This window comes from Rothia nasimurium, from assembly GCF_928392795.1.
Lineage (GTDB): Bacteria > Actinomycetota > Actinomycetes > Actinomycetales > Micrococcaceae > Rothia > Rothia nasimurium_F.
On the sequence record NZ_CAKMTJ010000010.1, the window covers coordinates 1 to 57,671 of the forward strand.

The window sequence follows — 57,671 nt, forward strand, 5'->3', positions numbered from 1 at the left end:
GCTGAGGTCTAGGCCTTGTTCTTTGGCTTGGGTGATGAGGTTTTGGGCGAGTTGGTGTTCTGTTGTCATGGTGTTATTTTCTCCTGTTGGGGTTGGGAGGGTTTACACCGTTTTCCTGACAGTCCCGTTCCCGGTGCAACACCGACCGGAGCTACCCGCGCTGCTGTAGCTGGGGCCTGCTCAGGTTCGCTGGTCTGTGTAGGAGCTGCTGATGGGCTGGAGGTTTCTGCGACAGGGGAACTAGCCTCAGCTGTTACAACTACGGTAGAGACGGACGGCTGTGGCTGCGCTGTGTCAGCGTCATTGATCGTGATACAACCGGATAACCCAAGAATGCTCGAAGCGAGCAGGGTAGCCCAAAGTCGGCGTGGCGTGCTCATAGTGACCTTTAGTGTGTGCGAGTGTGTACATTCAGTATAAGTTCAGTAACCTGCCATAAGACACTGAGCAACCACCATATTTTTAGGAAATCTTCCGTACAGCCCGTGACATGCTGGGTAAATAGAGAAAGCATCTCATAAGATAGAGATAAGCACCCGTGTGCTCAGCGCCCATACACCGGCGAGCGCACGCCCACACACTACAAGGAGACTCACATGGCACAGCAGACCGTTGAGATGGTCCCCGACCTGCCCTACAACAACCACGGCAACACCACCGCCTCATGGGCCATGGTTATCATCATGATTGTCGGTTCAATCATCGGCGCCGTCGGCTTCTGCATCTCAAACACCCCCATCTTCGTTGTCGGCGTTGCCATCATCGCCATCGGCGTTGTCGCCGGTATCGTGCTCCGCTCAGCAGGCTACGGCCAGGGCGGCAAGCACACCAAGTACCACCACTAAACTCAAACCCACCCGGGTGAGGTTAGAGAAGGGGCACCCCGCACAGGCGCGAGGTGCCCCTTACCGTTTCTTCACACTTGTTCTCACCCGGTGAACCCGTCTGGCAAACGTTCAGCCACCTGAGCGATACTAGAGGGGCACCACCAACCCAACCTGCGCCGTCCGCGCACCAGCACCAAGGGGCACCATGACCGTACTTGACGACATCATCGTAGGCGTCCGCGAAGACCTCGAAACCCGCCGCGCCGCCCTGCCACTGGACGAGCTCAAGCAGCGCGCCGCCGCCCAGACTCCCGCGCTTGATGCCCTAGCTGCCCTGCGCGGCGCTGAGGAGGGAAGCGTCGAAATCATTTCCGAGGTCAAGCGCTCTTCCCCCTCAAAGGGTGCCCTCTCAGACATTCCCGACCCTGCCGAACTGGCTGCCGCCTACCAGGCCGGGGGAGCAGCCGCTATTTCGGTACTGACCGAAGAGCGCCGCTTCAAGGGAACCCTGGCTGACCTGGATGCCGTCCGCGCTGCCGTCAGTATCCCGGTCCTCCGCAAGGACTTCACCGTGGATGAGTACCAGATTTGGGAGGCCCGCGCCCACGGGGCTGACCTGGTGCTCCTCATCGTCGCGGCCCTGGACGACGACACCCTGCGCCGCTTCCTCGACCTCACCCACGAACTCGGCATGAACGCCCTGGTCGAAACCCACACCCCCGAAGAAATCGAGCGAGCTGTTGCAGTGGGAGCCCGTATTGTGGGCGTGAACGTGCGCAACCTCAAGACCTTAGAGGTCGATAACGCCAACTTCAGCAAGCTAGCCCCCCTGCTGCCCGCAGACGCCATCATCGTGGCAGAATCCGGCGTTGCCAGCCCCGAGGACGTCGCCGACTACGCCTCACACGGCGCCAAGGCTGTGCTGGTGGGCGAGGCCCTCGTAAAATCTGGCACCCCCACCGAGACCCTGCGCGACTTCCGCGCAGCCGGCGCCCAGGCCCGTCAAGCCTGGCTGGGTTCTACGTCTTCCTAACCCCGACCGTCCCTACCTCATGTGAGCTAAGGCGGGCACAGCCGTCCGCACCTCACCCAGAACTTTACGACCAGCCCACCGAAGGGAAACCCCATGACTGAAACCCTCGCAGATCAATTCCTGGCCTCGGGCCAGAGCCTCAAAAACGCGCCCGGCCCCTACTTCGGGCAGTACGGCGGGCGCTACATGGCAGAATCCCTGATCGCCGCCATGGACGAGCTCGAAGCCACCTTCAACGAGGCTAAAAACGACCCCGAATTCCTAGCCGAGTTCCGCCGCCTCTCGGCCGAATACTCCAACCGCCCCTCCCTGCTGACCGAGGTTCCCCGCCTCTCCGCTGAAGCCGGGGGAGTACGCTTCTTCCTCAAGCGCGAGGACCTCAACCACACCGGGTCCCACAAAATCAACAACGTCATCGGCCAGGCCCTGCTGGCTAAGCGCATGGGCAAGACCCGCCTCATTGCTGAGACCGGGGCAGGCCAGCACGGGGTTGCCACCGCCACCGCAGCCGCCCTCTTCGGCATGGAATGCGTGGTCTACATGGGCGAAGAAGACACCGAACGTCAGGCCCTGAATGTTGCCCGCATGCAGCTGCTGGGCGCAACCGTCATCGCCGTGCAGACCGGCTCCCGCACCCTCAAAGATGCCATCAACGAGGCCCTGCGCGACTGGGTATCCAACGTCGACACCACCCACTACCTACTCGGCACCGCAGCCGGTGCCCACCCCTTCCCCGCCATGGTGCGCTACTTCCACGACGCCATCGGCACCGAAGCCCGCGAACAGTTCCTCGAAGCCACCGGCACCCTACCCACCGGCATCGCAGCCTGCGTCGGCGGCGGCTCCAACGCCATCGGCCTCTTCCACGCCTTCCTGGACGACGCCGACGTCAAAATCTACGGCTTCGAAGCCGGCGGCGACGGAATCGACACCGACCGCCACGCAGCCACCATCAACCTGGGCCGCCCCGGCATGCTCCACGGCGCCATCACCTACCTCATGCAGGACGAGGACGGCCAAACCATCGAGTCCCACTCCATCTCAGCAGGCCTCGACTACCCCGGCGTCGGCCCCGAACACGCCTACCTCTCAGACATCGGCCGCGTAGACTACCAGGCCGTCACCGACACCGAAGCCATGGACGCCCTGCGCCTGCTCTGCCGCACCGAAGGCATCATCCCCGCCCTCGAATCGGCCCACGCGCTCGCAGGTGCCCTGCGTGTTGCTAAGGAGTGGGCGGACGCGGACCCCGCCACCGCTCACGAAAAGTCCATGATTGTCTGCCTCTCCGGCCGCGGGGATAAGGATATGGAAACCGCCCTCAAGTGGTTTGGCCTGGGCAAGGCTATTCCCTCGACCAGCCTGAACGTGGGGAACAAGGAAGCAGCGGCAGAAACCGCCTCGCAGAACGATACGACCGCACAGAACGAAAGCAAGGGTGCCTAATGAGCCACATCGATTTTCAGGACGAAACCCGCTACTCCGTGCGCAAGGGTAGCTTCCCTGCCCCCAATCCCGACTCCAAGCTGGCCGCCCGCCTTGCCGAGTGCAAGGCTGAGGGGCGCGCTGCCCTCATCGGCTACTTGCCGGTGGGCTACCCCAGCGTTGACGAGTCTATCGAGGCTGCCATTGAAATGGGCCGGAACGGGGTCGACATTATCGAGCTGGGCCTGCCCTATTCAGACCCGGTCATGGACGGCCCCGTAATTCAGCGGGCCACCGTTGAGGCCATTGAGAAGGGCTTCCGCACCGATGATCTCTTTCGTGCGGTCCGTGAGATTACCGCCGCCACCGATGCTGTGGTGCTGGTGATGACCTACTGGAACCCCGTGCTGCGCCGCGGTGTCGACCGGTTCGCTGGGGAGCTGGCTGCAGCCGGTGGTGCGGGTCTGATTACCCCCGACCTGGTTCCCGATGAGGCCGCTGACTGGTTTGAAGCGTCCGAAAAACACAGCCTGGACCGCATCTTCCTGGCAGCTATTTCATCTAGCCCTGAGCGTTTAGCCCTGATTTCGCAGGCTTCGAGCGGCTTTGTCTACGCTGTCTCGGTCATGGGCGTGACTGGTGCCCGCTCGTCGGTGAACACCGCCGCAGAGACCCTGGTTTCTGACCTGCGTGCCGCCGGTGCCCCCGCTGCCTGTGTGGGCCTGGGGGTGTCTAAGCGTGAGCACGTTGAAGAAATCGGTGCCTACGCCGACGGCGTCATCGTGGGTACTGCCCTGGTGAAGGCTCTGGCTGAGGGCGGCCCGTCCGCTGTGGGCGCCCTGACCCGCCAGCTGGCCGGCCGCGAGTAGGGTAGGGGCTGTGACTTCAACTGTTCTTGCTTCTATCCCCTCGCCGTCGATCTCGACTATTGAGCTTGGCCCCCTGACCATCCACTTCTATGCCCTCTGTATTTTGGCGGGCATTATGGTGTGCATGTGGCTCACCGGCCGCCGCTGGGCCGCCTGGGGTGAGGACCCTGAGAGGGTCTGGGACGTTGCCATGTGGGCCATTCCCTCCGGCATTATCGGTGCCCGTCTCTACCACGTGCTGATTACCGATCCCGGCTCCTACTTCGGTGAGGGCGCTGACCCGCTTGATGTCTTCAAGATTTGGGAGGGCGGTATCGGCATCATGGGCGCGATCTCGGTCGGCGGCCTGGGCGCCTGGTACGCCTGCCGCCGCTACGGCATTTCGTTAGCTAAGTTCGCGGACGCCGCCGCCCCCGGCATCATGATCGCTCAGGCTATGGGCCGCTGGGGCAACTGGTTTAACCAGGAGCTCTTTGGCAAGCCCACCACCCTGCCCTGGGGCCTGGAAATTTCGGCCACATCGCCCAACTTCCCTGACCAGTACCCGGCGGGCACGCTCTTTCACCCGACTTTTCTCTATGAGTCCCTGTGGAACCTACTCGGCGCGGCCCTGCTGATCGCCCTGGGCCGCCGCGGTATCTTCCAGCTGGGCCAGGTCTTCTGGGCCTATGTTGTCTGGTATGGTTTCGGCCGCCTGATGATCGAGACCTTCCTGCGGATTGATACCGCTGAAATGTTGCTGGGGGTTCGTATCCACGTGTGGACTTCTGGTTCTATCTTCTTGCTGGGCATCGTCATGTTCGCGCTGATGGGGCTACGAGCGCGTAGGCGCGGTGAGCTCCCGGGTGCCTATAGGCAGGGCGCTGTCGTGCCCGGCGCGGACGAGCCCGCCCCGGCGTCCGTCCGCTCCGGCAACTAGCACACAAGCATAGAAACTAATCCGCATTTATTCTGAAAAGTCCGCAACTAGGTGCGGGTACATCAGAATAAGTGCGGATTACTTTTTGCGTTGGGTCGGTACAAGATTGATATGTCTACTTACTAAATGGTAGGCTAGAAGTAGTCAGCTTCACAGAGGAGGTAATCATGAGGTATTCATCTTTCCCAAATCTCACAACGGTTCCGGCGTATCTGCTGTCTTCTACCATATGGGCGCTGGCAAGTTACGGGCTGCTTGTCTCATTAGGAACAGTATTTTCTTCGCGATTTTTCCAGCCCGGGCTAATGATTTTGTTCGTTACCTGGTGTGGTATCGCGATGGCGTTCTTGGCTCTACGCCACCAGGTCAAAGCTGAGCGTGAACAAGCAGATGGTGCAAAGCGCCGTGGATATTTCGACTCCTGGCTGCCGGGTAACCCTGTTGAAGCTGTGGTGGCACTGCTTATATATGGTTGTGCTGTCAATGGTGCTGTATATGTCATTGCGTCAATGGCCGGAGTAGATTTCACCTGGGTCACGGCGCTCTTGGGGCTGGTGGCAGCGCTACCGGTTGCCGCTGCTGGTTTTAACCGAAACCTGGCTCGCGGTGGTAACTCCTAACCAGGGCACCCAATCCGCATTTATTCTGAAAAGTCCGCAACTAGTTGCGGGTACATCAGAATAAGTGCGGATTACTTTTCGCCCCGGGCCAGTCTGGTGTTGCTCTCGGGCTTACCACCTGCGACGGCTGGCTTAGACCCTACTCTTTTTCTCTTGACCCTACGGATTATCTCGGGGCGAAGAGAGAAGGGGTAGGGTCTTGTTGTATCACTTGACAAATTGATATGTTTGCTTATTAAAAGGTAGAGTAGAGGTACGTATTATGTCAGCGCGTCTACGATTGGCGCAGATTTCACCTGGTTCACGGCACTCATGGGGTTCGTAGCAGCGCTTCCTTCCGCCGTTGCTGGTTTTAACCGAAACCTGGCACAGTGGGAGCGTAACGAATACCAGTAGGTGCGATAAGAGATGGTGTGTAGATATGAAGCGACAGCGCTTACAAATGCTTGGGCTAGCGGGAATGATGCTCCTGTCTGGCTGCTCCGCGTCTGAATCCGGTGTTGATGCGGTGAACCTGGAACCCCCGGCGGGCGCTTATGCATGGACTCCAATTACGAAAGGTTTTGACCATTCAGAAATAACCCTCTCCCTTGTGCAGGGTAGAGCGTATGTCATTAATGCTCAATGTGGCGGTGAAGAGGGTGCCGGCTTTATTATCGATGTTTCTTACGAAGATGGTACGTCTATTGCTAGCTATCAGCTTCAGCGCCCACAGCAAATTAATGAATCTTTAGGTGTGACTAGAGATGAGCGAGTAACTATGGCAGTTTCTGCACTAGGCGGAAAAGACCTACCCACACATAACTCGTATGCGGCTATTCTGGGTGAGAGTGAATAGCACCTACACACTAGAATCTGACCCGCACTTATTCTGAAAAGTCCGCAACTAGTTGCGGGTACATCAGAATAAGTGCGGATTACTTTTCGCCCCGGGCCAGTCTGGTCAGCAGGGCGGACGCGCGGTGGGCCCGCATATTCACCAGCGATGAGTTCGTAGAGTCACTGGGCTTCTGCATCGAAGCGTAGAGATAGTAGCCCGCTAGCGCGACGACATTGGCCTTCAAAAACTCAAAGGGAGGGCGGCCGGACGCCGGAATCAGCTCCCTCACCTCGGTGAGGCTCAGGCTAGGGTTGGCAATCAGGGCGTCCGTCGCTACAGAAGCGACGTCATAGTGGGGATTGCCCACCGTCGCCCAGGGCCAGTCAATCAAAACTGCTTCACCAGTGGGGCGAATCAGAATATTGTCGCCCCGCAGGTCCGTATGTACATAGGAGCTTCCTGCCAAGTGGGCAACTAGATGCTCATCGACAAAGGCGGCAAAGTCGGCAGCCTTCCGGTTGATAAAGGGTAGTAGTTGTACTAGCTGCTGGTAGGAATCAGTGGCCTGAACATAGACCAGGTGCTCCAGAGTCACACCCCGAGCGAGTTTGTGCCAGAAAATGAGTTCCTCGGTCAGGTCCGCTTCAGTGGTCGGCAGCTTGAGCTCCGTGTTCACAGGAACCCGGCTCATACCGTCCAGGGCCCGAAAAACGGCAGCCAGTTCCTCTCTTCGCCAGGGGTATTCTGGGTGCCGCCCCTCGATATCTTCCAGAAGCAGGGCAACCCAGGCTGTGCCGTCCGCCCCTGAAAAATCACGGGTGGCGAGGACGGCCGGGGTCGGGGTGTTGCTAGGGAAGGACGCGGTGATGCGGCCCTCCTGTCGGTGCAGGGCAGCTGTTTGTGGGTGAAGGGTGGCGTCAACAGCCTTAAGGAAAGCCCTGCGCCCTGTGCGGGTGACCAGGCGGTCTGCGGTGCCCAGGCTGAACCCACCGCTTTGCGACTCAGCTCCGACTACGGCGTCACCTAGCTCTTCTTCCACCCAGGCCTGCACGGAATGAGGGAGGTCTGCCCAGGTAGCACGTTTGCTGGTGGCTACTGCGGATGCGGTCTGGTTACTCATGGCTCCAGTGTAGCTATCGGGCGCTGCTAATGGCGGCACATCCCCCCTTTAGTGCTCTTAGTGCAGTTTGCACCGTAACAGAGCAGAAAAAAGCCTAGAGCTCTGGCACCTGACCGTATTCAACACCTAGGCTTTAAGTGAGCCACACCACCCAATCTGGTTTACTTTAAAGGAGCTATCACATGGCCACCATGAAAGCCGTTGTTGTTTCTGACCGCCTCGATGGAACCGTAGACATCAAGGATGTGCCCGTACCTGAAGTAGGGCACGGGCAGGTGCTTGCCAAGATTGAATACTCGGGCATCTGCCACACCGACCTGCACGTAGCCGCCAGCGATTTCGGCGAAAAGCCCGGTCGCATCCTGGGGCATGAAGGTGTAGGTGTCATCACTGAAGTCGGCCCCGGTGTAGACCATCTCAAGGTAGGCGACCGCGTCTGTGTTCCCTGGTTCTTCAAGGGCTGCGGCCACTGCGAATACTGCACCGATGGGCGTGAAACCTTCTGCCGCTCCGTCATCAATGCCGGCTACACAGCAGACGGTGGCATGAGCGAATACACCCTGCTCTATGCTGACTACACTGTTAAGGTTCCCGATGCTCTCGACCCGGTTGAGGCAACCTCCATTACCTGTGCCGGTGTGACCACATATAAGGCCGTGAAAGAATCAGGCGTCCGCCCGGGGCAATGGATTGTTTGCTTTGGTGCAGGCGGTCTGGGCAACCTCTCTGTGCAGTACGCCAAGAACGTCTTTGGGGCTCAGGTTATTGCGGTTGACCTTAATGAAGACAAGCTGCTGCTGGCTAAGGACAGCGGGGCAGATGTGGTCATCAACGCTAAGAATGTCGAAGATGTCGTGGAAGAAATCAAGAACACCACCGGCGGGGCTGGTGCCCACGTTGCGGTGGTCACCGCGGTAGCAAAGGCTGCCTTTAATCAGGCTGTTGATTCCGTCCGCGCCGGTGGCACCGTAGTTGCTGTTGGCCTGCCCACCGAGTCTATGGATCTCAACATCCCCCGCCTGGTGCTAGACGGTATCAAGGTGCAGGGCTCTTTGGTGGGAACCCGTCAAGACCTGGCAGAAGCTTTTGAATTCGGTGCCCAGGGGCGTGTTAAGCCCGTGGTTCAGCTCCGCCCGGTCGAAGATGCCCAGGCTATCTTTGATGAAATGCATGCCGGTTTGATTAACGGACGCATGGTGCTCGACTTTACCGGCGCCACCCGCTAACTTACCTATCTGATCAGTGGGGTTCTGGAATGTTTCAGGGCCCCACTTTTCTATCCTCTATGTGAAATACCTGTCTCATTTTGCGAGATTTAAAGTTTCAAGTCTGTTTCAATTAACCACCCCCATGTAACAATGAACCCTGCATAATTACGAAAATTATTCATGTTCTAATTCGGTTTTCCCTAGATTGCACAGGGTAAGAATCAAGCAAAAGACGCTATCTAGTAGGGGAGTAGCTCCCATCTTTCCCATGCAACCTACAGTTGCCTGTTGAATCTTTACACGCAGGGGCGTATAAATTTACACATACGTAACGAAGTCTCTAGAGACTGATGGAAGATTGCTCTCGCACCTACCCGAATGCGAGGCGAACCGCAGGCTCAGGCCCCCACCCGGGCGTCCTTGAGTCACCACACGCTCCATCGTCACAGCGAGGCGACCACCGACATCTTGTGCTGCAAGGGAGCGGCTAAACCGCAGGCGTCCTGTGCCATCAGCTCCCGCGCGCCAGCCGTTTAGCCCACTCCACCGGCACCAGAGCCCAACGTAAGTAGGAACGGCCCACATGAGTCACACCACGCTCGGCAGTGCAGTCCACGCCGATAAGACCTTCACCCAGGACCCCCACACCCTCGGGCACGCCCCTTCACCCTTCACCACCTTTGCTTCCATTCCCGAGGCTACCGGGCTTTACAGCCCGGAGAATGAAAAGGACGCCTGCGGTCTGGCCATGATTGCCACCCTGCGCGGCACCCCCGGCCACGACATCGTCGATCACGCGCTGACAGCCCTGCGCCGCTTGGAGCACCGCGGTGCTGTGGGCGCGGACGAGGGTACCGGCGACGGTGCCGGTATTCTGCTGCAGATTCCCGATGCCTTCCTGCGCGAGGTCGTGGACTTTGAGCTGCCCGAACTCGGTAAGTACGCCGTGGGTACCGCCTACCTGCCCACCAGCGGTGAAAACGCCGAAGAGCTCAAAGAGGGCCTGACCCACATTGCCCAGCGCGAGGGCCTGCGCGTGCTCGGCTGGCGCGAGGTGCCGGTCAAGGCAGATATCGTCGGTAAGGCTGCCCGCGAGGTCATGCCCTACTTCGTACAGATGTTCATTGCAGAGGCATCCGGCGAAGACCTGGACGCCGTCAACACCCCCTTTACCGGCCACATCCCCGTCATTAACCTGGACGAAGATTCAGAGCGCCGCCAGCTCGATCAGAAGGCTTTCCGCGTGCGCAAGCGGGCCCAGCACAAGCTCGGCGTCTACTTCCCGTCCTTCTCATCGCGTACCATCGTCTACAAGGGCATGCTGACCACCGCGCAGCTTGAACCCTTCTACCCGGATCTCTCCGACCCGCGTTTTGCCACCAAGCTGGCGATCGTCCACTCGCGTTTCTCCACCAACACCTTCCCCTCCTGGCCCCTGGCCCAGCCTTTCCGCACCATTGCCCATAACGGCGAAATCAACACGGTCAAGGGCAACCGCAACTGGATGCGGGCCCGCCAGTCCCAGCTCAAGTCCCCGGTGCTGGGCCGCAACCCCGAAGAGCTCTTCCCGATTTGCTCCGTGGGCGCTTCTGACTCCCAGAGCTTCGATGAGGTTGCTGAACTGCTGATGCTCTCGGGTCGCTCGGCTGCGCAGGTGCTCATGATGATGGTTCCTGAGGCCTGGGAAAACCACGAAACCATGGACGAGGACCGCCGCGCCTTCTACCGCTACCACTCCTCCCTCATGGAGCCCTGGGACGGCCCCGCCGCGATTGCTTTTACGGACGGCGACAACGTCGGCTCCGTCCTGGACCGCAATGGTCTGCGCCCCGGCCGCTACTGGGTCACCGACGAGGGCCTGGTCATTCTGGCCTCTGAGGTCGGCGTGGTCGACATGCCCGAAGAGAAGATTGTTGAGAAGGGCCGCGTTTCGCCCGGCAAGATGTTCTTCGTAGATACCAAGGCAGGACGCCTGGTGCCCGACGAAGAGGTTAAGGCAGCGGTTGCTGCCGAGCAGCCCTGGAAGCAGTGGGCCGATGAGAACATCGTCGACCTGGCCGACCTGCCCGAGCGCGAGCACATCCGCGCCTCCCGTAAGTCGATCCTCAAGCGTCAGCAGACCTTCGGCTACACCGAAGAAGAGCTGCGGAAGATTCTCGCCCCGATGGCCAAGACCGGTGCTGAGCCCATCTACGCCATGGGCACTGACACCCCCATTGCGGTGCTGTCCACCCGCCACCGCCTGCTCTTTGACTACTTCGTGCAGTCCTTCGCCCAGGTGACCAACCCGCCACTGGACTCCATCCGTGAAGAGCTGGTGACCAGCCTCAAGACCTCTATCGGTGCCGACGGCAACCTGCTGCGCAACGGCCGCGTCAAGGTCCAGCACGTAGGGCTCAACTTCCCGGTTATCAATAACGACGAGCTCGATAAGATTGCCCACATCGAGGACGAGGACGGCATGCCCGCCGCTCTCAAGGTCAGCGGCCTCTACCCGGCTCACGGGGGAGAAGAAGCCCTGCGCGCCCGTATCGCTGAAATCTGTGAAAAGGTTTCTGCCGCTGTAGAACGCGGCGTGCAGTTCCTGATTCTTTCAGACCGTAACTCCAACGGCGCCTGGGCACCCATCCCGTCCTTGCTACTGACCAGCGCCGTCCACCACCACCTGCTGCGCTCAGCTACCCGCACCAAGGTCGCTCTGATTGTTGAAGCGGGCGATGTGCGCGAGGTACACCACGTTGCCACCCTGATTGGCTACGGTGCCTCGGCAGTCAACCCCTACCTGGCCATGGAATCAGTAGAAGAGCTGGTAGCCCAGGGCGAAATCACCGGTGTGACCGAGTCTGAAGCGGTCTACAACCTCATCAAGGCTCTGGGTAAGGGCCTGCAGAAGATTATGTCCAAGATGGGTATCTCCACCGTCTCCTCCTACTGCGGTGCGCAGACCTTCGAGGCTCTGGGCCTTTCCCAGCAGGTCGTTGACCAGTTCTTCACCGGCACCCACTCCCAGATGGACGGTGTGGGCCTGGACGTCATCGAAGCTGAAACCCGCAAGCGCCACCACGACGCCTACCCCGACGACGGCGTCTCCGTGCCCCACCGCGCCCTGGAAACCGGCGGTGAGTACGACTGGCGCCGCGAGGGCCCGCCCCACCTCTTCAACCCCCAGACCATCTTCCGTCTGCAGCACTCGACCAAGACCCGTCGCTACGACATCTTCAAGTCCTACACCAAGCTGGTTGACGACCAGGCCAAGGACCTGATGACCCTGCGCGGCCTCTTCACCTTCACCGAAGACCGCACCCCCATCTCCATCGACGAGGTTGAGCCTGTCAGCGAGATCGTCAAGCGTTTCTCCACCGGTGCTATGAGCTACGGCTCTATCTCCAAGGAAGCCCACGAGACCCTGGCAATTGCCATGAACCGCCTGGGCGCTAAGTCCAACACCGGCGAGGGCGGTGAGGACGTCGACCGTCTGCTCGACCCCGAGCGTCGCTCCGCTATCAAGCAGGTAGCCTCCGGCCGCTTCGGCGTCACCTCCCTCTACCTGACCAACGCCGACGACATCCAGATCAAGATGGCCCAGGGCGCTAAGCCCGGTGAGGGCGGCCAGCTCATGGCTCAGAAGGTCTACCCCTGGGTGGCCAAGACCCGTCACTCCACCCCCGGTGTCTCCCTGATTTCGCCCCCGCCCCACCACGATATCTACTCCATCGAGGACCTCGCCCAGCTCATCTATGACTGCAAGCGGGCTAACCCGTCCGCCCGCATCCACGTCAAGCTGGTGTCTGAAATCGGTATCGGCACCGTGGCCGCAGGCGTGACCAAGGCTAAGGCGGACGTCGTGCTCATCTCGGGCCACGACGGCGGCACCGGTGCAGCCCCGCTCAACTCCCTCAAGCACGCAGGTGCCCCCTGGGAGCTCGGCCTGGCTGAAGCCCAGCAGACCCTCATGATCAACGGCCTGCGCGACCGCGTCGTCGTCCAGGCGGACGGCCAGCTCAAGACCGGCCGCGACGTCATCATCGCCGCCCTGCTGGGCGCCGAAGAATACGGCTTCGCCACCGCACCCCTGGTCGTCGAAGGCTGCATCATGATGCGCAAGTGCCACCTGGACACCTGCCCCGTGGGCGTCGCTACCCAGAACCCCGACCTGCGCGCCCGCTTCACCGGCCAGGCAGACCACGTGGTCAACTTCTTCGAGTTCATCGCCGAAGAGGTGCGCGAATACCTGGCTCAGCTGGGCTTCCGCACCCTGGACGAAGCTATCGGCCACGCCGAGGTGCTCGACATGTCCCAGGCCATCGACCACTGGAAGGCCGACGGTCTTGACCTGACCAAGGTGCTCACCTCCACCGCCGTCGAATACGAGGGTCAGGGCATCCGCCACCTCAAGGATCAGGACCACGAACTCGACCAGCATATCGACAACACCTTCATCGCAGCCGCCCAGGCAACCCTGAGCGACCGCACCCCGGTTGCTATCGACTCGCCGGTGGTCAACACCGACCGCTCCGTGGGCACCATGCTGGGCCACACCGTCACCAAAACCTTCGGTATTGAGGTGCTGGACCACGACTCCATCACCCTCAACCTCACCGGCCACGCGGGCCAGTCCCTGGGCGCCTTCCTGCCCCAGGGCATCACCATCCGCCTGACCGGTGACTCCAACGACTACGTGGGCAAGGGCCTCTCCGGCGGCCGCATCATCGTGGCTCCGGACGCGGCAGCCCCCCTGGTTGCCGAAGAGAACGTGGTTGCAGGTAACGTCATTGGCTACGGCGCTACCAGCGGCGAAATGTTCATCCGCGGTATCGTCGGTGAACGCTTCTTAGTCCGTAACTCAGGGGCAACCGCTGTCGTTGAAGGTATTGGCGACCACGGCTGTGAGTACATGACCGGTGGTAAGGCCCTAATCCTGGGGTCAACCGGCCGCAACTTCGGTGCGGGCATGAGCGGCGGTACCGCCTACGTGCTCGACCTCGATATGACCAAGGTCAATAAGCAGTCCCGCGAATCCGGTGAACTCGGCTTCCTTGAACTCTCTGAGGACGACCGCGCAGAGGTCGCCCAGCTGCTGACCCGCCACCACACCGAGACCGGCTCGACCCTGGCGTCCGCCCTGCTGGAAGACCTGGAGGGCACCTACGCCCGCATCACCAAGGTGCTCCCGCGCGACTTCGCCGCCGTACAAGCTATCCGTGCCGAGGCCGAAGCCGCCGGCGAAGACACCGAATCTATGCAGGTTTGGAACAAGATTTTGGAGGTGACCGCTCGTGGCTGATCCCCGCGGTTTTCTGAAAGTAACCACCCGTCAAGACCGGCCTAAGCGCCCCGTGCCCGTGCGAATCCTGGACTGGAAGGAAGTTCAGGTCGCCCAGAATTCGGCTGTGCTCAAGACCCAGGCCTCCCGCTGCATGGACTGCGGTGTTCCCTTCTGCCACGTCGGCTGCCCCCTGGGCAACCTGATTCCTGAATGGAACGACCTGACCTGGCGGGAGCAAACCGAAAAGGCCGTTGAGCGCCTGCACGCGACCAACAACTTCCCCGAGTTCACCGGACGCGTCTGCCCGGCTCCCTGCGAAACCTCCTGCGTGCTGGGTATCAACCAGCCCGCGGTGACCATCAAGCAGATTGAATACACCATTGCTGAGCAGGCCTTCGAGGGCGGCTACATCGAGCCCATTATGCCCGACCGCATGCTCGATAAGACCGTGGCAGTGGTCGGTTCAGGCCCCGCCGGTCTGGCAGCTGCCCAGCAGCTGACCCAGGCAGGCTTCACCGTCGCCGTCTTCGAACGGGACGATAAGGTGGGCGGTCTGCTGCGCTACGGTATTCCCGATTTCAAGCTAGAAAAAGATATCGTTGACCGCCGAATTGAGGTTATGAAGGCCGAAGGAACCCGCTTCCGCACCGGTGTTGAAATCGGCAAAGACATCACCTGGGATGACCTCAAGCGCCGCTACGACGCCGTCATCGTGGCCACCGGCGCCACCGCCCCGCGCGCCCTGCCTATTCCCGGCGCTGACCTGGAGGGCGTCCACTATGCCATGCCCTACCTGACCGAAGCCAACCGGGTGGTAGCCGGTGACCTGGAAGCCCCGACCATCAACGCCGCAGGCAAGCACGTCATTGTGCTGGGCGGTGGCGACACCGGCTCCGACTGCATCGGTACCGCCGTGCGCCAGGGGGCAGCCTCCATCACCACCCTGGCTATCGGCAAGAAGCCGGGTGCCGAGCGTCCGGAAAACGAACCCTGGCCCATGTTCCCCAAGGTCTTCGAGGTCTCCTCCTCCCACGAAGAGGGCGGCGAACGCAAGTACCTGGCCTCCACCGTCGAATTCGTGGGCGAAAACGGTAAACTCACCGGCCTCAAGGTCGCAGAAACCGAATACCTACCCGACGGCCGCCGCGTGCCCAAGGCCGGCACCGAACACGTCATCCCTGCTGACCTGGTCTTCCTGGCCCTGGGCTTCACCGGCCAGGAAAACGACGCCATCACCACCCAGGTCGGCGCAGAACTCGACCGCCGCACCAACGTGGCCCGCGACGAGAACTACATGACCAACGTCCCCGGCGTCTTCTCCTGCGGCGACGCCGGACGCGGGCAGTCCCTGGTCGTCTGGGCTATCGCCGAAGGACGCGCCTGCGCCGCAGCCGTCGAAAAGCACCTGACCGGCTCCACCCTGCTGCCGGCCCCCGTCGCCCCCAGCGACCGGGCGATTGATTTGGCGCTCTAATAAAGAAACCGGCCCCGCCTCAGAATCTCTGGGGCGGGGCCGGTTTTCTGTAGGTGCCTTGGTCTTGCATTAGGCCAGGGCGGCTACTGCCTCGACCAGCGGTTTAACCTGCTCTTGACTGGAGTAGTCAACGGTTTTGCGGGTGAAGCTGTCGAGCATCTGCTGGTTAGCTTCAGTTTTCTTGGGCAGGGCTGCGATGGCCGAGCGGATGCCCACCATCACGGTCTTGTGCTTGAAAGAAAGCCGGGTGTGGTCCAGCCCGCCGCGCAGGTGGTAGGTGCCGAGGGCGTCCTGAACCAGGCTCTCACCCAGATTCTTGGCCAGCAGGGCATCGAGCTTCTGCTGGCTTGCCCCCGCCAAGCCACTGAACGAGACGGTGAAGAGGGCAAAGGGTTTGACCCTCAGTTCCTGCTCGTACTTTTTCAGCTCCTGGGCGCCGGTGAGGAACCCGCCGTAGTCGCTCAGGCCCGCCACCAGGACGTCCGCGTCGGCTACAGCGCGTTCGGTTAGCTGGTCTACGGGGAGTAGCTGGGTGGTAAAGCGCCCCTCTAGCTGCTGGCTGATCCAGCGGGCGTACTGCTCGGTGTAGCCGTACTGGCTACCGTAGGCAATGAGAAGAGTTTTCATGACTAGGAGGCGGCGATGTTGGTCAGGTAGGTTTCGACCTCGGCGATCAGGGGCTTGGTCCAGTCGCGGTTGGTGTGGTCGGCGCCGCCGTTTTCAAAGGCTTCGATGAGCTGCTTGTCGTACTCGTTCTGCTTGGGCTTGAGCTTGTAGGCGGTCTTGACGCCGGTGAGGGCGGTCTTGTGCAGCTTGGACATTTCGTCCATCTTGAGGCCCCCGCGGAAGTGGAAGGCGGGGCGGTCGCCGGCAACGTCCGCCTTGTAGCTCTTCATGACGCGCTCATCGAGGTAGGAGCGGGGGTAGACTTCGGTGCCGTTGAAGGAGACGGTGTAGAAGACACGGTTGGGCACGGTGAGCATGGCTTCGCGGCGCTTGCGCAGGGTGGGGGCACCGGTGAGGAAGCCACCTAGATAGCTGGCACCGACGATGAGAACGTCGGCTGCTTCGATCATCTCGTCGGTTGCTTCGGCAACGGGGGAGAGGGTCACCTGCGGTGCGGACGCGTGGGCGCGCAGGTCTTCTGCGATCCAGTGGGCGTAGCGTTCGGTGTGGCCGTAGGTTGAACCGAAGAGGATCAGGACGTTGGGGGTAGGCATGGGCACTCTTTCGTTTGTTTGCGGGCCGGTGGCTTACCGGGGCTTCTGCATTCAGGATACGCGCCCGGGGCGTGTGCTCTCAAAGCTGACAAGCTAGATAACGGATTTTGTTTGTTTGTGACTGTTTATGTGTGTTTTGGTGGGGTTTATGTCGAATATTTACACAGAAAGTGCCCGATGCCTCCACCAAAACCTCACGAAACAACGTATAATGAGGTGTGGACATGTTGGTTTCATGCTGACTATCTGTGAATATGTTGGTTGTTGGCGGTGGTCAATCCGCTACCGACAGAAACCACACCAAAGGTTCTCAGACCCCTACAAACCTAAGGTTGATTGATGAGACGCGCAAAGATTGTTTGTACTATTGGCCCCGCAATTTCTGCACCCGAGAAAATTGCAGCGGCTATCGAAGCGGGCATGAATGTCGCCCGCCTGAACATGAGCCACGGTGACCACGAGGTTCACACTAACTCATACGCAACCATCCGCGAGCAGGCCGAAAAGCTTGGTCACAACGTCGCGATTCTCGCTGACCTTCAGGGCCCCAAGATTCGCCTCGAAACTTTCAAGAACGGCGCTGAGGTTCTCGAACCCGGTGATACCTTCAAGATCACCATCGAAGATGTTGAAGGCACCAAGGAAATCTGCGGCACCACCTTCAAGGGCCTGCCCGGTGACGTCAAGCCCGGCGACACCCTGCTGATTGACGACGGCAAGATCCGCCTCGAAGCTATTGAGGTTGACGAGACCACCGTGACTACCCGCGTCATCGTCGGAGGCCCCATCTCTAACAACAAGGGCATCAACCTGCCCGGCGTTGCTGTTTCCATCCCCGCCCTCACCGAGAAGGACGAGCGTGACCTGCGCTTCGCCCTGAACCTGGGCGTGGACATCATCGCTCTCTCCTTCGTCCGTTCCGGCGACGACATCCAGCGCGTTCACGAAATCATGGAAGAAGAAGGCCGTAAGATCGCCGTCATCGCCAAGATTGAAAAGCCCCAGGCAGTTGAAAACCTGCAGGATATCGTCGACAGGTTCGACGGCATCATGGTTGCCCGTGGCGACCTGGGTGTGGAGTTCCCCCTCGAAGAGGTTCCCCTGGTGCAGAAGCGCGCCATCGAACTGGCTCGCCGCTGGGCAAAGCCCGTCATCGTGGCAACCCAGGTGCTGGAAACCATGATCCAGAACCCCACCCCCACCCGTGCAGAGGCATCTGACTGCGCGAACGCTATCCTCGACGGTGCCGACGCCGTCATGCTCTCCGGTGAAACCTCAGTGGGTAAGTACCCCATCATCACCATCCAGACCATGGCTCGCATCATCAAGTCCACCGAAGAGCGCGGCCTCTTCCGCGTTCCCGAGCTGGGCACCTCACCCAAGACTCGCGGTGGCGCTATCACCCGCGCAGCGGTCAACATCGCTGACCAGCTGGATGTTAAGTACATCGCCACCTTCACCCAGTCCGGTGACACAGCCCGCCGTCTGGCCCGCCTGCGTCCGGCCAAGCCTGTGCTTGCCCTGACCCCCGAGCCCTCCGTGCGTGCCTTCCTCTCCCTGCTGTGGGGCGTTGAGGCAGCGGTTTCACCCACCGCTAAGGACACCGACGAGATGACCGCCGTGGTCGACCGCTACATGCTGGCTAACGGCCTGGCTCAGGCCAACGACATGATCGTCATGGCTGCCGGTTCACCTCCCGGCGTTGCAGGCTCCACCAACACCGTCAAGGTTCACCGCGTTGGTGACCTTGATGACGCCGGCGCTGTGCTGCCTGAAGCTCGCGAAACCGTCGGTCCCTTCACTGACTAAGAGATAAACGGCTCCGTGAAGCCACGCTAAGGGCCCCGCCACTTCAAAACCTGAAGTGGCGGGGCCCTTGTCTCTGTAGACTAGTTGATATGACAAATACTTTTCTCACTCGCTCCACCGTTATCAACGCGCCCCTTGAGCGCGTCCGCTCCCTGCTTGAGGACCTGCACGCCTGGGAAGACTGGTCGCCCTGGCAGGAGCTAGACCCCGCCATGCAGCAGACCTACTCGGGTGCCGAGAGAGGCGTCGGTGCAAAGATGGCCTGGGCTGGTAACAAGAAGGCCGGTGAGGGCCGCATGACCGTAGTGACGGTAGAGGACAACCTAGTTGAGGTTGATATTGAATTCATCAAGCCCTGGGCCGCTAAGAACCGTAGCCACTTCAAGCTGCAGCCTACCGAGGGCGGTACCGCAGTTGCCTGGTCGATGAGCGGCGAGCAGAACCTGATGATGAAGGTAATGTTCAAGGTCTTTAATATGCAAAAGCGTATCGGTGCTGATTTTGAGCGCGGGCTGGCCCGCCTCAAAGCGGCAGCAGAGGGTTAGGACGCCTGCTGGCACCGCTTGCCTGTGGGAAAGTCCTTCGTCATATAGGGGTCACAGTTGCCTATTGTGATTGATGAATGAACTTTAACCTGACTGACAGGTGTAGACTTGTTGTGGTGATTCAGGACCGGAGATTTGGTTTTGAATCGAACCGCCGTAGGAACCACAAGATCAAAGCCTGGCTTCGGTCTTGTCTCCTCACCAGCCCGCCTGCCCCATCACGGGGCGGGCGGGTTTTTTGGGTTAGCAGGACAGAAGGTGTGTCCCCACTCGCTAGAACACAAGAAAATCAGCCCCGCACGTTAGCCCCTGCCTGAAATGCAACCACCGAACCAAACGAGACGGAAAAACCAGAGCCGGAACCACCCGCGCCCGTGCCTGTGAGCGTGCACCAAATCGCCGAACGTGCACCGGGCAAATACACGCTCAGCGATATCACGCACGCTCACTTATGAAGGCAGACAGCACAAGGGCTGCACTGTGAGAAAACCCCCGGCAGTACCTGGCCAAGCCCGCACCGACATCAGCGCTCAGACCCACCTCAAAAATTCCCGGGGTGGGACACACTTTTCTGCCTATAACCCGCGAATAGGGCTCTCATGTCAACAAAAAACCCTCTCCCGTCAACGGGAGAGGGTTTGTATCGCTCTGACTAGGCGTTTTATGGTGCCCAAGGTGGGACTCGAACCCACACTCCGAAGAACCGCATTTTGAGTGCGGCGCGTCTGCCAATTCCGCCACTTGGGCAAGTGCGAAAGCTCTTCTACAATACACGTTTTTGCCCGCTAAAAGCCAATCGGCCCTCACCCTGGAAGAAAGAACCCGCCCCCGACTAAGATAGGAATCGATGAGGGTACGCACCGTCACCCGTTGCATGCACGCCCACAAGGTTGTGCGCGTGCGAAAATAGATAGCGAACCTCAACTAAACGCTGAAACGACCTAAGGAGCAGGGTATGTCAGAGCAGACCACCCAGGAGCCCGAGAACCACGATCAGCAGCCCGCACGCACCGTCGTCGTCGCTGAAGACGAGGCGCTGATTCGCCTCGACATCGTCGAAATCCTCAAAGACCAGGGCTTCAACGTCATCGCCGAAACCGACAACGGCAAAAAGGCTGTAGAACTGGCTGAGGAGCACCGCCCCGACCTGGTGCTCATGGACGTCAACATGCCCATCATGGACGGCATCGAAGCAGCCGGCCAAATCAGCGAGAAGCAGCTGGCGCCGGTCGTCCTGCTCACCGCCTTCAGCCAGAAAGAACTGGTAGACCGTGCCACCGAAGCAGGCGCCATGGCCTACGTGGTTAAGCCCTTCACCCCCAACGACCTGATTCCCGCCATCGAGGTGGCAATTAGCCGCTACGAGCAGATCCGTGCCCTTCAGGATGAAGTCACCAGCATCAAGGAACAGTTCGAGACTCGCAAGCTGGTTGACCGCGCTAAGTCCCTGCTGATGACCAGGATGGGCTTGAGTGAGCCCGAGGCCTTCCGCTGGATTCAGAAGACCTCCATGGATCGCCGCCTCTCCATGCGCGAGGTCGCCGAAACCATCGTCAAGCAGGTTCAGTAGGGCAGCACCCCTAGCCTGTAACAAAGCCCGCCCCAGCGTATTGCTGGAGCGGGCTTTGCTGTATCAAAAGAAGGGGGGCGGACGCCTGCCGGTGGGGTAGGCGTCCGCCCCTTCTTATGGGGTGTTAGAGGGCGTCCTTGTGGTCGCTCTTAGTTCCGATTCCCCAGAGGGTAATGGCGGCGCTGATAGTCACAGCGGCCCACCAGAGGCCGCCCTGGCTCAGGGCCGTCACCGTGAAGATGAGGGTCAGTACCAGGAAGATATTGCCGATGAGTTTGCGGCGTGCGGTCATGGTGGGCCTTTCGTGAACTGGAGGTTAGTGGGCTGCTGCCAGGCTGCCGTCGCGCTCGTCGGCCTCGGGCAGGTCGTCCTCGTCCGCGCCGAAGGCCTTAGCCACGCGCTCGGTGAGTGAGGCGATAGCGGCGTCGCCGGTGACGTTGGTGGCGGTGCCAAAGGAGTCCTGGGCCAGGTAAAGGGCAATCATCAGGGCAATCATGGACTCATCGAAGCCCAGCATGGACTGGAGCAGGCCGATAGCGGTCATCACGGCGCCGCCGGGCACGCCGGGGGCTGCAACCATCATGAGGCCCAGAACCAGAACCACGGGGATCATGGCGGTGAAGCTGAGGGAGCCGCTGGTCATGTACACCACGGCAACCGCGCAGGAGGTAATGGTAATCATGGAGCCTGAGAGGTGGATGGTGGCGCAGAGGGGGATTGCGAAGTCCACGATCTTGCCCTTGATACCCACGTTCTTAGCGGACGCCACGGTCACGGGGATGGTGGCGGCTGATGACTGGGTGCCGATTGCGGTGAAGTAGGCGGGCAGCATACCGCGCAGCATGGTGATGGGGTTGCGCTTGGAGACGGCGCCGGCGACAGTGTACTGGATAGCCAGCATGACCCAGTGCAGGATGATGACCATGATGAAGACCTTGCCGAAGACCGCAAGAATCTGGCCGACCTGGCCTGCCATGGTCATGTTGGCGAAGACGCCGACGATGTGGACGGGCAGCAGGGGGATGATGACGTAGCCCAGGAGCTTTTCGATGATGGTCTGGAAGTCCTGGAAGAGGTTCAGCATGTTCTTGCTGTTCAGGGCGGTGATGCCCAGGCCCATGATGAAGGCCAGAATCAGGGCGCTCATGACCGACATGATGGGGTCAAGGGTGAATTCCAGGTAGCCGGCTGAGAGGGCTTCTTCGGGGTTTTCGAAGGCGGTGAGCTGCTGGCCCCTAAGGATGATGGGGTAGAGGAAGTGGGCCACGGTCACGGCAAGGAAGCCCGCTGCGATAGATGAAGCGTAGGAGAGACCTACGGTGGTGCCGAGCAGTTTGCCTGCGCCCTTGGCCAGTGAGCCTATACCGGGCACGATGAAGCCGATGATAATCAGCGGAATCGCGAAGCTCAGGAAGGCGCTAAAGACGGTGGAGAAGGAGACAAAGAGCTGGACGACGAAGTCGGTGGGAATGGCTGTTCCCAGGGCGTCGTTGATGCCGGAGATAAGGCCGGGGGTGAAGGCACCGATGAGGATACCGCCGATGATTGCGACGATAATCCACACGAGCAGAGGAATCTTCTTCATGGGGTTCCTTGGTGTTGTGTGGTCTTGTGTGCGTTTGCACGGACTGCCAGTTTATCAGGACGCTGCCAGAGGCGCCCGGAGCTAAGGGGCGGACGCCGGGGCTGAGGTAGATAGCTAGGGGCAGATTGCTAGGGCAGGTCGATGATGTTGTTGGTAATGCGGGCGGTAGCAATGAGCTTGCCCGTCTCGTCAGTGATATCGATGGCGTGGACGCAGACGGTGCGGCCCAGCTTGACTGCCCGGCAGGTCGCGGTGACGGTTCCGGAACGAACCGAGCGCAGGTGGGTGATGTTTAAATCAACGCCCACAGCAGCCTTCTTCTGCTCTGCCACCGAAAGAAAAGCGGAAATAGATCCCAGGGTTTCTGCCAGGGCGGCAGAAGCACCCCCGTGAAGCAGGCCCACCGGCTGGGTGTTGCCCTCCACCGGCATGGTGGCGACGGTCAGTTCGGGGGAGGCTTCGAGAATCGTGATGCCCAGCTTCTGCGCCAGGGCCCCCGCGCCTAGCCGTTCAAGTATCTGCTGGTAGCGGGCGTCCTGCTCCCGGGTCTCGGTCATGGGTGCTCCTTAGAAAATAGGGGGAGATTGTCTGCCTTCAATCGTAGGGCAGGGGCAGACGGTAGGATGGTAGGCGTGATGACTAGACCTGAAACTTCTGCACCTGCACCCGGTAAGCTCATGCTCATTGACGGGCATTCCCTGGCGTTCCGTTCTTTCTACGGCACCCCGGTGGATGTCTTTGTGAATGCTGAGGGCCAGCACACCAACGCGGTCCATGGCTTCCTCTCAACCCTGATTTCTCTGATTAAAAATGAGCAGCCCAGCCACATTATTGTGGCCTTTGACCTCTCTGGCGGAACCTTCCGCACCGAGGAATACGGTGAGTATAAGGGTGGGCGTAATGAAACCCCACAGGAGTTCTTTGGTCAGATTGAGCTGATTCAGAAGGCCCTGGCGGCCCTGAACATTCCTTCGGTGACCCTGCCGCGCTATGAGGCTGACGATATTGTCGCTACCTACACCCGTCAGGGGCGGGAGGCTGGCTTTGAGGTGCAGATTGTGTCGGGTGACCGCGATGCCTTCCAGCTGGTGACCGATACCGTTACTGTGCTGTACCCGGTCACGACCGGCCCTACCAAGGGTATCCGCTACATGACCCCGGCTGCCGTCGAGGAAAAGTATAAGGTTGCACCTCACCTTTACCCCGATCTTGCTGCCCTCACTGGTGAGCAGGCGGACAACCTGCCGGGCGTGCCCGGTGTGGGCCCTGGCTTTGCCGCCAAGTGGATTAACGAATACGGCGATCTCAAGGGTGTGCTGGACAATGCCGAGAAGATTAAGGGTAAGAAGGGTGAGGCCCTGCGCGAGCATATCGACGACGTGCTGCGCAATCGCCGCCTCAACCGCCTGGTGGACGACCTTGACCTGCCTGTAACCCTTGATGATGCCAAGGGCTACGGCCCTAACGCTGAGGAGCTTGAAGAGCTCTTTGATTACCTGGAGTTCAATTCTATTCGCAAGCGCGTCGCTGAGCTCTTTGAGGGCATGCAGCAAGCTACACCTGCGGTTGAGATTGATATTGAAATGGTTGAGACCCTCACCAGCGCGGACGACCTCACCGCCTTCCTGGCGGCTGCCCCCGAAGCGCTCGCGGCGGTTGAACGGTCGGTCGAAGTACCTGAACGCCTGGCGCAGGCCATCACCCTCTGGCCTGTGGTTGATGAGCAGGCCGGTGAAAAGGGGGTGGCCCACGGCCAGGCCCTGCACGGCCTCATGCTGGTTGCCGGTGCCCGCGCAGCCTACCTTGATTTTGAGAAGCAGGCGGACGGCATCCGCACGGCTCTGCGCGACTGGCTGGGGGACGCGTCCGCCCCCAAAATCACCTTCGATGTTAAGCAGAACTTTAAGTCGCTAGCCGCCTACGACCTGCCCCTAGCAGGCGTCATCGAAGACCCGGTGCTCTCGTCCTACGTCTGTGGCTTCATTCCCACCGCCCGCCGCCGCGGTCACCGCGAGATGCTCGAAGACCTCACCCGCGACTACCTGGGGCAGACCTACCCGGCCGCTCCCGAACAGGAAGACCAGGGGGAGCTCTTCTCGCTCGAACCTACCATCGATACCGACTACCAGGCTCTTGCTGCCCGCTACGTCCAAGAACTGGCCTACGCTCTGCATCTCGATCTGGTGGCTAAAAATCAGCTCGGCCTCTATGAAGAAATTGAGCTGCCGGCTGCGTCCGCCCTGGCCCGCATGGAAATCGCCGGTGTAGCAATCGACGCCAGCGCCATCTCGGAACTCAAGGGCTACTACGGCGAACACGTCACCCGCGCCACCGACGCGGCCTACGAGATTCTGGGTCACGAGGTCAACCTTTCGTCCCCCAAGCAGCTGCAGGGCGTCCTCTTCGACGAGCTGGGCCTGCCGACCACCCGCAAGCTCAAGAGCGGCTACTCCACCGACGCCGACTCGCTTGCGGGAATCCTCGGCCAGGTAGACCCCGACAGCCAGGGGGCCTCCTTCCTGGGCGAGCTGCAAACCTACCGCGACTACACCAAGCTCAAGCAGACCGTTGAAGGGCTGGGTAAGGCAACCGCAGCGGACGGCCGCATCCACACCACCTACCAGCAGAATGTCGCAGCTACCGGTCGCCTCTCGTCAACCGACCCCAACCTGCAGAACATCCCGATTCGCACCGAAGAAGGCCGCAAGATCCGCGACGCCTTTGTTGTGGCACCCGAGCCGGTCGACGGCACCGACTACACCACCCTGCTGACCGCCGACTACTCCCAGATCGAAATGCGCATCATGGTGCACCTGTCGGACGACGAAGACCTCATCGCCGCTTACCAGGCGGGGGAGGACCTGCACCGCTTTGTTGGCTCAGAGGTGTTCGGGGTAGCGCCAGAAGATGTGACCCCCGAGATGCGCTCTAGGGTCAAGGCCATGAGCTACGGCCTTGCCTACGGCCTCTCACCCTTCGGCCTGTCAAAGCAGTTGGGCATTAGCGTGGACGAAGCGACCAGCCTGCGCACCAACTACTTCCAGCGCTTTGGTAAGGTCGGCAGGTTCCTGCGCTCCATCGTGCGCGAGGCCCACAAGACCGGCTACACCGAGACCATGTTTGGCCGCCGCCGCGCCCTGCCCGACCTGGCCTCGTCCAACCGTCAGCGCCGTGAAGCCGCCGAACGCGCAGCCCTCAACTCACCCATTCAGGGCACGGCCGCCGACATCATCAAAATCGCCATGATCAACATCGACGAGCGCCTTCGCCGCGAAAACCTCGCCAGCCGCATGCTCCTGCAGGTGCACGACGAACTGATCCTCGAAGTTGCCGCGGGTGAAGAAAAGCTCGCCGAGGCAATCCTGGTTGAAGAAATGAGCGGGGCCGCCTCCCTGCGTGTCCCCCTGGACGTCCAGGTTGGCTGGGGCCGCTCCTGGCACGAGGCAGGGCACTAGCAGGGCGGGCAAAAGGTGCGCGGACGCCGGTGCAACACACCCGGGCGCGGGTTAAGACCAACATCACCCCACTTTCCCGTGAACACGCGGTGAAAACGCCCACCAAACCATTGACCGGCACACGCACGCGCCCTAGACTTGAATCTGTGCGTGTACAGTGCCCGCTTTGGCGTGCGCCGCATCCGCACATCATATTGTCCGTATCAACGCTCAATACAGAGAACCATGCGGACCTTACCCCGCCCACAGCCACAAGCTACACCGCGGGACCCAGTAAGGCCCTGCCTGTATTGACCTAGAAAACTATCCATATTGGAGCCCTACTCTCTATGAGCACCAACGTTCCCCAGGTTGCAATCAACGACATCGGCAACGAAGAAGAATTCCTCGCAGCAGTCGACGCAACCATCAAGTACTTCAACGACGGCGATCTCGTTTCAGGCGAAGTTGTCAAGGTTGACCACGACGAGGTACTGCTCGACATCGGCTACAAGACCGAAGGCGTCATCCCCTCACGTGAACTTTCCATCAAGCACGACGTAGATCCCGACGAAGTTGTTTCTGTTGGTGACACCGTTGAAGCTCTTGTCCTCACCAAGGAAGACAAGGAAGGCCGCCTGATTCTCTCCAAGAAGCGCGCACAGTACGAGCGCGCCTGGGGCGACATCGAGAAGGTCAAGGAAGAAGACGGCGTCGTTACCGGTACCGTCATCGAGGTCGTCAAGGGTGGTCTTATCCTCGACATCGGCCTGCGTGGCTTCCTCCCCGCTTCACTCGTCGAAATGCGTCGCGTCCGCGACCTGGCACCCTACATCGGCCAGGAAATCGAAGCCAAGATCATCGAGCTCGACAAGAACCGCAACAACGTTGTTCTGTCACGCCGTGCATGGCTCGAGCAGACCCAGTCAGAGGTCCGCTCAACCTTCCTCAACCAGCTCGAAAAGGGCCAGGTCCGTACCGGCGTTGTCTCCTCCATCGTTAACTTCGGTGCCTTCGTTGACCTCGGCGGCGTTGACGGTCTCGTCCACGTATCCGAGCTCTCCTGGAAGCACATCGACCACCCCTCAGAGGTTGTCGAAGTTGGCGATGAAGTCACCGTTGAGGTCCTCGAAGTTGATCACGACCGTGAGCGCGTCTCACTGTCACTGAAGGCTACCCAGGAAGATCCCTGGCAGGCATTCGCTCGCACCCATGCACTGGGTCAGGTTGTACCCGGTAAGGTCACCAAGCTCGTACCCTTCGGCGCATTCGTTCGCGTTGAAGACGGCATCGAAGGCCTCGTCCACATCTCCGAACTCGCCGTTCGCCACGTGGACCTGGCAGAGCAGGTTGTCTCCGTCGGTGACGAACTGTTCGTCAAGGTTATCGACATCGACCTCGACCGTCGCCGCATCTCCCTGTCACTGAAGCAGGCCAACGAAGGTGTAGACCCCGAGTCCACCGAGTTCGACCCCGCTCTCTACGGCATGGCTGCAGAGTACGACGAAGAAGGCAACTACAAGTACCCCGAGGGCTTCGACCCCGAGACCAACGAATGGCTCGAAGGCTTCGAAACCCAGCGTGCAGCATGGGAGCAGCAGTACGCTGACGCCCAGGCTCGCTGGGAAGCTCACAAGGTACAGGTTGCTAAGGCTCTCGAAGCCGACGCAGAAGCAGCAGCTGCTGCCCCCGCGTCCGCTCCCGCCGAAGCTGCACCCACCTCATACTCATCCGAGAAGCCTGCCGAAACCGGCACCCTGGCTTCCGATGAGGCACTGGCTGAGCTACGTAAGAAGCTGACCGGTAACTAATTCTCTGAATTAGTCACAGCAATCAAGGGCCCCTTCCACCTTCGGGTGGGAGGGGCCCTTGTTTGTAGGGTGCAACGTGCGTGTGAGGGCGTAGAGGCGGGCGTCATGCCTATAGTTCATGCTCAGGCTAGGGTTAGTTAACCTTGCGTTAACCTTTTCCCCAGACTATTAACAGGGCTCAAATTTTGCCTTAAGACCGTATGAACACAACCTCAAAGGGGGACTCGTGGATTCCAGCGCGAATTCGGGTTCACATCTCGCAACCCCCGCGTTGCAACGAGACACCACCGACAAATGGTGGCACCTCGCCTTCGGCGGCCTCATGGCTGTCTCACTGACACTCTTTACACTCTGGTCCCTCAACTACGTCGACCAGTCAGCTCGCACCCTCGTCCTTATCGCAGCCGTCCTCCTGGGTCTCTTCATGGCCTTCAATATCGGAGGTAACGACGTAGCGAACTCCTTCGGAACCTCCGTGGGCGCGGGTACCCTGACCATCAAGCAGGCCCTGCTCATCGCGGCTGTCTTCGAGGTATCGGGCGCTGTGATCGCTGGCGGGTCGGTCACCGACACTGTGCGTTCAGGCATCGTCGACCTGGGTGCTATCGACCTGGACCCCATGCAGTTCGTCTACATCATGATGGCAGCCCTGCTGGGCGCAGCTATCTGGCTGCTGGTCGCCACCAAGATGGGCTGGCCCGTCTCTACCACCCACTCTATCATCGGCGGTATCGTGGGTGCGGCCCTGACCATTGGCTTTACCACCGGAACCGGCGGTATGGACATGGTGCAGTGGAACAAGATCGGCCAGATTGCCATTTCTTGGGTTCTTTCACCGCTCCTGGGCGGTCTCTTCGCCTGGGTTCTCTTTGGCTTCATCAAGAAGTACATCCTGGGCTACAACGAGAAGGTCGATGCGGCCATGCTCGAAATCAAGAAGCACCAGGAAGAAGAGCGCGCAGCCCACACCCCGCACGACGGTTTCCAGCGCATCACCGACCTGCAGCAGGACGCCTACTCCAACGCTATGCTGCGCAAGAAGAAGTTCAAGCTCAAGAAGCTTGACCCCGCGGCCCCCGAGAGCGAGTACTACCGCCAGGTGCACAAGCTTGACCAGAAGGCTAAGCGTGCTGACTCCCACCGGGCACTTGAGGTTTATGTGCCTATCCTGGCTGCCTTTGGTGCGGCTCTGATTGCAGCCATGCTGCTCTTCAAGGGTCTGGATAACCTGGAGCTGGGTATCTCAACCATGGGTAACGTCATGATTATGGTGATGGTTGCGGCTATCGCCTGGGTGAGTGTTTCCGTCTTTGCCCGCAGCCTGCAGAAGCAGGAACTCTCCCGCGCCACCTTTACCATCTTTGCCTGGTTGCAGGTCTTCACCGCAGCTGCCTTCGCCTTTAGCCACGGTGCCAACGATATCGCCAACGCTATCGGCCCCTTCGTGGCAATTCTTGATGTGCTCAAGACCGGTGCCATTGGCGACGAGGCCGTCGTGCCTATGCCCGCTCTGGTGGCCTTCGGTATCGCCCTCATCGTGGGTCTTTGGTTTGTGGGTCGTAACGTGATTGCTACCGTCGGTCACGGCCTGACCAAGATGCACCCCTCATCGGGCTTTGCCGCTGAGCTGGCCGCTGCCGGTGTGGTCATGGCTGCGTCTGTTCTGGGTCTGCCCGTTTCGTCCACTCACATCCTGATCGGTGCGGTGCTGGGCGTCGGTATCGTCAACCGCTCAGCTAACTGGAAGCTCATGCGACCCATCGCCCTTGCCTGGATCATCACCCTGCCCATCTCAGCCGCTATCGGCTCGGTAGGTGTGCTGGCTATTTCAGCAATCTTCTAGGCTAAATCAACCCACTGGGTTTCACCCCACGAAATGTGCCCTGCGCCGGCTGTCAGCTCGGCCAGGGCCGTTTCTGTTTGGGCGCGGGTTGCCGCATCATCAAAAACACCCAGGGTGATGTGGGCGCCGCTGGCTGTGTAATCTGTACCCAGTACCGTGTAGCCCAGCGCACGCAGGTCGTTCTCGAAGCGTCCTGCTTCGGCGTGGGAGGCGGTAACGGTTCCCAGCCGCAGGCGTTCGCGGGGCACCAGGGGAGCGGCGTCTAGGGTGGCGACCACTGCGTCCGTATAGGCACGCACTAGCCCACCGGCACCCAGCTTGATGCCACCGAAATAGCGCACCACCACAGCGCAGATATCGGAGAGGTCGGTGGTTTCGCCCTTGCGCCCTTCGGTGCGGCGGGCCAGCAGGGCCTGGAGCATGGGAATCCCTGCGGTGCCGGCGGGCTCGCCGTCGTCGTTGGAGCGCTGGGTCTGCCGGTCTGCCCCGATGATAAAAGCAGAGCAGACATGGCGGGCATCGTGGTAGGCCTTGCGCTTGGACTCAATATAAGCGCGGGCTTCTTCTTCAGTTTCCACGCGCTGAACATAGCCGATGAACTCGCTGCGCTTGATTTCTAGCAGGTGCCGGGTCTCGGTGCGGGTGGCGAGCACGGTGTAGCGGTTGGCGCGGGTTTCATCAGTCATGGTGTCTATTCTAGTGTGCAGTCGGTGGGGCGCGTAGGCTGGTGGGAGCGGGTACCGTACCCGATGCTTAGAGACGAAAGGACGCCTGTGGTTGCGAGAATTGGTCTGACCGGCGGTATCGGGTCGGGTAAGTCGACGGTGGCGAAGATGCTGGTGGAGTGCGGGGCTGTGCTGATTGACGCCGATGCTATCTCCCGTCAGCTGATGGAGCCGGGTCGGGCGGTGTTGGCTGAGACCGTCCGCGCCTTTGGCGAGGGCATTTTGACCCCTACCGGCGAGCTTGACCGGGCTGCCCTGGCGTCCCTGGTCTTTGCGGACGAGTCTGCCCGTGCCCGCCTGAACGCCATCGTGCACCCGGCGGTGCGGGCTGAAGCCGCGCGGCAGCGTGAGGCGGCGGTGCAGAAGCTGGGGGAGGGCGCCGTTATTGTTGAGGACATCCCCCTGCTGGCCGAGACCGGCCAGGCGGCAGACTTTGATGCGGTGATTGTGGTAGAGGCGCAGCACGGGGAGCGGCTACGCCGCCTGGTTGAGATGCGCGGTATGAGCGAGGCGGACGCCCGCGCCCGCATTGCTGCGCAGGCCAGCGACGAGCAGCGCCGGGCTATTGCCACCTGGGTCATTGATAACTCGGGAAGTTTAGAGCGCACCGCTGCGCAGGTGCGCGAGGTCTTTGCCAAAATCACAGCCGGTTCGTTACATGAATAAATTTTTAGCAAGGAGTATTTGAACTTTTGGTCTAAAAAACCCGGTTGTGACCAGTGGAAACAGGCGAGAACAAGGAAAAGTATAAAAATCAAGTAGACTTATCTCTCCTGGAAAACAACCCCAAGCCCGCTTATCATTGATACGTTGCCCAGAGACCGGGCAGCCGCTGTGCGGGCGGTGGATGCAAGGGGCCCGCACGGTCACACACATACTTCCACCGGGATAATCCTGTGCTGAACAAGCTACACGACAGACTAGGGCTGCGAACCAACCCCGTCATTTTCTTCTCATCTGCACTCTTTATCATCGTCTTCACCCTGCTGATGATGATCTTCCCAACGGCCATGTCAGATGGCATTGGTGTTATCTCTGACTTCATCATCACCTACCTGGGCTGGGTCTACACCCTGGGTATCGCCATCTTCTTTTTCTTCCTGATTTACATGGCGATGAGCCGCTTTGGCCGCATCAAAATCGGTGATGACGACGCTGAACCCGAGTACTCCGGTCTTGCCTGGTTCGGTATGCTCTTCGCAGCTGGTGTTGGTGCCGTCCTGCTCTTCTGGGGTGCGGCAGAACCCATCACCCACTACGCCAACCCGCCCTACGACGGGGTAGAGCCCCAGTCGGATCATGCAGCGCTCGAAGCGCTCGCCATCGCTAACTGGCACATCGGTCTGGGCGTCTGGATTATTCTTACTATTCCCGCCCTGGCTTTCGGCTACTTTACCTACAAGCGCAAGCTGCCCCCGCGCGTCTCATCCATCTTCCAGCCCCTGCTGGGTGAGCGCATCCACGGCCCTATCGGTAAGACCATCGACTCGGTTGCTATCGTTTCTACCGTTTTCGGTATTGCGGTTTCGGTGGGTCTGGGCGCCCTACAGATTAACTCGGGTATGGGCATCATGTACGGTGTGCCCCTGGGTGGCTGGATTCAGGCCGCTATCGTTGCTGTGATTACTGCCGCCGGTATTACCTCGGTGCTGATGGGTATGGATAAGGGCGTTAAGCGCCTGTCCTACATCAACATTCTGCTGGCTATTTCCCTGATGATCTTCATTCTGATGACCGGCGCAACCCGCTTCGTCACCCTGGGCACCATCGAGTCAGCCGGCTACTTCCTGCAGAAGCTACCCGTGATGATGCTCTTCAACGACGCCTTTGCAGATACCGGTTGGATTGGCTCCTGGACGGTCTTCTACTGGGCCTGGACTGTGACCTGGGCGCCCTTTGTTGGCCTCTTTATCGCCAAGATTTCCCAGGGCCGCACCATCCGTCAGTTTGTTGTCGGCGTACTGGCTGCCCCCACCACCTTTACCCTGATGTGGGTTGGTGTCTTTGGCCTGAGCGCTTTCAATATCGAGCGCAATGAAAACGGTACCCTGGTGCAGACCGTGGCGGAAGAAGGTGACATTCCCGCTGCCCTCTTCGAGTTCCTGGGCCACTTCCCGCTCTACCAGCTAGTCGCTGCGGTGACCCTGGTGGTGATTACCATCTTCTTCATCACCTCCATTGACTCAGCAGCCCTGGTCATGGACGCGATTGCTAACGGCCATGAGGACCCGGCCCCCAAGAAGCAGGGTATTTTCTGGGCTGCCTCCATCGGCGTTGTATCGGCTTCCATCCTGGTAGCAGCAGGCGATAACGGTCTGACCGCCCTGCAGAACGTCATTATTGTAATCGGCTTCCCGGTCTGGCTTATCGGCTTCATGCAGATGTGGATGCTGGTGCGCGCCCTACGCGAGGACGCCGGTGAGCTGCCTCCCATGCGCACCCGCCAGTGGAAGCAGGTTATCCCCATCGAGGAATACCACCGCCGTGCTCAGGAAGACTTCTCGTCGATTGAAGAGGTCACTATTCGCCCCGAGTACGAGCTGGGTACCGAACCCGAGTTCGAGGGTCTGGTTCCCAACACCGGTCAGATTCCTGTGGTAACGGCCGAAGATATTGCTGAGGACGCCGCCGCGAAGAAGGCAGCCTCCAAGCCGGCTGAAGAGCAGGGCACCCACACCGCTGTGGTAACCGGTGACCTGCCCGCTACCGACATCGACCCGAAGAAGTAAGGTCTGAGCGACCGCTTGTTAGCCCCCGATGAAACTAGTACATATGTTCTAGTTTTGTCGGGGGTTTTTCGGTAGGGTAGAGGGCATGAGCCTTGCCCAAGAAATTAACCGCGTCGTTGCACCTTTTGAAGTTGTCTCCGAGTATCAGCCGGCTGGCGACCAGCCCAAGGCAATCGCGGAGCTGACCGAGCGCGTCCAGAACGGTGAAAAAGACATCGTGCTCATGGGTGCCACCGGCACCGGTAAATCTGCAACGTCTGCCTGGCTCATCGAGGCCGTCCAGCGCCCCACCCTGGTCATGGTGCAAAACAAGACCCTGGCTGCCCAGCTGGCCAACGAACTGCGCGAGCTGCTGCCCAACAACGCTGTTGAGTACTTCGTTTCCTACTACGACTACTACCAGCCCGAAGCCTACGTGCCGCAGACCGACACCTTCATCGAAAAAGACTCCTCCATCAACGAAGAAGTCGAACGCCTGCGCCACTCCGCCACCAACTCCCTGCTGACCCGCCGCGACGTTGTGGTGGTTGCTACCGTCTCCTGCATCTACGGCCTGGGCACCCCCGAAGAATACGTTGCCCAGATGGTGACCCTGCGCCAGGGCGAAGAAATCGACCGGGACGAGCTGCTGCGCCGGTTCGTCTCCATGCAGTATGCCCGCAACGACCTAGACTTCCACCGCGGCACCTTCCGCGTCCGCGGCGATACCGTCGAAATCATCCCCATGTACGAAGAAAACGCGATCCGTATCGAGTTCTTCGGTGATGAAATCGAAGCTATCTACACCCTGCACCCGCTCACCGGCGAGGTCATCCGCGAAGAAACCGAAATGTACGTCTTCCCGGCCTCCCACTACGTAGCCGGCGCCGAACGCATGGCCCGAGCCATTGCGTCCATCGAGGACGAGCTGCGTGATCGCCTGCAAGAACTCGAATCCCAGAACAAGCTCGTTGAAGCCCAGCGCCTGCGCATGCGCACCCAGTATGACCTTGAGATGATGGAGCAGATGGGCTTCTGCAACGGCATCGAAAACTACTCCAGCCACATCGACGGGCGCGCTCGCGGCACAGCCCCGCACTGCCTGCTGGACTACTTCCCCGATGACTTCCTGCTCATCGTCGACGAATCCCACGTAACCATTCCCCAGATCGGTGCCATGTTTGAGGGCGATATGAGCCGCAAGCGCACCCTGGTTGAGCACGGCTTCCGCCTGCCCTCAGCCATGGACAACCGCCCCCTCAAATGGGAGGAATTCCTCGACCGCATCGGCCAGACCGTCTACCTCTCAGCTACCCCCGGCAAGTACGAGCTAGCCCAGGCCGACGGGGTAGTGGAGCAGATTATTCGCCCCACCGGCCTGGTCGACCCCGAAATTGTGGTCAAGCCGACCGAGGGGCAGATTGACGACCTGCTCGAAGAAATCCGTTTGCGGGTAGAGCGTGACGAACGCGTGCTGGTCACGACCCTGACCAAGCGTATGGCTGAGGACCTCACCGACTACCTGCTGGAGCACGGGGTTAAGGTGCAGTACCTGCACTCCGACGTTGATACCCTGCGCCGTGTGGAGCTACTCAGCGAGCTGCGCCAGGGCGTCTTCGACGTGCTGGTGGGCATCAACCTACTGCGTGAGGGCCTAGACCTGCCCGAGGTTTCCCTGGTCGCCATTTTGGACGCTGACAAGCAGGGCTTCTTGCGCTCCACCACCTCCCTGATTCAGACCATCGGTCGAGCCGCCCGTAACGTGGGCGGTCAGGTGCACATGTACGCTGATAAAATCACCGACTCCATGCGTACCGCTATCGACGAAACCAACCGCCGCCGCGAGATCCAGCAGGCCTACAACCGCGAGCACGGCATCGACCCCCAGCCTCTGCGCAAGAAAATTGCCGATATCACCGACGTCCTGGCCCGCGAGTCAGAAGACACCGCAGAGCTCCTTGCCGCCCGCAAGGGGGCCTCGGGCAAGCTGGCTCCGGTTAAGAAGGGCACCAAGTACGCGGCGACCAGCCCCGAAGCTGAAGAGCTCTTCAAGAAGGCAGAGGCCCGGGTGCGTCAGGACGGCCTTGCGGCAGCTCCCGCCGAAGACCTGCTGGGTCTGATCGAAGAGATGCACGCCCAGATGATGCAGGCCGCCGAAGAGCTCAAGTTCGAGCTGGCGGGCCGCCTGCGCGATGAAATTGCCGACCTGAAGAAGGAGCTACGCGCTATGCAGGAAGCTGGGCACGCCTAAGCCCCCGGGTGTCTTTAGAAGCTCGCGGGCTTAGTGTAGACTGGTGCAGTTTGTGTCAGCACCACCCCGGGAGGTTTGATGAGCCAGAAAGCCGCGCGTCCCAGCGTTGCCCGCATGCCGGGTATGCCCCAGATTCTGCTTACCTTCGGGCTGACCATTTGCAGTCTATCTATCCTGCTCCCCGCCTCACCGGCGTGGGCGCTCGCAGGTGGGGCAGGTTCCCTGGGCGCGGGTGCCACCAACGCGGTACTGATGGCTGTCACCGTAGCCACCCAGTTCAGCGTCCCCGCCCTCACCCGCCGCTTCTCCTGGGCACTCGTGCTGCCGGTGGGTACCCTCTTTATGGGGCTGCCCTCCCTCATTCAGGCTCTGAGCCCAGACCTGCTCAACGTCCTTATTACCTCGGGTCTGCGCGGTATCGGCTTCGGTATTGTCACCGTCTGTTGCTCATCGGCTATGTCCTACCTCATTCCTGTCGAGTACCGGGGGCGGGCCGTCGGGCTCTACGGGCTGGCAGCTGCAGGTGCTCAGATGTTCTTCACACCCGTCGCCCCCTGGGCTCTCGATACCTTCGGTTACCGTTCGGTAATCTCAGCCGGGGCAATCGCTGCAATTGCAGCTCCCTTCGCCCTGCAGCTAGGCCGACTGGTTGACCACTTCATGGAAGAACAAAGGGCCGGTGAGCAGGGGAGTGACGCTACCCCTGCAACTTCCACCGCAACCATCATCGCCCGCATCTGGCCCGCACTGCTGACCCTCACACTTGTCACCAGCGTCGGCGGTGCCTTCATGACTTTCTCCACCGAAATCGCCCCCACTGCCACTCTGGCGACCGGGGCCCTGCTCCTGCTCTGCGCCCTGGCAACCCCCACCCGCCTCTATGGCGGCTCTCTCACCGACAGGTTCGGCACCCGCCTTCTCATGACTCCGGTGCTGGCCCTCACGGCCTTGGGTGTCGCCTTTGTCGGCTGGGTCAATGGCGCGAGCCTGCCTTCAGTCATCTTCCTCCTGACTGGTGCAACCCTGATCGGGTTCGGCTACGGCTTCCTACAGTCTGTCACCATGGTGCGTGCCCTGACGGACGCTGGTGGGCCGGACGCCACCCAGCGCGCCTCTGTCGCCTGGAACTCCCACTTTGATGTGGGAACCGGGCTGGGCTCTCTCGCTATCGGAGCCGCCGCGCAGGCAACTAGCTTTACCGCTGCCTGGACGGGCGCGGCCGTCCTGCTCCTGGCCTGTGCCATCGTGCTCGGCCTTAAGGACGCCCGCGCGTCTGTTCAAAAGTAAGAAGATGGGTTATAGTTGTAGACCGAGCAAGGGAGTATCCCACTAATTCCTGCATCGTCAGCACGTTGATCGAAGGCGCCCAACCGGGGCAGGAAACCACCCACAGAGGTGGTGGGAGAGACTTGTGGATTTTGGCAAACCCCAACCACAAGAAAGGCTCCCAATGCATATCACTGGGTTGCAGTGGGGTGTAACGATTGCGTTCATCCTGGCACTGCTTGCTTATGACTTCTTCTTCCACGTGCGTAAAGCACACGAACCCACTATCAAAGAGGCCGCGATTTGGTCAGCCGTCTACGTGGGTATCGCCCTGCTCTTTGGCTTGGTCATCCTCTTCTGGGACGGCCCCCAGTTCGCGGCTGAATACTACGGTGGTTACATCACCGAAAAGGCCCTGAGCGTTGATAACCTCTTCGTCTTCCTGATTATCATGGCCTCCTTCCGCGTGCCGCGTGAGGACCAGCAGAAGGTCCTACTCTTCGGCATTATCTTTGCCATGATTGCCCGTACCGCCTTCATTCTGGTGGGTGCCGCCGCTATTGAGCGCTGGAGCTGGGTCTTCTACCTCTTCGGTCTGGTTCTAATTTACACCGCCGGTAACCTCATCAAGGGTGAAATCACCGACAAGGAAGAAGAGGACGAGGCCAACAACTTCGTCGTGCGCCTTGCCAAGAAGATGTTCCACACCGTTGACTACTACGACGGCGATAAGCTCTTCACCGTAGAGAACGGCAAGAAGGTCATGACCCCCATGCTGCTGGTCATGGTCGCAATCGGTGGTACCGACATCCTCTTCGCCCTGGACTCCATCCCCGCGATTTTCGGTCTGACCCAGGAAGCCTACATCGTCTTCACCGCAACTGCCTTCTCCCTGATGGGCCTGCGTCAGCTCTACTTCCTGATTGACGGCCTGCTGGACCGCCTCATCTACCTCTCATGGGGCCTGTCCATCATCCTGGCCTTCATCGGTGTGAAGCTGCTGCTGCACGCTCTTCACTCCAACACGCTGCCGTTTGTTAATGATGGTCAGCCGGTTCACGTTGTTGAAGTTGGAATTGAGCTCTCACTTGCTGTTATTGTAGGCGTTCTGATTATCACTGTTCTGGCTTCTCTTTACAGCCCGAAGGGCCGTGCTCTGGCAACCATCCAGCGTGTTCAGACCCTGTCTGAGAAGTACCTGAACCTGCCCGCCGATGCTTCTGAGGCTGAGCGCGCTGAGATTCAGAGCAAGCTTGATGCTGAGGTGGCTAAGTCCCGCGAGATTCCGCAGAAGTACCGCGACGAGCTGATTGAGTCTGAGAACGAGTACCAGGACCTGGTACGTCGTGCCCGCACCGCTCACGCCGAGCGCAGCGCCTAACCGGCGGTAGGCGTCCGCCCCAAGAACTAGGGGTGCGGACGCCCGCCCCGGCTTCACGACCGCTGGCCCCATCCCGAGAGGGAAGGGGCCAGCGGTCTTTGCGTGTGGAGGTGTTATAAGGGCTGGGACTCTAGAACTAGATTTCAGGTTTGAGTAGAATTGACCTTAACCCCCCTCGCCTGAACCGGAAAAGGAGCACCCATGTCTGCAGCCGAGTATCTACCCCTGGTCTTTTGCCTGCTCTTGTTGGGCGGGCTCTTTCTGGCGATAGCCCGCATGGGTGCAGCCGGCACCCTGCGCCGTAACGGACTGGTGGGCGTCCGCACCGCAGCAACCATGCAGTCGGATGCCGCCTGGTACGCGGCCCACAGGGTGATTGCTCCAGTTCTCCGAATCTGCGCCTGGGCACAGATTGCTGGGGCGGCCGTCGTCCTGGCTCTGGGACTGATGGTTCACAATTCCGCAGTTATTCCTGTTGGTCTTGCCTTTCTGATTCTTCCCACCATCGCCATGATGGTAGCTGCCATGACAAGAGGAACATCCGCCGCCAATGACGCCCACCGGGCCTGGGAACAAGACCAGCAGACCTCCCCAACCCATCGCTGAACAAAAAGGCCGAGAGGTGCAGCTACACCCCTCGGCCTTCTTGTTATAGCTAAACTCAGTTAGCGCATATCAGCCAGCAAATTCTTCAGATGGCCCAGAATCAGGGGGCCGTCAGCGCCTAGACCGTCATGGTGGTGGGTCTTCGACGTCCACACACGGGTATTACCCACGAACTCGGCGGTCTTCATTGAGTGGGCGTAATCCACGTACACATCGGGCACGTAGGCTGCTGCAACCAGGGGCACCTCGTTGCGGGTCAGCTGGTCGTGGTCGTAGAGGCGGCCCCAGTCCTTCTTCTCAGCCAGCAGCTGGGCAACCTCAGCCAGCGGACGCAGAGCCGGGTCCTCCTCGTAATACCAGGGGAAGATATGCTCACCGGTCAGCAGCAGGGGAGAGGCGTCCTCGGCAAAGTCCGGGCGCTCCGCGTACATGCGGGCAGCAGACCAGTTCGTCGGTGAAGCGGACGGCGAGGTTCCCCCCAGCTCCTGTGCGGGGCCGTCCGCATAAATCGTCTCATGTAGCAGGCCGTAGAGGGGGCCAGCCTGGAAGCTGACCTGCTCGCCCACAGCCGCCAGGAACTGGTCAGAGAGCCACTTATCAGACTCAGCAAAAGCCGACTCTAGCACATAGTGCAGGCCTCTAGCCCGGCCGTTACCCCCCAGAATATTGCCCAGCATCTGGAAGCGGTGCGGGGTCAGGCGCTCGCCGGTGGGCAGGTATTCCTCGTTCTTGGCCAGGTGCTCACTGATGCGGACGGCCAGGTCCTTATCTTCGGGGTACCAGCCGTAGTATTCCTCGGTGCGCTCCTTCATGCGGTCGAGGGTGGAGCGGTAGACGTCATCCACGTGGGAGCGGATGGGGGCAAGCCCGGCGGTCATGCGGGAATCCTTGACGGACTCGGGCGCAAAGGAAAGGTAGGAGAGGGTCAAGAAGCCACCGAAGCTCTGGCCCATGGTCGACCAGCGCTTGTCTGTGCGGTCTGCCAACAGGATTTTGCGGACGACCTCGGCGTCGGCAATGATGGAGTCGGCGCGGAAGAGCTCGCAGAACTCAGCCTGCACTTCGGGGCTGCCCTGGGCGGTGATGACGCGGGCTGAGAGCGGGGTGGAATTGCCGGTGCCGCGCTGGTCCAGCAGAATCAGGCGGTGGGTCTTGGCGAGTTCCTGGACCCAGCCGCCTTCCGAGATGGGGCGGGGGCTCTTGCCGCCGGGTCCGCCCTGCAGATAGACCATGTAGGGGCGCTCGTCCACGGGTGTGGTCAGGGCATCAGAGGTGTCGATGACTTCGCGGGCAAAGACGGTGATGGTCTGATTGGCAAAGCGGGAGTCTAGGGCGGCTGCCTCGCCCTTGCCGTAGATGAGCCCGTGGGTTAGGGGTACGGTGAACCAGTGGTCTACCAGTTTGAGGGAGTCGATGGTGTGGGTGACGCCGACGCGGTGGGTCGGCTGGGGCAGGCGGGGGTGGGTAGGCATGGGGCTCCTTTGCACGCAAGTAAGGTCTTTCTTCTACCGATAGGCTACCCTAGCTTCCCTGCACCGGATCTGAGGTGGTGCGTAAGAAGTTCTAATGTGACCGCTTTAGAAGTGAGAATCGCTACCCCCACCTAGTAGGGACCAGATAACTACCGATAGTATGTCATGCCCATCAGGACTTCGGTAGGAATCTGGTCCCTTACTGGGAAACTAGAAAGCCCCCACGCTCTCAATCAGCACCACGGGTGCGCCTTCCTCGTCTGAGGCGGCCAGGTCGACCCGGGCGACAATCCCGAAATCGTGGTTGTCGTCGGGGTCGGCAAAGACCTGGCGGACCTTCCACACCCCGGGGTGGGCTGCCGTGTCGTCGTCAATCTCAATCAGACGTGGGGAGCGGGCCTCGGCGTCCGTAAAGATATCCTCGTACTCCTCAAAGTAATCATCCATGGCCTCAGCCCAGCGGTCGGCGTCCCAGCCCGAGCGTTCACCGTCCAGCTCGCCCAGTAGGCGGTCGCGCTCGTCCGCAAAGAGCTCCACCCGGCGGAAGAGAGCATTGCGCACCATCACCTTAAAGGCGCGGACGTTGCTGGTCACCTTGGGAGCCGACTCGGCCACAAGCTCTTCAAGAGAGTCCTGAACCGGGGTACCTTCCTCACCGGCAGCCAGGCGTTCCCACTCGTCCACCAGGGAGGAGTCGGTCTGACGGATAACCTCGCCCAGCCACTCAATCACATCGGTCAGCTCATCGGTCAGGGCAGATAGGGGCACGGTCTGGCGCAGGGCCTTATAGGCGTCCGATAGGTAGCGCAGCAGAATACCTTCGGAGCGCTCCAAGCCGTAGAACTGCACATAATCACCAAAGCCCATGGCCCGCTCATACATATCGCGCACCACGCTCTTGGGCTCAACCTCAAACTCCTTCATGAAAGGAGCACCCGCCGAGTAGGTCTCGAAGGCCTGTTCTAGCAGGTCAGCCAGGGGCTGCGGGTAGGTGATTTTGTCGAGCTCAGCCATGCGCTCGTTGTAGTCGAGCCCTTCAGCCTTCATCTCGGCCAGGGCCTCGCTCTTAGCCTTCTTCTCCTGGCCAATCAGCACCTGGCGGGGCTTTTCCAGGGTGGACTCAATCACCGAGACCACATCGAGGGCGTAGGACTCCGACTCCTTATCGAGCAGAGACAGCGAAGCCAGCGCGAAAGGGGAGAGCGGCTGGTTCAGGGCGAAGTTCTCCTGCAACGAGACGGTCAGGCGCACGGTGCGGCCAAACTCATCCGGCTCCGGCAGGCGCTCCACCACGCCACCGTTCAGCAGCTCCCGGTAGATACCAATGGCCTTGCGCTTAAGGGCCCGCTGCTTGATAGGTGGCTCGTGGTTAGCGGTCAAAAAGAGCATGACGGTCTCAAAGGGGTCAGCCTCGCGCTGTAGCATATTGAGCATCATGGAGTGGGTCATCTGGAAAGAGGAGGTCAGCGGCTCAGGCTCAGCAGCAATAATCTGCTCAAAGGTCTTCTCGCTCCAGGCCACAAAACCCTGCGGAGGCTTCTTCTTTTTGCCCCGCAGCGACTGAGCCATCTTCTTCTCGTCCCCGTTGAACTTCTCCCGGGCCTTGGCCTCAAGGCGGTCGTTCTCAATTTCGTGTTCGGGGGCCTGGACCACCACGTAACCGGCGGTATCAAAGCCAGCTCGGCCCGCGCGTCCTGCAATCTGGTGGAACTCGCGGGACTTGAGACGGCGGGTGCGCTGCCCATCAAACTTCGAAAGGGCAGTTACGAGCACCGTGCGGATGGGGACGTTAATGCCCACACCCAGTGTGTCGGTACCGCAAATGACCTTGAGCAGACCCGCCTGGGCTAGCTGCTCTACCAGGCGGCGGTACTTGGGCAGCATGCCGGCATGGTGAATTCCGATACCGTTCTTGATGTACTTCTGCAGCTGCTTACCGAAGCCCGCCGAGTAGCGGAAGCCTGCGGTCAGCTCGTTAATCCGCTCCTTGTCTTCCTTCGACGCAATGGCCAGGCTCATGAGTGAAGCGGCAGTATCAATGGCCTGTAGCTGGGAGAAATGCACAATGTAGACCGGGGCCTGGTGGGTGCTCACTAGCTCGTCTACCTTCTCCACCAGGGGCTCACGCGAATAGGTGTAGTTGAGGGGAATGGGGCGGGTTTCGCTGGTGACCAAGGACGTCTGACGGCCGGTCAGCTCGGTTAGCTCCCGTTCAAAGCGGCTGGTGTCGCCCAGGGTTGCGCTCATGAGCAGGAACTGGGCCTGGGGCAGATCTAGCAGGGGGGCCTGCCAGGCCCAGCCGCGCTGGGGGTCGGAGTAGAAATGGAACTCATCCATGACCACCTGGGTCAGATCAGCCCCTTCACCCTCACGCAGCACAATATTGGCAAGAATTTCGGCGGTGCAACAGACGATGGGGGCATCGGCGTTAATAGAAGAATCGCCGGTCACCATACCCACGTTCTCAGCCCCAAAAATCTCGCAGAGATCAAAGAACTTCTCAGACACCAGGGCCTTAATAGGGGCGGTGTAGTAGGAGCGCTGGCCGGTCGCCAGACCCATAAAATGAGCCGCAACCGCCACGGTTGACTTACCCGACCCGGTGGGGGTCGCCAAAATGACGTTGTTGCCCGCCGCCAAATCAAGCACAGCTTCGTCCTGGGCCGGGTACAGCTGCATACCGCGAGCCTCAATCCAGGCCAGAAAGGCCTCGTAGGCTTCATCACCCGTGAGCGGGTTAGAGGCAAAATCGCCACGGAAATAGGGCTTGCTGTTATCGGCTAAAGAGGGGGAGAGAAAGGGAAGAATCTTCATGGTTCTTCTAGTTTAATAGACCGGTCAAGATAAAGACGGGTGTGACGCTTGTCAAACCTGCCCAGAGTGTTCTAAGGTAAAGGGCAGAACTTAACCGCATATCTAGCTCACGAAAGGAGGCCCACGAAATGAATAATCGACCTATTCCCTTCAACAGCCTCCCCGTGGGTAGACACATCAATGGTGCGCTCGCTACTAGCCCGACTGCTGGTTAGACGAGTACGATAACCTGACGTAGACACACCTATCGGGGCAAACGAACCCGGTAGGTATTTTTATGCCCTGCGGGTTTTTCCCTCACACACGACCTGCACACCCGCACGCACACGCTGAAAGAGTAGCCTGATGGCTGAGATGACTGACGAGACAAAGACGCCCAAGGAAAAAGTTAAGTTCCGTATCGCCCCGCCGGGCTTCCGCTGGAGGCCCCTCTTCTTTCTGCCCTTCCCCCTCGATATTCTGACCTCCCTCGCCCTGGTATTCCTGCCGGTTCTGGTAGGCACGATTATTGACCTGCACACCTCAGGCGATGAGGCAGGCGCCTGGCGACTGGTCTGGCTCCTGGTGGGCGTGGTGGTCTACCTGTCGGTCGTTGAGTTCGTGGGCTGGGGTATCACCTTTAGGGTGGTGGCCCGCATCGAGCGGGACTGGCGTCTCTACATTGCCAGCCTGATGTCCCGCAGCCCCAACCGCGATACCGGCGCCCTCATTGCGATTTTGAACAAGGACGCCCGCTCTATGGCCCAGATGTGGCAGCCCATGATTCTGGCCTTTTCCGCGGTGGGTGTAACCGCCCTGGGCACCTGGCAGCTGTGGCGCATTAGCCCGGCGATTGCTGTGGTGAGTTTGGGTGGCTTGATCCTAACCATGCTGACCCTCACCTGGATTTCCAAGCTACTTGAGAAGCACGCGGACGTCTTCCGCGACAAGGTGGGTGTGTCTACCTCCCGCGCCTCTGACGTAGCTTCCTCGATTCGCACCATTCTAGGGCTGGGTGCCCAGCGCCGCATGATGGACCGCTACGGGGCAACAGCCCAGGACGTCTACACCTCCCAGATCCGCCTAGAAAGCGTGCAGACCTGGTCCTATGCGGTGCGCAACCTGCTGGTGGGAACCGTGACCTGGGTAGTCATTGCGCTCGCCCTGCGCGGGACCGCCCCCGAAGGTACCTGGATTACTGAGGTCCCCGCTGGCCAGCTGGTCACGGTGGTTGGTCTGATCAACACCCTGACCGGGCCCATCTGGTCAGTGGAAATGTTGCTCTTCTCCTGGCGTAATGCCCGCGTTGCCCTCAAACGCGTAGATAGACTTGCAGCTGAGGTTGAGGCTAACTCTCAGGTAGAGAGTAAGGACGCTGTTGCCCCGGCGACCAGCGCCGCAGCAGGGCAGGCGCTGGTTGAGATTCCCCGGGCCAGCGCCCCGGTGCACTACATCAACCCGCGCGAAGCCGGGTTGCCAGCCCAGGACTACGCCGAAGCCCTGACCGAAGCCCTACGCCAAGCTCAACCTGCCCCGGGCGGGGAGCAGGCGGCGGGCGTCCTCGCCGGGGGTAAGCGCGTGCTTCTTTCGGAACCCAACCCCATGATTTTTGCCGGCTCCCTGGCTGACCACCTGCAGATGGGCACCGAGGGGCTGAGCCTGGAGCACATGATTGAGCTGCTGAAGCTCACCGACTCCGAAGAAATCGCCTTCCGACTCGGTGGCCGCGACCCCGAAAAGTACCTGGCCAGCACCCTGGCCTCAGAAGGCACTAATCTCTCTGGTGGCCAGCGGCAGCGCCTGGCCCTGGCCCGGGCCCTGGCCCAGCCGGCGTCCGTGCTGGTGCTCACCGAACCGCTGAACTCGGTGGACGAACCCAGCCAGAAGTTCATCTTGAACCAGCTCGAAACCCATACGGGCCAGCCCGGCCCCCTCGAACACATCCGCCAGATTTACCTGGTCTCAACCACCATGGAGGTTGAGCGACGACTGAAAGCAGGTGAGGCCCGTGGCTAACCTCCTCCCCATAACCGACGGTAAGACCACCTGGCGGCTGCTGGCTCGGTCTATTCTCAAGACCCCCTGGCAGCTAGCTCTGCTGGTGTTGCTGTTTGTGGCTAGTTCCGTGGCAACCCTGATTACCCCCATCATGGTGGGACAGCTCATTGACCGGGCTACGACCGGGCAGCTGACCGGCTACCCCTGGGCAGAGCTGGCGGTTATCGGTTCTGCCGTGGTGGCCGGGGCCCTGCTGGCCCGTGCCTGGACCTTCCAGGGCCAGAAGATGGGCGTGCGGCTCAACCGCGACCTGGGCATTGATCTGGTTGGGGCCTCCCTGCAGTTGGACGCCCAAACCGTTGAGGACGCCGGCTCCGGCGATCTGGTAGCCCGCCTGACCGACGACGTCGACAGCGTGCGCCAGGTGCTGGCCACCGGCCTGCCGGAATTCGCCCATATCAGCATCTACATGCTGATTACCGCGGCTACCATCTTCACCGTCAACCCGGCCATCGGTCTGGTGACCGTGCCCATGTTTATCGTGATGACCATCGTGCTCTCGATTTTCCTACCCCGGATCGCCAAGCTCACCCGGGAAAAGACCGAGGCAGTCAGCGACCTGACTGTGGTGGCAACCGAAAACATTCGCGGTGCTGGGACCGTTGAAGAGCTGGGGATCAGTGAGGCCCGTGCCCGGGTGCAGGATGAGCGCATCTGGAAAACCTTTGAGGTCAGCGATCGCATGGTTGTGGTGCGCTCCATCTTCTGGGCCGTGGACGCCTTCAACTCCTTCCTACCCCTGGTGCTCTCCATGGTCTGGGGTGCCTACTGCGTGGAACAGGGCTGGGCGACCTGGGGCGACGTTGCAACCGCCTCTATCATGCTCTTCACCATGCGCGACAACTCGGATATTTTCACCTTCTGGCTCGATCGCCTGCGCGAAATGACCGTCACCATGGGGCGCGTCTTTGGTGTTATCGACCTGTCGAACCAGCAGCAGGCCCGCCGTGCCGCCGGGCAGGTAGCTGCCCCGGCGCACCTGCCCGAGCAGGGCGCGTCCGCCCCGGTCATTAGTCTGCAGGGCGTGACCTACGGGTACGACCCGGACGCCCCCGTGATTAAGGGGGTAGACCTGCAGCTGGCGGCGGGGGAGAGCCTTGCCCTGGTAGGACGCTCCGGCTCGGGTAAGACCACCCTTGCCCGCCTGATTGCCGGGTCGCTCACCGCAGATAGCGGCACCGTGCAGGTCGGCAGTCAGCTAGTGGGCAACGGTTTGTACCCCACCCAGCCCGATGCCAGCGGACGCCCCGCCCTGCTCATCTGCACCCAGGAGGCCCACGTCTTTGTCGGCTCCCTGGCCGAGAACATGACCGTGGCAGCCCCCGACGCTAGCACCGAGCAGATGCTCACCGCCTTACGGGCGGTCGGCGCGACCTGGGTCGATGACCTGCCCGAGGGGCTGGAGAGCCGGGTCGGCGGCGGTAGCACAGAGCTCACCCGCGACCAGATTCAGCAGCTGGGTCTAGCCCGCATTGTGGCTGCCAACCCCCACGCGGTGATTCTGGATGAATCAACCACCCAGCTGGAACTGGCGGACGCCCGCCAGTCCCTGGCTGCGGTGATGCAGGGCCGAGCCGTCATCATCATCTCCCACGACGCCCGCATCGCCTCACTGGCTGACCGGGCCGTGCTCCTGGAAAACGGTGAGCTGGTTGCAGAGGGGGCTCCGGCAGAAATCTTTGCCCGCGCCTAAGAAACCTCACAGGTCTAAGCCGTCTGGGCCACATTCGCTCTGACTAAGCCGCCGCCCCTCCCGAGACCCCGCCCGAGACCCCGGGCGGGGCGGAGCGGTGCTAATCTAGACTCGTGAGTTCATCTAAGCCCCTAATTGACCCCGTCCGCCTGCGCCGCGCCGTCCTGCTGGTTGCCGGTCTCAACCTGGCCTACTTCTTCATCGAGGGAGCTATCGCCCTGGCCATTGGCTCGGTCAGCCTGCTGGCCGACAGCGTAGATTTCTTCGAGGACTTCGCGGTCAATACTCTCATTGCAATCGCCCTGGGCTGGTCACTGACCTGGCAGGCGAGGGCGGGGAAGGCGTCCGCCCTCATTATCCTGCTCCCGGCCCTGGCCGCTGTCTGGCAGATCGTGGCTAAATTCCCTGACCCCGGCGCCCCCGATGCGCTCGCTCTCTTCGTTACTGCGGGTGGCGCTGTGGTGGTTAACCTCATCTGTACCCTGATTCTGGCTCGTTTCCGTGCCGGTGCCGGGTCGCTCACCGCAGCCGCCTTTTTGGCAGCTCGCAACGATGTGCTCATCAACCTCGCTATTATCGTTGTAGCCGGTCTCACCGCCTGGGTAGGAAGCGGCTGGCCTGATCTGGTACTTGGTGCCCTCATTCTGGTGCTGAACCTGGGGGCTGCTAAGGAAGTATGGGAAACCGCCCATGAGGAATCGTTGGCCGCCAAGGCCTTAGCTGGCGACCTCGACGACGACTAAGGCCCTGCTCTGAACTCGCGGGGAGCTGTCAGGGCAGGGCCTCTGGTCTTTAGCTAAAAAGCGCCAGTGAACGAATCACGGTCTGGGCCAGGCCATAGACCAAGCCACTTGTGACGAGTAGGGTCAGGGCCCAGGCTGCCAGGGTATGCAGCGGGCCACCGGCGTTGACCCTAATTTGTTGGTCGGAGGTACCTAGCTTCCCGTGGCCCGCCAGCTTGGCCATGTCTTTCTCTGAGGCATGGTGCTTCTCGTTCACCGGCTTGACCAGCAGGTTGGCGATGAACCCGATAGCTAGCACGCCTACCATGATGAAGAGGGAGGGCTGGTAGAGCTCGGCACCCGAGGCCTCGGGGTTGCCACCGCGTACTGTGTCCTGAACCAGGTTGACGATGAGCGGCCCGGCAATACCCGCAGCTGACCAGGCGGTTAGCAGACGGCCGTGGATGGCCCCTACCTGTAGGGTGCCAAACATATCGCGCAGGTAGGCCGGGATGGTGGCAAAGCCACCGCCGTAGAAGGAAATAATGATAAAAGCGGTAGCGATGAAGAGCACCAGACTGACGTTACCGAAGAGCGCCCAGATGCTGTAGAGGGCCAGCCCCACACCTAGGTACATGACGTAGATGTTCTTGCGGCCGATGATATCTGAGGTTGATGACCAGATGAAGCGGCCACCCATGTTGCCCAGGGACAGCAGACCGACGAAGCCGGCTGCCGCCGCAGCGGAGATGGGGAAGTAGGACTGAATCATGGGGGAGGCTGATTCCAGCAGGCCGATACCGGCGGTGACGTTGGTGAACAGTACCGTCCAGAGCAGCCAGAACTGGGGAGTGCGGATAGCCTGGGCTGCGGTGACGTTCTTGTTGGTGCGCATGGTATTGGGCTTCTGCTGGGCCGGGTCGAAACCGGCGGGCTTCCAGTCGGGGTGGGGAACCCTGATGACGAAAGCGCCCAGCAGAATAATAAGAGCGTAGGAGGCAGCAAGAACCAAGAATGAGGGGACGAGCGCTGATGCCTGTTCTGTCTTTTCGGCTGAGCCTGAAAAGAGTTCCATGAGCTGGGCTGATACGGGAGAAGCGATGAGCGCACCGCCGCCAAAACCCATGATGGCAAGCCCGGTGGCCATGCCCGGGCGGTCAGGGAACCACTTCATGAGAGTAGATACCGGGGAAATGTAGCCCAGACCCAGACCAACGCCGCCGAGTGCACCGTAACCCAGGAAAACTAACCACAGCTGGTTGGTGGTCACACCCAGAGACGCAATGAGAAAGCCTAGAACCCAGCAGGTTCCCGCCGTTAGCATCGACTTGCGAGGGCCAACCCGTTCCACCCAGGTACCGCCGATGGCCGCTGAGATGCCCAGCATGGCAATAGCGAGAGAGAAGACCCAGCCCACTGCGGTTTCGGTTGAGCCAAAGTGGGTGACTAGCTGGGTCTTGAAGACTGACCAGGCGTAGACCTGCCCGATACAGAGATGAATGGCAAGTGCCGCTGGCGCCATGAACCAGCGGTTAAAAGTGACGGGTGCTACGATAGCTGACCTATCAAGAACTGACATGAAGCTTTCCTCTGAGATGTATGTCTGCTGGCGAAATTCAATGTGTAGTGATGCGCTCAACATTACCTCATGCCGACGGCTGAAGTGTGCTACCTCTCCTAGGATGGCGGGCCTGGTAGCTCTTCTAAAATTTTGAGTATTCATTGAGATGTATGAGTGTGCTGGCTCTACAAAACATGACTCAGGGCACTAAACTGGGTGGTGGCAGATAAGCTAGTTAACAAGGAAGTTCACATTATGAGCAAGCCCTTCCCCTCTGATCTTGAAATCGCCCAGGCAGCGACCCTGCAGCCGATTACCGAGATTGCCGCAGCGTCTGGCATCAATGAAGATCGCCTAGAGCCCTACGGCAAGTACGTTGCCAAAGTGCAGTTGACCGACGACACCACCGCAGAAAAGGCCCTGGCCCGTGGCTCCAAGTACATCGTGGTCACCGCCGTTACCCCCACCCCTCTTGGTGAAGGTAAGACCGCAACCTCGGTCTCCCTGGCCCAGGGTATGGCAGCAACCGGCCGCAAGGCCATGCTGACCCTGCGTCAGCCCTCCATGGGCCCCACCTTCGGCATCAAGGGCGGCGCAGCAGGCGGCGGCTACTCCCAGATTGTCCCCATGGAAAAGCTTAACCTGCACCTGACCGGCGACTTCCACGCCGTTACCGCAGCCCACAACCTGCTCGCTGCCATGATTGACAACCACCTGCACCACGGCAACGAGCTGCGCATCGACACCCGGGCCATCACCTGGCGCCGCGTCATCGACATGAACGACCGCGCCCTGCGCAACATCGTTATCGGTCTGGGCGAGCGCATGGACGGCGTGCCCCGCGAAACCGGCTTCGACATCACTTCAGCCAGCGAAATCATGGTGATTCTCTCGCTTTCCACCAGCTTCGCTGACCTGCAGGAGCGCCTGGCCAAGATTGTGATTGGCCTAAACGTGGACGGCGACCCCGTCACCGCAGCCGACCTCAAGGCCGACGGTGCTATGGCCGTCATCCTGGCTGACGCTATCAACCCCAACCTGCTCCAGACCCTCGAGAAGACCCCCGCCCTGATTCACGCAGGTCCCTTCGGTAATATCGCCACTGGCAACTCCTCGGTCGTCGCTGACTACGTTGGTCTTGAACACGCCGACTATGTGATTACCGAGGCCGGCTTCGGCGCAGACATGGGGGCGGAGCGCTTCTTCAACGTCAAGTGCCGCGTCTCCGGCCTCAAGCCGGACGCCGCCGTCCTGGTGGTCACCGTCCGCTCCCTCAAGTCCCACTCAGGCCGTTACAAGATTGTGCCCGGCAAGCCCCTGCCCGAGGGTCTGCTGGCAGAGAACACTGAGGACGTCGAGGCAGGCGCCGCTAACCTGCTCAAGCACATCGAGATTGTGCGCTCCTTCGGCGTGCAGCCGGTGGTTGCTATCAACGCCTTCCCCACCGATTTCGAGTCAGAACACGAGACGATCCGCCGCATTGCCGAGGAGGCTGGCGCTCGCGTGGCGATTCACCGAGGCGTTGCCGAGGGCGGTAAGGGCGTGACTGAGCTGGCGGACGCCGTCGCCGCGGCTTGCGATGACGTGAGCGAGCTGACCTACACCTACGAGGATGAAGACAGCCTGACCACCAAGATTGAGAAGGTCGCCACCAAGGTCTACGGGGCGGACGGCATTGAGGTCGCCCCGGCTGCGGCCAAGCAGCTGGCCCGCTACGAGGAGCTGGGCTACGGCAAGCTGCCGGTCGTCATTGCCAAGACCCACCTGTCCATCTCGGCTGACGCTTCGCTGAAGGGTGCGCCGACCGGTTGGACCCTGCCGGTGCGCGAGGTGCGCCTGGCGGCAGGTGCCGGTTATGTGTACGCCATTTGCGGCACCATGCGTACCATGCCGGGCCTGGCCAAGTCACCGGCTGCCGAACGTATCGGTTTTGATGAGAACGGCACTATGGTTGGCCTCTTCTAAACCGCCTTTAAACAGGTAGGTACCATTTAAATCAGAAAAACCCACCAGTCAGGTGGGTTTTTCTGATTTAGGTGGTACCTAGTCCCTTAAGGGGGAGGTTACTGCTGTTCGGGGGCGTCCTCACCCGGGGCGTCCGGCTGGCACACCGTGCCATCCTCGGGCACGGTGCCGTCGACCAGGTAGGCGGTCGCCAGCTCATCGACGCAGGTAGAGCGGCCGGAGAAGGACGCCCCGTGGCCCGTACCCTCCAAGGTTACGAAGGAAGCCTTCCCCAGCTGGCGGGCCAGCTCCTTGCCGTGCTGGTAGGGGGTGGCGTGGTCACCGGTAATGCCAATGACCAGCAGGTCGGTTGAAACCTTCGAAGCGTCGAAAGACGTCGTGATATCGGTGCCGGTCGCGGGCAAAACCGCACAGTCGAACTCGGTAAACTCAGCCAGCACCTCATCGGTGATCTCGGGGCCGCCAATGAACTCGGGAACGCCCACCTCCTTCATATGAGCCAGCAGGGCCTCTACGTCCGGAGTCTTAGGCTTAGAGGGGCACACCACCAGCTGCCCGGCCGTATCAATCTCAGCGCTGTTATGCGCAATCATCTGGGCAAGGGCGTCTACCGCTTCCTTATCCCCGGCCTTGGCTTTACCCAGCAGGTCTAGGCCGTCCCCTTGCATGACGTCCGGCCCGTAGAGCTGGCTGGTCAGGTAATCACGCAGCTCTAAACCGGTAATCTCGGTGCCGTCACTGGCCACCAGGGGCTTGTCGGTTAGGGACTTCTGGTAGTCGAGCATTTCGCGCTCGCTGGTGAAGGGGCAGGTCACGGCTGCACCTTCTGAGGTGGTGAGGTCGGAGCATCGGTCTGCCAGGGCACCCACAGCTTTCGATACCGCCACCATCTGGTCGTAGTTGTGGGTCAGGGCACCCCACTGGGCATTTTCAGCCGAGTCGAGCACCATGCGTCCTGCCTTCTCGGGGAAGAGGGTGGCGTAGGTGGCCCCCAGCATGGTGCCGTAGGAGTAGCCCAGGTAGTCGAGGCGCTCGCCCCCGGCTAGGGAGCGGAGTAGTTCCATATCGCGGGCCACCTGGGAGGTGCCCATGTAGTTGGCAACCTCTGAGCTGGCAGCGCATTCGGCAAGCTGTACGGCGGCAACTTCAGAGTCTGACTCGCATACCACGGGGGAGGACGCCCCAATACCGCGCGGGTCAAAGCCCCAGAGCTGGTGGCTTTCCAGCACAGGTGCAAAAGAGGGGTCGGTTGCCAGCGACATGGCGTGCTGAATACCGCCGATGCCCGGCCCGCCGGGGTTGGTGAAGAGGGGCACCTGCTGGTCGCTGCCGGTGGAGACGGTGCGGCTGACGGCAAGGTCAAGGGTGCGGTTATCGTCCGGGTCTCCCCAGTTGAGCGGGGCGGTGACGGTGCCGCACTCGTAGTTGGTGTAGTCGAAGCCGGTTTCTTTCAACAGTTCTTCGTTCTCGGGGGAGAAGCCGCTGTGTTCGGCGGTGCACTCGCCCCAGGTGATGGTCTGCTCGTAGAAGTTTTCAAAGTTTTCCCGCTGCCAGCTGGCCCCGTGGGCGCGGTCGGCTGCGGGAGCGAGGGCCTGGTCTGAAGGCTGCTGGGCGGAGGGGACGCTGAGACTGCATCCTGCCAGCGCCAGGGTGCTGGCGGTCAGGACGGCTGTGGTGAGGTAGGCGGCGCGGCGTCGGGCCGGTTGGTGCTGGAGTATGGTCACGGCTGTCTTCTTTCGACGGTTGAGCCTGTTGCCTGCGCGGCGTGTGGGCCGCGCAGGCAGCAGACCGAACCTGGTGAGAATGGTTTTCATGTGTCTGTAAAAACCAGTGTAGTCTCACACCTGTCTTAAGAAATCAGCCGTCAGGATGAACCTGTTCCCCGCCTACAGGCGGATATACGGCAATTAGGCCCAGTCCTTCTTGGGGGAGGTGCCACCGATGCCGGCGTTGAAGGTGTTGGTGGGGTCAAGCTCCTTAAAGTGCTCCACCATAGCCTCGGGCATGTGGTAGAGACGCCCATAGTTGTGCTCAGCCGGCAGTTTGGCGCCACGGGCCTCGAGCAGCTCCTGGATATCGTCGTGCAGCTTATGGGGGTCAACGCCCTTCTTAGCAACGTAGTCCTGGTGCATGACGTGGCAGAAGAAGTGGCCGTAGTAGGCGGTAACATCCAGCTGGCTAGCAATTTCAGGGGGCAGTACCTCTAGCCAGTCCCAGTCATCGCGGCGCAGGGCAACATCGATGGGAATGAGCTCGCCCAGCTCCTTGCGCTTCATGCTGGCGTAGCGGGTGGCCGCGCTGGCAGCGCCGAAGCGGTGAAGGTTGGCGCTCTGTGCCTCGTCCGCCGTGCAGATGAAGAAGTCACCCTCGTGCTCGGGGGCCGCAAAGAAGTCCTTGAGCATGGTTTCGGTTACCTGCTTCTGAGCCTCGCTGACGGTGAGCAGCAGGTGGTGTTCGAAGCGGTCGCGGTACTCCAGCATACGTTTGGGCAGCTGGCTGGGGACCAGGTCGAAGAAACGCTGGGAGACGGTGTCTGCGAAGGTGGGGCCGATGCCCGGAACCTTACCGAAGACCCCGTTAGCCCAGGTCTTGAAGGCAAACATACGGGTCTGCAGGGCAGAGCTCATGTACTTGAGGAAAACGAAGGTGTCTTTGCCGTACTTTTCTGCCAGGTCGAAGGCGCTGCGGCCCATGTACTCACCCGAGATGGGCAGGGGCATATCGGCTTCGAGGAAGATGCGGCGGATTTCTTCGAGCTCGCGAGGGTTGTGGGTGCCGATGTAGAACATGGCGGGGTTCTTCTCGAGCGGGAAGGTGCGGGTTCGCACGGCAAAGACCATGATTTTGCCAGCGGATCCGGACGCCTCAAACAGGTACTCGGGGTTGGAGTTGTAGCGGGCGGGGGTCGGCTCCATCTTGCGGAGGTGGGCGGCGTACTCGGTCTCGCTGCTGTCGGCAGGGGCGGGGGTGACGTCGTCCGCCGACCAGGCGCCGCGCTGCAGGCGGTCGAGGGCGACCTCGGGGTCATCGCCCAGGGAGATGCCCAGGTGGTTGACCAGCTCGACCTTGCCTTCTTCGGTGACGCGGGCGTAGATGGCTTCGCGGGTGAAGGCCGGGCCCTTGCGAATCTGGCTGCCGCCGGAGTTATTGGCGATACCGCCGATGACCGAGGCACCGATGGAGGTGGACCCGATCACCGAGTGGGGTTCGCGGCCGTGTGGTGCCAGTTCTTCGGTCAGGTGGGTGAGGGTGGCGCCTGCCAGGGAGATGGCCTCGTGGGCGTCGTTGATCAGGTGCACCTGGTTGATGAGGTGGGTTGAGATGAGCACGATGGGGCGGTCGTAGTCCTGGAAGCCCGGGCCGGAACCGCCGGTCAGACCGGTGTTAGAGGCCTGGGGAATCACCATAAAGTTGTGGTCGACGCAGACCTGGAGCGCCTTCCACATCTGCACCAGAGTGGTGGGGCGGAGGACAGCAAGCAGGGGGCCGCCGCCGAAGCGGTAGCCCTTACTGTAGGGCATGGTCGCGTGCTCTGCGGTGAGCACGTGGTCAGAGCCCACAATGTCCTTGAACGCCGCGAGGGCCTGCTGATGGGCTCCTGAGTTTGCTGGGGAGGTCATCTCACATCTTTCTATCGAGGGTTAGTGCTTCTACTTTGATTCTACTACCAGCCCCGCTCCTTCCATTTAGGCAGCTGGGGGCGTTCCCTGCCCAGGGTGGTGGAGTCGCCGTGGCCCGGCAGCACCAGGGTGCTATCGTCAAAGCGGGCGAAGATACGTTCTGAAACATCGGCAAAAAGCTGCTCAAAATCCTGGGGAGAGTTAGTCTTACCCACCCCGCCCGGGAAGAGCGAATCCCCGGTGAACAGCAGAGCCCGCTTACCGGCGTCCGCCCCCTCAGATACCCGCAGGGCCAGGGCAATTGAACCCGGGGTATGCCCGCGCAGGGCAATCACCTCAAGCTCAATACCGGCTAAGGTCAGACGCTCGCCGCCCACCAGGCGTTCTTCAACCTCTACGCCTTCCTGCTCGGCGATAGCCTCAGCATCGGGGGCACCGCAGTAGGTTACCGGGTCCCAGGCCTCAACAGCCTCGGGCAGGGCGCGAATATGATCCCAGTGGGAATGGGTGGTTACCAGGGCGCGGACGCCGCCTCCCGCCTGGCCGTGGGCAGCGGGGGAGTCGGCGGCGGCAGCCTGCTGAGCGAAGGCGTTGATGGCGGGAAAATCGTCCGCGGCATCAATCAGCACCTGCCCACCGCTTGCCCGGTGGGTCAGCAGGTAGACGTTGTTTTCCATCTCCGATACCGCAATGGACCGCACGGTCAGGGCATCGGACTCAAAAATTAGGGTATTGGCTAGGTCACTCATGGCCCCATTCTAGGCTCTCACACCACTTTGTACCATGCCCTGCCCGTTTTAAGACCCCAGAATGAGCAGGAGGCGGTACAAACCGGGAGGGAGAGACGCTTTCATCGCCCACGCAAACCCTATAGAATATATCTTCGAAACAATCTCTTAGATAGGTGACTCATGGCAGGCTCAGCCACACAACCCACCGGCAACGACCTCACCCATATCCGTGTGCAGGGCGCCCGCGAAAACAACCTCAAAAACGTCGACCTCGACATCCCCCGCGACGCCATGGTCGTCTTCACTGGCCTCTCCGGGTCGGGCAAATCCTCCCTCGCCTTCGACACCATCTTCGCCGAGGGCCAGCGCCGCTACGTCGAATCCCTCTCCTCCTACGCCCGCATGTTCCTGGGCCAGGTCGACAAACCCGATGTCGACTTCATCGAGGGCCTTTCACCGGCTGTCTCCATCGACCAGAAATCTACCTCTAAGAACCCGCGCTCAACTGTCGGCACCATCACCGAAATCTACGACTACATGCGCCTACTCTGGGCGCGCGTAGGCCACCCCCACTGCCCCGAGTGCGGCGAGGAAATCTCCAAGCAGTCCCCCCAGCAAATCGTCGATACGCTCATGGACTACCCCGAGAAAACCCGCCTGCAGGTACTCGCCCCCGTGGTCTCAGCCCGTAAGGGCGAGTTCGTTGACCTTTTCAAGGAACTCTCTACCGCCGGCTACGCCCGCGCCCGCGTGGACGGCGAGGTCATCCAGCTCACCGACCCGCCTAAACTCGAAAAGCAGTACAAGCACACCATCGAGGTCGTCGTTGACCGTATCGCCATCAAGGAGAGCGTCCACCAGCGCCTGACCGACTCCGTCGAAACCGCGCTGGGGCTCGCCGACGGCAAGGTGCTCATCGACTTCGTGGACGAGGACTCCGACGCCCCGGGCCGCACCCGCTCCTTCAGCGAAAACCTGGCCTGCCCCAACGGCCACCCCCTGGCCGTCACCGAGGTAGAACCCCGCGCCTTCTCCTTCAACTCGCCCTTCGGCGCCTGCGCCGCCTGTGACGGCATCGGCTCCACCCTTGAAGTAGACACCGACCTGATCGTGCCCAACCCCGACCTCTCCCTGGCCGAGGGAGCCGTCGCCCCCTGGGCCACCGGCAAGGCAACCAGCGAATACTGGCTACGCCTCCTCGCCGGTCTCGCCGACGAACTCGACTTCGACCTCGCCACCCCCTTCAAAGACCTTCCCGCCAAGGTCAAAAAAGCTATCCTGAACGGCAAGGACTACAAGGTCACCGTCGCCTACAAAAACCGCTTCGGCCGCGAACGCCGCTACACCTCCGGCTTCGAGGGCGCCAGCGCCTACATCAAACGCAAGTACGAAGAAACCGAATCAGACTGGTCAAAAGACCGCTACGAACAGTACATGCGTAAGGTCGCCTGCACCTCCTGCAACGGCGCCCGCCTCAACCCCACCATCCTGGCCGTCACCGTCGGCGGCAAGTCCATTGCCGACGTCACCGACATGCCCATGCGCGATGCCCTCACCTTCATGCGCTCGCTGGCCCTGAGTGAGCGCGAGGCTAAGATTGCTGAGCTGGTGCTCAAAGAAATTGATGCCCGCCTGCAGTTCCTGCTCGATGTGGGCCTGGACTACCTGAACCTGGCCCGCTCTGCGGGTACCCTCTCGGGCGGCGAAGCCCAGCGTATCCGCCTGGCAACCCAAATTGGCTCCGGCCTGGTGGGCGTGCTCTACGTGCTGGACGAGCCCTCCATCGGCCTGCACCAGCGCGATAACCGCCGACTGATTGAAACCCTCACCAAGCTGCGCGACATGGGCAACACCCTCATCGTGGTGGAGCACGACGAAGACACCATGAAGGAAGCCGACTGGATTGTGGACGTTGGCCCCGGCGCTGGCGAGCACGGCGGGCAGATCGTGCACTCGGGTACCTTTGCCGAGCTCCTTGAGAATAAAAACTCCGTGACCGGTGACTACATGGCCGGACGCCGCGCCATCACGGTGCCCGCCACCCGCCGTCCGGTTGACCCCAAGCGCACCATCAAGGTCATTGGTGCCCGCGAAAACAACCTCAAGAACGTGGACGTCGAGTTCCCCCTGGGTGTGCTCACCGCCGTCACCGGCGTCTCCGGTTCGGGCAAGTCCACCCTGGTCAACGATATTCTCTACACCTCCCTGGCGAATAAGCTCAACGGGGCCAAGCAGGTGCCGGGCCGTCACAAGACCATTACCGGCCTGGAGCACCTCGACAAGATTATCCACGTGGACCAGTCGCCCATCGGCCGCACCCCGCGTTCAAACCCGGCGACCTATACCGGCGTCTTTGACCACATCCGCAAGCTCTTTGCAGAAACCACCGAAGCCAAGATGCGCGGCTACCAGCCCGGTCGTTTCTCCTTCAACGTCAAGGGCGGGCGCTGCGAAGCTTGCTCGGGCGATGGCACCCTCAAGATCGAGATGAACTTCCTGCCCGATGTCTACGTGCCCTGTGAGGTCTGCAAGGGCAAGCGTTATAACCGCGAGACCCTCGAAGTGCACTACAAGGGCAAGACCATTGCCGACGTCCTTGAAATGCCGGTCTCTGAAGCCGCCGAATTCTTCGCCGCCTTCACCAAGATCTCGCGCTACCTCGATACCCTGGTGGACGTGGGCCTCGGCTACGTGCGTCTGGGCCAGTCCGCGACCACCCTC

The 57,671-nt window shown here is 60.7% G+C and carries 40 protein-coding genes and 1 tRNA gene (1 of these 41 running past the window's edge); 27 read left to right on the forward strand and 14 right to left on the reverse strand.

The window, feature by feature from the left end; all coding sequences use genetic code 11:
• Positions 1-596: 596 nt before the first annotated feature.
• From L6963_RS10315 to L6963_RS10345, 7 genes are all read left to right on the forward strand, one after another.
• Entirely contained in the window at positions 597-845 is a 249-nt protein-coding gene (locus L6963_RS10315; RefSeq protein WP_237206886.1) for an HGxxPAAW family protein, read from the forward strand.
• Positions 846-1,032: 187 nt separating this feature from the next.
• Complete coding sequence (gene trpC / locus L6963_RS10320) at positions 1,033-1,860, forward strand: indole-3-glycerol phosphate synthase TrpC (RefSeq protein ID WP_237206885.1); 828 nt, start codon at positions 1,033-1,035, stop codon at positions 1,858-1,860.
• Between the two features lie 93 nt (positions 1,861-1,953).
• Positions 1,954-3,306: a tryptophan synthase subunit beta gene (gene trpB, locus L6963_RS10325; protein ID WP_237195772.1), complete on the forward strand. Its 1,353-nt coding sequence runs from the start codon at positions 1,954-1,956 to the stop codon at positions 3,304-3,306.
• A complete protein-coding gene (gene trpA / locus L6963_RS10330) occupies positions 3,306-4,154 on the forward strand; it encodes a tryptophan synthase subunit alpha (protein ID WP_237206884.1) in 849 nt (282 codons plus the stop codon). The genes trpB and trpA overlap by 1 nt, the downstream gene beginning before the upstream one ends.
• A 10-nt stretch (positions 4,155-4,164) precedes the next feature.
• Positions 4,165-5,073 carry a prolipoprotein diacylglyceryl transferase gene (lgt, locus tag L6963_RS10335; protein ID WP_237206883.1) on the forward strand — a complete coding sequence of 303 codons (909 nt, stop codon included), beginning with the start codon at positions 4,165-4,167 and terminating at the stop codon, positions 5,071-5,073.
• A 167-nt stretch (positions 5,074-5,240) separates the two neighbouring features.
• Entirely contained in the window at positions 5,241-5,693 is a 453-nt protein-coding gene (locus tag L6963_RS10340; RefSeq protein WP_237206882.1) for a hypothetical protein, read from the forward strand.
• A 421-nt stretch (positions 5,694-6,114) separates the two neighbouring features.
• Positions 6,115-6,531 (forward strand): hypothetical protein, encoded by a 417-nt coding sequence (locus L6963_RS10345; protein WP_237206881.1) that lies wholly within the window; start codon positions 6,115-6,117, stop codon positions 6,529-6,531.
• A gap of 79 nt (positions 6,532-6,610) precedes the next feature.
• Here the strand turns inward: L6963_RS10345 and L6963_RS10350 are convergent, their stop codons facing one another.
• Positions 6,611-7,633 (reverse strand): aminoglycoside phosphotransferase family protein, encoded by a 1,023-nt coding sequence (locus tag L6963_RS10350; protein WP_237206880.1) that lies wholly within the window; start codon positions 7,631-7,633, stop codon positions 6,611-6,613.
• 182 nt (positions 7,634-7,815) lie between these two features.
• Between L6963_RS10350 and adhP the strand changes: the two genes are divergently transcribed.
• The 3 genes from adhP to L6963_RS10365 all read left to right on the forward strand — a co-directional run bounded on the left by adhP (position 7,816) and on the right by L6963_RS10365 (position 15,581).
• Positions 7,816-8,859: an alcohol dehydrogenase AdhP gene (adhP, locus tag L6963_RS10355; protein WP_237206879.1), complete on the forward strand. Its 1,044-nt coding sequence runs from the start codon at positions 7,816-7,818 to the stop codon at positions 8,857-8,859.
• A 565-nt stretch (positions 8,860-9,424) separates the two neighbouring features.
• Positions 9,425-14,125, forward strand: coding sequence for a glutamate synthase large subunit (gene gltB, locus L6963_RS10360; protein WP_237206878.1), 4,701 nt, complete (start codon positions 9,425-9,427; stop codon positions 14,123-14,125).
• Positions 14,118-15,581 carry a glutamate synthase subunit beta gene (locus tag L6963_RS10365; RefSeq protein ID WP_237195789.1) on the forward strand — a complete coding sequence of 488 codons (1,464 nt, stop codon included), beginning with the start codon at positions 14,118-14,120 and terminating at the stop codon, positions 15,579-15,581. Before gltB ends, L6963_RS10365 begins: the two co-directional genes overlap by 8 nt.
• A 69-nt stretch (positions 15,582-15,650) precedes the next feature.
• Here the strand turns inward: L6963_RS10365 and L6963_RS10370 are convergent, their stop codons facing one another.
• Positions 15,651-16,208, reverse strand: coding sequence for a flavodoxin domain-containing protein (locus tag L6963_RS10370; RefSeq protein ID WP_237206877.1), 558 nt, complete (start codon positions 16,206-16,208; stop codon positions 15,651-15,653).
• A 2-nt stretch (positions 16,209-16,210) separates the two neighbouring features.
• Entirely contained in the window at positions 16,211-16,801 is a 591-nt protein-coding gene (locus L6963_RS10375; RefSeq protein WP_237206876.1) for a flavodoxin domain-containing protein, read from the reverse strand.
• 339 nt (positions 16,802-17,140) lie between these two features.
• Between L6963_RS10375 and pyk the strand changes: the two genes are divergently transcribed.
• Positions 17,141-18,610, forward strand: coding sequence for a pyruvate kinase (gene pyk, locus L6963_RS10380; RefSeq protein WP_237206875.1), 1,470 nt, complete (start codon positions 17,141-17,143; stop codon positions 18,608-18,610).
• An 89-nt stretch (positions 18,611-18,699) separates the two neighbouring features.
• Positions 18,700-19,155, forward strand: coding sequence for an SRPBCC family protein (locus L6963_RS10385; RefSeq protein ID WP_237206874.1), 456 nt, complete (start codon positions 18,700-18,702; stop codon positions 19,153-19,155).
• Positions 19,156-19,819: 664 nt separating this feature from the next.
• Here L6963_RS10385 and L6963_RS10390 read toward each other — a convergent pair.
• Positions 19,820-19,902: transfer RNA gene (locus L6963_RS10390), tRNA-Leu, on the reverse strand.
• 208 nt (positions 19,903-20,110) lie between these two features.
• On the opposite strand from L6963_RS10390, the gene L6963_RS10395 reads away from it, so the two are divergent.
• Positions 20,111-20,725, forward strand: a complete 615-nt coding sequence (locus tag L6963_RS10395) for an ANTAR domain-containing response regulator (protein ID WP_237195800.1) — start codon at positions 20,111-20,113, stop codon at positions 20,723-20,725.
• 124 nt (positions 20,726-20,849) lie between these two features.
• Here L6963_RS10395 and L6963_RS10400 read toward each other — a convergent pair whose 3' ends face one another.
• The 3 genes from L6963_RS10400 to L6963_RS10410 all read right to left on the reverse strand — a co-directional run bounded on the left by L6963_RS10400 (position 20,850) and on the right by L6963_RS10410 (position 22,867).
• Entirely contained in the window at positions 20,850-21,017 is a 168-nt protein-coding gene (locus tag L6963_RS10400; RefSeq protein ID WP_185173005.1) for a hypothetical protein, read from the reverse strand.
• A gap of 24 nt (positions 21,018-21,041) precedes the next feature.
• A complete protein-coding gene (locus tag L6963_RS10405; protein ID WP_237206873.1) occupies positions 21,042-22,310 on the reverse strand; it encodes a dicarboxylate/amino acid:cation symporter in 1,269 nt (422 codons plus the stop codon).
• Between the two features lie 128 nt (positions 22,311-22,438).
• Positions 22,439-22,867, reverse strand: coding sequence for a PaaI family thioesterase (locus tag L6963_RS10410; protein ID WP_237206872.1), 429 nt, complete (start codon positions 22,865-22,867; stop codon positions 22,439-22,441).
• Positions 22,868-22,945: 78 nt separating this feature from the next.
• Here L6963_RS10410 and polA point away from each other — a divergent pair, with 78 nt between their 5' ends.
• The 3 genes from polA (at position 22,946) to L6963_RS10425 (ending at position 29,398) form a co-directional block, all read left to right on the forward strand.
• Positions 22,946-25,765 carry a DNA polymerase I gene (polA, locus tag L6963_RS10415; RefSeq protein ID WP_237206871.1) on the forward strand — a complete coding sequence of 940 codons (2,820 nt, stop codon included), beginning with the start codon at positions 22,946-22,948 and terminating at the stop codon, positions 25,763-25,765.
• Positions 25,766-26,094: 329 nt separating this feature from the next.
• A complete protein-coding gene (gene rpsA, locus L6963_RS10420) occupies positions 26,095-27,555 on the forward strand; it encodes a 30S ribosomal protein S1 (protein WP_237185579.1) in 1,461 nt (486 codons plus the stop codon).
• A 226-nt stretch (positions 27,556-27,781) separates the two neighbouring features.
• Positions 27,782-29,398: an inorganic phosphate transporter gene (locus L6963_RS10425; protein ID WP_237206870.1), complete on the forward strand. Its 1,617-nt coding sequence runs from the start codon at positions 27,782-27,784 to the stop codon at positions 29,396-29,398.
• On the opposite strand, the gene L6963_RS10430 is transcribed toward L6963_RS10425, so the two are convergent.
• Entirely contained in the window at positions 29,395-30,084 is a 690-nt protein-coding gene (locus tag L6963_RS10430; RefSeq protein ID WP_237206869.1) for an IMPACT family protein, read from the reverse strand. The genes L6963_RS10425 and L6963_RS10430 overlap by 4 nt on opposite strands.
• Before the next feature lie 63 nt (positions 30,085-30,147).
• On the opposite strand from L6963_RS10430, the gene coaE reads away from it, so the two are divergent.
• From coaE to L6963_RS10460, 6 genes are all read left to right on the forward strand, one after another.
• Positions 30,148-30,789, forward strand: a complete 642-nt coding sequence (gene coaE / locus L6963_RS10435; protein ID WP_237206868.1) for a dephospho-CoA kinase — start codon at positions 30,148-30,150, stop codon at positions 30,787-30,789.
• Between the two features lie 230 nt (positions 30,790-31,019).
• Positions 31,020-32,852, forward strand: a complete 1,833-nt coding sequence (locus L6963_RS10440) for a BCCT family transporter (protein ID WP_237206867.1) — start codon at positions 31,020-31,022, stop codon at positions 32,850-32,852.
• A gap of 85 nt (positions 32,853-32,937) precedes the next feature.
• Entirely contained in the window at positions 32,938-35,082 is a 2,145-nt protein-coding gene (gene uvrB, locus L6963_RS10445) for an excinuclease ABC subunit UvrB (RefSeq protein ID WP_237195817.1), read from the forward strand.
• A gap of 78 nt (positions 35,083-35,160) precedes the next feature.
• Positions 35,161-36,369, forward strand: a complete 1,209-nt coding sequence (locus L6963_RS10450; protein ID WP_237206866.1) for an MFS transporter — start codon at positions 35,161-35,163, stop codon at positions 36,367-36,369.
• Positions 36,370-36,532: 163 nt separating this feature from the next.
• Complete coding sequence (locus L6963_RS10455) at positions 36,533-37,729, forward strand: TerC family protein (protein ID WP_237206865.1); 1,197 nt, start codon at positions 36,533-36,535, stop codon at positions 37,727-37,729.
• 201 nt (positions 37,730-37,930) lie between these two features.
• On the forward strand, positions 37,931-38,335 hold the full coding sequence (locus L6963_RS10460; protein WP_237198846.1) for an SdpI family protein: 405 nt from the start codon (positions 37,931-37,933) through the stop codon (positions 38,333-38,335).
• Positions 38,336-38,394: 59 nt separating this feature from the next.
• Here L6963_RS10460 and L6963_RS10465 read toward each other — a convergent pair whose 3' ends face one another.
• Together L6963_RS10465 and L6963_RS10470 are read right to left on the reverse strand one after the other, a co-directional pair.
• Entirely contained in the window at positions 38,395-39,807 is a 1,413-nt protein-coding gene (locus L6963_RS10465; RefSeq protein ID WP_237206864.1) for an alpha/beta fold hydrolase, read from the reverse strand.
• A 210-nt stretch (positions 39,808-40,017) separates the two neighbouring features.
• Entirely contained in the window at positions 40,018-42,621 is a 2,604-nt protein-coding gene (locus L6963_RS10470) for a DEAD/DEAH box helicase (RefSeq protein ID WP_237206863.1), read from the reverse strand.
• A gap of 345 nt (positions 42,622-42,966) precedes the next feature.
• Between L6963_RS10470 and L6963_RS10475 the strand changes: the two genes are divergently transcribed.
• From L6963_RS10475 to L6963_RS10485, 3 genes are all read left to right on the forward strand, one after another.
• Positions 42,967-44,616 carry an ABC transporter transmembrane domain-containing protein gene (locus tag L6963_RS10475; protein ID WP_237206862.1) on the forward strand — a complete coding sequence of 550 codons (1,650 nt, stop codon included), beginning with the start codon at positions 42,967-42,969 and terminating at the stop codon, positions 44,614-44,616.
• A complete protein-coding gene (locus tag L6963_RS10480) occupies positions 44,609-46,351 on the forward strand; it encodes an ABC transporter ATP-binding protein (protein WP_237206861.1) in 1,743 nt (580 codons plus the stop codon). Before L6963_RS10475 ends, L6963_RS10480 begins: the two co-directional genes overlap by 8 nt.
• Before the next feature lie 113 nt (positions 46,352-46,464).
• Positions 46,465-47,094: a cation transporter gene (locus L6963_RS10485; protein WP_237206860.1), complete on the forward strand. Its 630-nt coding sequence runs from the start codon at positions 46,465-46,467 to the stop codon at positions 47,092-47,094.
• Positions 47,095-47,143: 49 nt separating this feature from the next.
• On the opposite strand, the gene L6963_RS10490 is transcribed toward L6963_RS10485, so the two are convergent.
• A complete protein-coding gene (locus tag L6963_RS10490; protein ID WP_237206859.1) occupies positions 47,144-48,652 on the reverse strand; it encodes an L-lactate MFS transporter in 1,509 nt (502 codons plus the stop codon).
• 237 nt (positions 48,653-48,889) lie between these two features.
• Here L6963_RS10490 and L6963_RS10495 point away from each other — a divergent pair, with 237 nt between their 5' ends.
• Positions 48,890-50,599: a formate--tetrahydrofolate ligase gene (locus L6963_RS10495; protein WP_237185594.1), complete on the forward strand. Its 1,710-nt coding sequence runs from the start codon at positions 48,890-48,892 to the stop codon at positions 50,597-50,599.
• A 98-nt stretch (positions 50,600-50,697) separates the two neighbouring features.
• Here the strand turns inward: L6963_RS10495 and L6963_RS10500 are convergent, their stop codons facing one another.
• From L6963_RS10500 to L6963_RS10510, 3 genes are all read right to left on the reverse strand, one after another.
• The gene (locus L6963_RS10500) at positions 50,698-52,323 is read right to left on the reverse strand and encodes an alpha/beta hydrolase (protein ID WP_237206858.1); all 1,626 of its coding nucleotides are present in this window, start codon (positions 52,321-52,323) and stop codon (positions 50,698-50,700) included.
• 183 nt (positions 52,324-52,506) lie between these two features.
• Positions 52,507-54,219, reverse strand: a complete 1,713-nt coding sequence (gene dld / locus L6963_RS10505) for a D-lactate dehydrogenase (RefSeq protein WP_237206857.1) — start codon at positions 54,217-54,219, stop codon at positions 52,507-52,509.
• A gap of 44 nt (positions 54,220-54,263) precedes the next feature.
• Positions 54,264-54,968, reverse strand: coding sequence for an MBL fold metallo-hydrolase (locus L6963_RS10510; protein WP_237206856.1), 705 nt, complete (start codon positions 54,966-54,968; stop codon positions 54,264-54,266).
• 162 nt (positions 54,969-55,130) lie between these two features.
• Between L6963_RS10510 and uvrA the strand changes: the two genes are divergently transcribed.
• Positions 55,131-57,671, forward strand: partial view of an excinuclease ABC subunit UvrA gene (gene uvrA / locus L6963_RS10515; protein WP_237206855.1) — the 5' portion only. It continues 333 nt past the right edge of the window; only the first 2,541 of its 2,874 coding nucleotides appear in the window; it begins with the start codon at positions 55,131-55,133; its stop codon lies beyond the right edge, outside the window.

Coding starts and splice junctions, on each gene's coding strand:
- L6963_RS10315 (WP_237206886.1), top strand. CDS start 597: ATGGCACAGCAGACCGTTGAGATGGTCCCCGACCTGCCCTACAACAAC.
- trpC (WP_237206885.1), top strand. CDS start 1,033: ATGACCGTACTTGACGACATCATCGTAGGCGTCCGCGAAGACCTCGAA.
- trpB (WP_237195772.1), top strand. CDS start 1,954: ATGACTGAAACCCTCGCAGATCAATTCCTGGCCTCGGGCCAGAGCCTC.
- trpA (WP_237206884.1), top strand. CDS start 3,306: ATGAGCCACATCGATTTTCAGGACGAAACCCGCTACTCCGTGCGCAAG.
- L6963_RS10340 (WP_237206882.1), top strand. CDS start 5,241: ATGAGGTATTCATCTTTCCCAAATCTCACAACGGTTCCGGCGTATCTG.
- L6963_RS10345 (WP_237206881.1), top strand. CDS start 6,115: ATGAAGCGACAGCGCTTACAAATGCTTGGGCTAGCGGGAATGATGCTC.
- L6963_RS10350 (WP_237206880.1), bottom strand. CDS start 7,633: ATGAGTAACCAGACCGCATCCGCAGTAGCCACCAGCAAACGTGCTACC.
- adhP (WP_237206879.1), top strand. CDS start 7,816: ATGGCCACCATGAAAGCCGTTGTTGTTTCTGACCGCCTCGATGGAACC.
- gltB (WP_237206878.1), top strand. CDS start 9,425: ATGAGTCACACCACGCTCGGCAGTGCAGTCCACGCCGATAAGACCTTC.
- L6963_RS10370 (WP_237206877.1), bottom strand. CDS start 16,208: ATGAAAACTCTTCTCATTGCCTACGGTAGCCAGTACGGCTACACCGAG.
- L6963_RS10375 (WP_237206876.1), bottom strand. CDS start 16,801: ATGCCTACCCCCAACGTCCTGATCCTCTTCGGTTCAACCTACGGCCAC.
- pyk (WP_237206875.1), top strand. CDS start 17,141: ATGAGACGCGCAAAGATTGTTTGTACTATTGGCCCCGCAATTTCTGCA.
- L6963_RS10385 (WP_237206874.1), top strand. CDS start 18,700: ATGACAAATACTTTTCTCACTCGCTCCACCGTTATCAACGCGCCCCTT.
- L6963_RS10395 (WP_237195800.1), top strand. CDS start 20,111: ATGTCAGAGCAGACCACCCAGGAGCCCGAGAACCACGATCAGCAGCCC.
- L6963_RS10400 (WP_185173005.1), bottom strand. CDS start 21,017: ATGACCGCACGCCGCAAACTCATCGGCAATATCTTCCTGGTACTGACC.
- L6963_RS10405 (WP_237206873.1), bottom strand. CDS start 22,310: ATGAAGAAGATTCCTCTGCTCGTGTGGATTATCGTCGCAATCATCGGC.
- L6963_RS10410 (WP_237206872.1), bottom strand. CDS start 22,867: ATGACCGAGACCCGGGAGCAGGACGCCCGCTACCAGCAGATACTTGAA.
- polA (WP_237206871.1), top strand. CDS start 22,946: ATGACTAGACCTGAAACTTCTGCACCTGCACCCGGTAAGCTCATGCTC.
- rpsA (WP_237185579.1), top strand. CDS start 26,095: ATGAGCACCAACGTTCCCCAGGTTGCAATCAACGACATCGGCAACGAA.
- L6963_RS10430 (WP_237206869.1), bottom strand. CDS start 30,084: ATGACTGATGAAACCCGCGCCAACCGCTACACCGTGCTCGCCACCCGC.
- coaE (WP_237206868.1), top strand. CDS start 30,148: ATGCTTAGAGACGAAAGGACGCCTGTGGTTGCGAGAATTGGTCTGACC.
- uvrB (WP_237195817.1), top strand. CDS start 32,938: ATGAGCCTTGCCCAAGAAATTAACCGCGTCGTTGCACCTTTTGAAGTT.
- L6963_RS10450 (WP_237206866.1), top strand. CDS start 35,161: ATGAGCCAGAAAGCCGCGCGTCCCAGCGTTGCCCGCATGCCGGGTATG.
- L6963_RS10455 (WP_237206865.1), top strand. CDS start 36,533: ATGCATATCACTGGGTTGCAGTGGGGTGTAACGATTGCGTTCATCCTG.
- L6963_RS10460 (WP_237198846.1), top strand. CDS start 37,931: ATGTCTGCAGCCGAGTATCTACCCCTGGTCTTTTGCCTGCTCTTGTTG.
- L6963_RS10465 (WP_237206864.1), bottom strand. CDS start 39,807: ATGCCTACCCACCCCCGCCTGCCCCAGCCGACCCACCGCGTCGGCGTC.
- L6963_RS10470 (WP_237206863.1), bottom strand. CDS start 42,621: ATGAAGATTCTTCCCTTTCTCTCCCCCTCTTTAGCCGATAACAGCAAG.
- L6963_RS10475 (WP_237206862.1), top strand. CDS start 42,967: ATGGCTGAGATGACTGACGAGACAAAGACGCCCAAGGAAAAAGTTAAG.
- L6963_RS10490 (WP_237206859.1), bottom strand. CDS start 48,652: ATGTCAGTTCTTGATAGGTCAGCTATCGTAGCACCCGTCACTTTTAAC.
- L6963_RS10495 (WP_237185594.1), top strand. CDS start 48,890: ATGAGCAAGCCCTTCCCCTCTGATCTTGAAATCGCCCAGGCAGCGACC.
- dld (WP_237206857.1), bottom strand. CDS start 54,219: ATGACCTCCCCAGCAAACTCAGGAGCCCATCAGCAGGCCCTCGCGGCG.
- L6963_RS10510 (WP_237206856.1), bottom strand. CDS start 54,968: ATGAGTGACCTAGCCAATACCCTAATTTTTGAGTCCGATGCCCTGACC.